This window comes from Curtobacterium sp. PhB128 (genome assembly GCF_004340725.1).
Taxonomy (GTDB): Bacteria; Actinomycetota; Actinomycetes; order Actinomycetales; family Microbacteriaceae; genus Curtobacterium.
The window spans coordinates 1-57671 of sequence record NZ_SLUR01000010.1; the positions used below are offsets into that span (position 1 = coordinate 1).

Sequence of the window (57671 nt, forward strand, 5' to 3'; positions counted from 1 at the left end):
CGGCTGCTGTGTGCGCGCCGAACACACCCTGGTGCAGGGTGGAGAACCAGCAATGTGCGGCTGGTGAGCGCTCCGGGTGTTTCCCGGTCTGTGCAGGTGATTCGGGGGCCTCCGGCAAAAGGTTTGGACCGATCTGTCCTCGTTACCGGTCTGTGACCTTCGGGCCCTGGACGCGACCAGACGACGGACGGGAGGCCCGGTGCCAGCTGGCACCGGGCCTCCCGTCCGTCGTCGACGTGCGTTCAGAACGCCTTGCCGGGATTCAGGGTGCCCGCCGGGTCCAGGGCGTCCTTGACGGCACGGTGCATCGCGAGGACCCGCTCGCCCAGCTCCTGCCGCAGGCCGGGCAGCTTGAGCAGGCCGACGCCGTGCTCACCCGTGACGGTGCCGCCGAGTGCCAGGCAGTCCGCGACGATCTGGTCGAACGCCTGCTTCGCACGGGCCTTCGCGGCCTCGTCGCCCTCGGGAGCGATGATCAGCGGGTGCAGGTTGCCGTCGCCGGCGTGCGCGATGTTCGCGATGGTGACGTCGTGCGCTGCCGCCGTCGCCTGGATCCGTCGGAGCATCTCGGGCACCGCGCTGCGGGGCACGCAGATGTCCTCGGTGAGCACCGGTCCGAGCCGCTCGAGTGCCGGGTACGCGAGTCGCCGTGCCTGGAACAGCCGGTCGATGTCGTCGGGGTCCGTGGCGCGCTCGACGTCGGTGCCGCCGGCCTGCGCGAAGACGGCTGCGACCTGGTCGGCGAGCTCGTCCCCCGCGGCACCACGCTCGTCGACCCGGGCCAGCAGCAGGGTGTCGACGTCGGACGGCAGCCCGAGGTGCATCCAGTCGTCGACGGCCCGCAGGCAGGTCCGGTCCACGATCTCGAGTGCTGCGGGGATGATCCCGGCACGCGAGATCGCGGCGACGGCGTCCCCGGCGGCGCTGAGCGAGGGGAAGTACCCGATCACAGCACGTTCGTCGCGTCCGGCCAGGGGGAGCAGCTTGACGGTGACCGACACGACGATGCCGAGCGTGCCCTCGGACCCGACCATCAGGCCGGCCAGGTCGTACCCGGCGACGCCCTTCGCCGTGCGGCGTCCGAGCTCCACCACGGAACCGTCGGCCAGCACCACGGTCATCCCGAGCACGTAGTCGCGGGTGACGCCGTACTTCACGCAGCAGATCCCGCCGGCGTTCGTCGCGACGTTGCCGCCGATCGTCGAGATGGCCGAGCTCGCCGGGTCCGGCGGGTACCAGAGTCCGTGTTCCGCGACGGCAGCCCGCAGTGCGTCGTTGACCACACCGGGCTGGGCGACGGCGTAGCGCTCGTCGGTGTTCACCTCGAGCACCGCGTCCATCAGCTCGAGGGACAGGACGACCGATCCGGCCATCGCGTTCGCCCCGCCGGACAGCCCGGTTCCGGCGCCGCGCGGCACGACCCGCACGCCGACGGCTGCCGCCCACCGGACGGTGGCGACGACGTCGTCGGTGCTGCGTGCGAGGACGACGGCGAGCGGTGCGGTGGAGTCGGCCCACTCGGCGTCGTCGTGGCGGTACTGCTCGAGCGACGCCGGGTCGCGGAGGACCTGGTCCGGCTCGAGCAGATCGTCGAGGGCGGCTGTGTCGGCGGCGTGACTGACGGTCATCGGTTCGGGGGTCCTTCCGGGCGCGGCGGTGCGGCGCCGACGACGATACCGCGCTGAGTGGACGACCCGTGTCGCCTGCCAGGGACGCCGGACGACGGTGAGGCACGCGGCGGATCCGTCGCGGTGAGCAAGGAGGCCCCATGTACTTCCACGCACAGACCTGGATCAACGAGATCGCCGACGGCGAGCCCGACCCGGCAGCCGCCAACGCCCTGCAGGAAGGGCTCGGCGGGCAGTTCGGCGAGATGCGCACGATGATGCAGTACCTGTTCCAAGCGATGAACTTCCGCGGCCCGGCGGCGAAGCCGTACCGCGACCTCATCCAGGGCGTCGGCACCGAGGAGATCAGCCACGTCGAGCTCATCGACACCACGATCTCCCGCCTGCTCGACGGCTCGCCCGAGTACACCGGCAAGCTCACCGACCCGCTCGACAAGCCGGGTGCGAAGGGTGCGACGCCGCTCAGCATCGCGCTCGACACGAGCAACATCCACCACTACCTGGTCGGGGCCCAAGGTGCCCTGCCGGTCGACGCGGCCGGCAACCCGTGGAGCGGCAGCTACGTCTACAACTCCGGCAACCTGCCGCTCGACCTGCTCTACAACCTGATGCTCGAGTCCACCGGTCGGCTGCAGAAGTGCCGGATCTACGAGATGACGGACAACCCCACGGCCCGCAGCACCGTCGCGTACCTGATCGTCCGCGACCAGGCGCACGAGAACGCCTACGCGAAGGCGCTCGAGACCCTCGGCGTCGACTGAAAGACCCTGCTGCCGATCCCGAAGACGAACGCCGAGCGGTTCCCGGAGGTCAAGGAGCTCCTGGACCTCGGGCTGCAGAGCAAGCAGTACAGCTTCGACCTCGACGGGGCGTCCGAGGCGGGCAAGATCTTCCGCGGGGCGTCACCGTCGAAGGACGGCACGGACCTGACGGCGACCGAGCAGGCCCCGGCCGGCGTGCCGTCGTTCATCGCTCCGGAGCGCCTCGAGGAGTTCGCTCCCGGGCTCGACGCCGACCTGCTGGCGCTCATCCAACAGACCGCCGAGCTCGAGCTCGACGCCGTCGAGGTGAGCACGTACGGGCCGGTGGCCTGAACCTGCGGGGGCTCGCGGATCAGTCGAGGCAGAACTCGTTGCCCTCGACGTCCTGCATCACGATGCAGGACTCGTTGACCTGATCCGCGAGCATGCGGCGGAACTGCGTCGCGCCGAGCGCGACGAGGCGAGCGCTCTCCGCATCGAGCGCTGCGAGACGTTCCTCGCCGACAAGACCGGTGCCGACCCGGACGTCCAGGTGCACGCGGTTCTTCACCGTCTTGCCCTCGGGCACCCGCTGGAAGAACAGCCGCGGCCCGACGCCCGTCGGGTCGACGCACGCGAAGGCGGAGTCCTGGTGCTCGGGCGGGAGCGAGGCGTTGAACGCCCGCCAGTCGTCGAACCCGGGCGGGGGAGCAGGCACCTCGTAGCCGAGCACCTCGCACCAGAACCGGGCGACCCGCTCCGGCTCGGCGCAGTCGAACGTCACCTGGACCTGTCGCACCGTTGCCATGCGCGCCAGGGTAGGCGCGCGGCGCGGGTCGCGCGCACCCGTTCTGCGACGGACTACGAGTCGTTCGACGCGTGCACCGTCGGAACACTCGTGTTCCGACGCCGGAACAGAAGTGTCAGTCAGTGCTTCCCGCGGAGGCGACCGATGCCGAGGACGATCGCCACGACGACCATGCCGAGGACGACGCCGGCGACCGCCGAGACCGCGGTGTCGACGATCCACGTGATGACCGGGCCTGTTGCCTCGATCGCGTGCTCGATCGTGTGCAGCAGGTCGTACGGGCCGTGCCAGAAGGTCTCGGCGAGGTTCGCGATGACCAGGTGCCCGCCCACCCAGAGCATGGCCACGGTGCCGATGACGCTGATGACCCGGAAGACGGTCGGCATCGCCCGCACGATCCGCGCTCCTGTGCGACGGGTCCGGCGGACCGAGTTCTTCATCATCTGCAGACCGACGTCGTCGATCTTCACCAGCAGGGCCACCGCGCCGTAGACGACCGCGGTCATGACGAGCCCGATCACGATGAGGGCGCCGAGTGTCGGCCAGAGCCCGAGGTCGGGGTCGAGGCCGGCCAGGGCGATGAGCATGATCTCGGTGCTCAGGATGAGGTCGGTCCGGATGGCGCCGAACACGAGCTTCGGTTCGGTGACCGAGTCGGTGGAACCGGCGCCGTGGTGGACACCGAACCACTCGGTGACCTTCTCCGCGCCCTCGAAGCACAGGTACGTCCCGCCGATGAGCAGGAGGTACGGCAGCACCCAGGGCGCGAACGCGGTGAGCAGCAGCGCCAGCGGGATGATGATGATGAACTTGTTGAACAGGCTGCCGAGCGCGATGCGCCCGACGACCGGCAGTTCCCGGGCCGGCGCGAGTCCCTGCACGTACTGCGGCGTGACCGCGGCGTCGTCGATGACGACCCCGGCGGTCTTCGCACTCGCCTTCAGGGCCGCGGAGAGGATGTCGTCCACCACGGCGAGCAATCCGACTGACATGACTTCGTTCTCCGCTCGTCCGGGCCTGTGACGGTGCTCAGCGTAGTGGGCGCGGCCGACCCTGAACGCCGCCGGGGCACCGTCCGTAGGCTGACGGCATGGCTGACTTCACCGCTGCACAGGCCGCCGTCGTGCGGATCGAACGCGCCGAGGAGGGGCGTTGGGACCTCACGGTGATCAGCGACTCGGGCGTGAAGATGGGGCACGGCGTGTACCTGTTCGACGCCGCGCACGACGACGCCGAGGACGAGCAGGCCGCCGCACTCGACTTCGTGCGCGAGTACGGCTTCCGGTTCGAGCGTGACGCCGTGCAGGCCGACGGCGCGGACGCCTACTGGGCGCCGCTGCTGCCGTCCGACCAGCAGTAGCCGGCTACAGGGACGCGATCAACCGCTCGACCCGCATCCGGATGTCGTCGCGGATCGGGCGGACCTGCTCGATCCCCAGCCCGGCCGGGTCGGCGAGGTCCCAGTCCTCGTACCGCTTGCCGGGGAACACCGGGCAGGCGTCCCCGCAGCCCATGGTGATGACGACGTCCGACTCGCGCACGGTCTCGGTCTCGAGCACCGCCGGCCGGGCGTCGGCGATGTCGATGCCCTGCTCGGCCATGGCCTGCACGGCAACGGAGTTGACCTGCTCGGCGGGCTCGCTGCCGGCGGAGAACACCCGGACGCGGTCACCGGCGAGGTGCTGCAGCCACCCCGCGGCCATCTGGGAGCGTCCGGCGTTGTGGACGCACACGAACAGGACGGCGGGGCGGTCGGTCATGCGCCCATCATCCCAGCGCTGACGCCTCGAACCCGATCAGCCACGTGACACCGAACGCGTCCCGCACGGTGCCGTCCCAGTCGCCCCACGGCCGTTGCTGCAGTGCATCGACGACCGAGCCACCCTCGGCGAGCGCGTCGAACCACCGCCGCAGCACGTCGGGTTCTTCGGCCCCGAGGAGCGAGAACAGCAGGCCGGTCGCCACGAACGGCTCGTCGGTTTCGCTCGCGTCCGCGGCGAAGAGCTGCAGCCCGCCGGTGAGCTGTCCGTGGGCGACCGCGGCGGCGGGGCCGTCGGTCCGTGAGAAGTCGGCGTAGGTCGCGATCTGTACCTCGCCGCCGAAGACACCCTGCCAGTGCTCGAGGGCCTGCCTGGCGGTGCCGGCGAACTGGAAGTACGGCGACGGTCCGGTGACGTTCATGCCCGGACGATACCGCTGGACGACGGCGCGCGTCCGCTCGTCAGGCGCTCGGTGCGATGCCGTCGAACGCGCGTCGCAGGATCGCGGCCGCGTCGGGGTCGTCGCCCGTGGCCCAGGTGGTGATCGCCACGTCGAAGCAACCGAGGGCTGCCTGCACGAGGACCCGTGCCCGCAGGTCGGCGTCGGGCCCGTGGAGCTGCTCGACGACGAGGGGCGTCAGGACGTCCGCCCAGGCCTGGTGCTTCTCGAGGTTCCGTGCGCGCAGTGACGCGGTGCTCGTCATCACGCGGACGGACCGTCGACCGGTCTCGGGGTCGTCGGTGCTGCCGCGCTCGAGCATCTCGGCGAACGCCTCGCGCAGCGCGGGCCACACCGGTTGGGTCGTCGACCGCGACCGGAACGCCTCGGCGAGGGCGTCCCGGTGTCGCGCGGGGTCGCCGATGACGGCGTCCTCCTTCGCGGGGAAGTACCGGTGGAAGCTCCGCGCCGAGATCCCCACCTCGGCGGCGACCTGCTCCACGGTGACGTTGTCGAACCCGTTGGTGTCGAACCGCTCGAGGGCCACGGCGGCGATGCGCGCGCGGACGGCATCGCGGGTGATGTCCCTCAGGCCGGTTCGCACGTCGCTCACGGGGCCGATCGTACCGCGACGTCATCTTCGGTCCAAGTTGTCAGACTCTGACAGTAATGGCGTACAGTGCCACTCGCATGACCACCACACGTCACGAAGGGACGGCACCATGCAGCAACGCACCCTCGGCCGACAGGGCCTCACCGTCAGCGCCATCGGCTACGGCGCCATGGGCACCACGTTCGCGTACGGACCCGGCGACGACACCGAGTCCGTCGCCGCGATCCGGCACGCCCACGAACTCGGCGTCACGCACTTCGACACGGCCGAGCTGTACGGCTGGGGGACCGGCGAGCGGCTCCTCGGCGCGGCGCTCGCCCCGATCCGCGACGAGGTGACGATCGCCACGAAGTTCGGGTTCACGCCCGAGGCCTACGCGCCGGACTCCCGACCGGAGCACATCCGGCAGGTGGTGGACGCGAGCCTGCAGAACCTCGGCACCGACTCGATCGACCTGCTCTACCAGCACGTGCACGACCCGGCTGTCCCGATCGAGGACGTCGTCGGCGTGATGCAGGAGTTCGTGCAGGCCGGCAAGGTCCGGTACCTCGGCCTGTCGAACACCGATGCCGACCAGATCCGCCGCGCGCACGCTGTGCACCCGATCTCGGCGTTCCAGACCGAGTACTCCGTCTTCTCGCGGGAGTCGGAGGCGCTCTTCCCCCTCGTCGACGAGCTCGGCATCGGCGTCGTCGCGTACTCGCCGCTGGCGCGCGGGTTCCTGAGCGGTGCCGTGCAGCCCGCGAGCGCCTACGCGGCCGACGACATCCGGCAGCAGCTCGAGTGGTGGGCGCCGGAACACTTCGACGCGAACGTCGCCGTCGTCGCCGCACTCACCGAGATCGCCGACGCGAAGGGCGTCTCGCTCTCGCAGCTCGCGCTGGCCTGGATCCTGGCGAAGCGCGCCGACCTGGTCCCGATCCCCGGATCGCGCAACCCCGGACGCGTCGCCGAGAACGTCGCCGCCGCCGACGTGCGGCTCACTGACGACGAGGTGGTGCGCATCGACGCGCTGTCGCGCGACGTCCGTGGGAAGCGCGCGATGGGCTGAGCCCGGCCGGGTGTCGGACGGGAGGCCCGTGGCGCGCCCGCCACGGGCCTCCCGTCCGTCCGGTGGTCGTGTCCAGGGCGCGTCTCAGGCGAGCAGGGCGAGCGCGCGGTCCACGACGTCCTCCGGTCGGCCGTCGCCGTGCAGCGCCCACCAGGTGAGGGCCGCGCTCGCCGCGGCCGCCAGGGCGTGCGCGCGCACCGACACCGCGAGGTCGTCGGGCGTCGCGCCGTCCCGCTCGGCCACGAACCGGACGATCGCGTCGGTCAGGGTCGTGACCGTGGCCGCGCCGACGTGCTCGAGCGAGGGGTTGGCGCGGATGACACGGAGCCGGTGGCGGGTGACCTCGACGGCGTCGTCGGGGAAGGTCGCGCCGATCCGGTACGCCGCGCGGAGGGCGTCCGACGACGACTCCGTGGACGGCCGCTGTCGGAGCGCGTCACCGAACCGCGAGGCGAACTCGTCGAGCCCGCCCCAGACGAGCGCCGCCTTGTTCGGGAACAGCCGGAACAACGACCGACGGCTCACCCCGGCAGTCGCGGCGACGTCGTCCATCGACACGGCGTCGAAGCCCTGCTCGTCGAACAGCCGGAGCGCCACGAGGGACACCGCGTCCGGGTCGATCGTGCGGGGGCGTCCCGTCGGTCGATCGCTCGTCGGCCGGTCGCTCGTCGGGCGCATGGAGTCCTTTCGGCACTGAGTGCTATAACCATCGTGGCGCAGCGAGCGCCTCTCAGTGAGGAGACGACATGACCGACACCACCGCCGGACGTTTCACCGGCAGGACCATCATCGTCACCGGGGCGGGTTCCGGCATCGGACGCGCCACGGCGACGCGCATCGCGAACGAGGGCGGGCGGGTGATCGCGACCGACGTCGTCGCCGAACGCCTCGACGCGCTCCGCTCCGAACTCGACGGCCTCGAACTCGAGACCGTCGTCGGCGACGTCGCCGCCACCGAGACCATCGACGCGCTCATCGCGGCCGCGGGTGAGCGCATCGACGGACTGGCGAACGTCGCCGGCATCATGGACGCTTTCCTTCCGCCGAGCGAGGTCGACGACGCCACCTGGGACCGCGTCTTCAGCGTCAACGTCACCGGACCGATGCGCCTCACCCGCGCCGTCCTGCCGCACATGATCGCCGCCGGCCGCGGTGCCGTCGTGAACGTCGCCTCCGAGGCCGCACTCCGCGCCTCTGCAGCGGGTGCCGCGTACACGGCGTCGAAGCACGCGATCGCCGGGTTCACCAAGAGCGTGGCGTTCTTCCACGGGCCGCAGGGCATCCGGGCCAACGCGGTCGCGCCGGGCGCGGTCGCGACGAACATCGAGGCGCCGATGCGCAGCGAGTACGCCGCCAGCCGGGTCGGCCCCATCATGCAGGTCGCCATCCCGCCGGTCGCGCAGCCGGAACAGCTCGCCGCGGCCATCACCTGGCTGCTCAGCGACGACTCCGCCAACGTGAACGGCGCCGTGCTGCCGAGCGACGGCGGGTGGTCGGTCGTCTGACGAAGATGCTCAGGTACGAGTAGAAATCTACTAGAAGTGGTAGATTTCTACTCGTATCCGATCGGAGGTTCCGATGCAGTTGCAGTCCCCCTTCGCGACGGTGACCACCTCCGTGGACGGCGATGTTCTCGCCGTGTTGGCACGGGCGCCAGGACCGATGACGATCGCGGCCATCTGCAGCCTGGTGCCGGACCGGTCGTACGCCGGGGTCCGGAACAGTGCGGATCGGCTGGTCGAGCAGGGTGTCGTCGACGGGCACCGGACCGGACGGACGAAGTCGTTCAGCCTGAACCGGGAACACCTCGCCGCCGATGCGATCACCGCACTGGCCGATCTCCGGCGCGCGTTCCTCGAACGACTCCGATCCGGCTGTCGATCGATCCCCCTCCGGTACGCCGCGCTCTTCGGATCCGGCGCCCGTGGTGAGATGCGGCCGGACAGCGACCTCGATGTCTGCTTCATCGTCGAGCACGGCCGACGTGCGGAGGCAGAAGACCAGATCCACGCGTTGTGCCGTGCGGCCGGTCGGTGGACCGGGAACGCCGTGCGGCCGGTCCTCTTCGACGAGGACGAGATCGACGGCGCCGACCCGCTCCTCGCATCGGTTGCCGGGGACGGGATTCCCATCGCAGGCGATGGTCGATGGCTGTTCCGGAAGCTCCGTACCCTGACCGTGCTGACGAGCGACGGCGGGTGGTCGGTCGTCTGAGGCGGGACGCGCCGCCTACACTGCCGACATGACCGAGGTCCCCGTCGCGCGCTCCGAGTGGGGCCGGTTCGCCCCCGACTCCGTCGAACGCCGGATGCTCGAGCACACCGGCACCGCCCTCGGCCTCGTCCTCCGCCCGCGCACGGTCGTGCTCGACCGCGCCCGGGTCGAGGTCGAGGGCATCGACGACGCCGACCGCGTCGTCGTGCAGCTCGTCGCGAACCAGGGCGCCTACAAGCCCGCCTGGCGCAACAAGGTGATGGCTGACCTGTTCAAGCTGCTGTGGCTGCGGCAGTCGGTCCCCGGCGTGGACCGAGCAGTGCTCGTCGTCGCCGAACCCGCGGCGAGGGCGCTCGCCGGGTGGGTGGCGGTGGCCGCCGAGGACCTCGGCGTCGAGGTGCTCGTCTGGGACGGGCAGACCGCGGTGCCCTCGCCGCGCTGAGCGCAGTCGACCCGACCCGCGCACTCGTTCACACGTTCGCAACACATGTGGTCCGACTCCGTAACACGGGCGTCCTAACCTCATCACCAGCAGCGGATTTCCGCGTCGCAGACCAACCCGAGCTCGCGACGCACGCTCTCCGCCATACGAGACCGAGCCTGCGTGCTCGCCGACGGTATGGAGGAACGGATGACCACATCAGCGGTCCGCGTGGACGCGGTGCGCAAGGTGTACGGCAGCGGCCCGAGCGCCATGGTCGCGCTCGACGACGTCGAGTTGACCATCGAGCCCGGGAAGTTCGTGTCGCTCATCGGCCCGAGCGGCTGCGGGAAGTCGACGCTGCTCCGCCTGGTGGCCGGGCTCGAGCCCGCCGACCGCGGTGACGTCCGGGTGCACGGTGTCACGCCGGCCCAGGCCTGCGCGGCGAAGCTCATCGGACTCGTGCCCCAGGCACCGGCGCTGCTGCCCTGGCTCACCGTGCTGCAGAACGTGTCGCTCGCCGGGCGCGTGAACCCGGGTGCCGGCCGCCGCCGCGCCGCCATCGAGGACCTCGAGGAGCGCAGTACCGGCACCGGCCCGGACATGCGCGAACTCCTGCGGATGGCGGGACTCGGCGAGGCGATGGACAAGCTCCCCGCACAGCTGTCCGGCGGCATGCAGCAGCGTGCCGCGATCGTCCGGGCCTTCGGCCTGCGCCCCGACGTCCTGCTGATGGACGAGCCGTTCTCGGCGCTCGACGAGTTCACCCGCGAGAGCCTGCAGGACCAGCTGCTCGACCTGTGGGACGAGCTGCGCACGACGGTGCTCTTCGTGACGCACTCGGTGTCCGAGGCCGTCCGGATGTCGGACACCGTCGTCGTGATGGCGCCGCGCCCCGGCCGGATCGTCGACGTCATCGACATCGACCTGCCCCGCCCGCGCAACCAGCGATTGTTCGAGGAACAGCGGTTCCACGAGTACGAAGACCTGGTCAGGACCCGGTTGCACAGCGCCTGGCGCATGACCGATGCGGCCTGAGGGAGACGGGACCATGAGCGCCACCACCACCTCCACGCCCGCCGCGACCGCCACCGCAGCCGACGCAGAACGACGCACCGCCCGCCGACCGGTGCCCGGTTGGCTCCGACCGACCGTCTGGTTGCCCCTCGTCGTGATGCTCGCCGTCCTGGCGGTGCTCTGGCAGATCGGCGCGACGGCGATGCCGTACCTGCTGCCGCCGTTGCCCGCGGTGGGGGAGACCCTCGCCACGCAGCTGCCCTACTACCTGCAGAACGCCGGCATCACGCTGGCGGAGTCGCTCGTCGGCCTGGCCATCGGGTTCCTCGCCGCCTTCGTGCTCGCGGTGCTGACGAGTGAGCTGCCGATCGTCCGCCGTGCGGTCATGCCGATCGCCATCGTGCTGAACGTCACGCCCCTCGTCGCGATCGCCCCGGCCCTGGTGGTCGCGTTCGGGTTCGGTCCGCTGCCGAAGCTCGTCATCACGGCGCTCATCTGCTTCTTCCCGATCCTGATCAACACCGCCGCGGGCCTGCGGTCCGTGCCGCAGCCCGTGCTGCAGGTGTACAAGACGATCGATGCCTCCCGGTTCGAGATGCTCGTGCACCTGCGGATCCCGAACGCCCTGCCGTTCGTGTTCGCAGCCCTGCGGATCGTGTTCCCGCTGTCGATCATCGGCGCGGTCGTCGCGGAGCTGTCCGCCTCGGGTTCGACCGGCGGCCTCGGCACCGTGATCAGCACGGCGTCATCCATGAACCAGCTCGACGTCGTCTACGCGGCGATCGCGATCCTCGCGGTGATGGGCGTGGTCCTGCTCGGACTCATCACGGTCGTCGAGCGGCGCGTCCTGCACTGGCACCGCACCGCGAACGACTGACGCGCGGTCCGCCGGCCGCACCACGCGGCCGCCCCGCGGCCCTGCCGCACCACCCGCCGGCGTGAGCCTGCCCGCGCGACGTCAGCCGCGCCTCCAGGCCGACGTCCGGCGACCCACCGAGCCCACAGACCCACCCGCATCACCTGCCCGCACCCGCCCTGCACCACCCATCCCTTCCCACAGGAGTGACCATGCAGCACAGCACCATGCAGCACCGCACCACGCACCGCACCAAGGCCGCCCTCGCGGCCCTCGCCACCGCCGTCGTCGCCCTCGCGCTCACCGGCTGCAGCACCGGCTCGAGCGCCGGCACCACATCGTCCGAGGGCAGCGCGATCTCGGCCGAGCGGTGCAAGGAGAACCAGGACGCCGGCAAGATCACCTACCTGTCCGGCTACCAGTACCAGTCGTCGGCGTCGATCCTCGAGTACATCGCGGCGGACGAGCTCGGCTACTTCAAGGACCTCTGCCTCGACGTGACCCTGAAGCCGGGCTCGGGTGACACCGCCCAGAACACGAAGCTCCTCGCCAGCGGCCAGGCCACCGTGTCCGCCGTCGCCGAGCAGGACCTCATCCAGGCCCGCGCGAACGGCATCGACATCACCGGGATCTCGTCGTACTCGAACGCCGGCCTCGACGTCCTGATGACGAACAAGGACATCACGAAGCTGCCGCAGCTCGACGGCCAGGTCGTCGGCCACAAGGGCTACGTCCCCGCCTCGGTCCGGGCGATGATGGAGAAGGCCGGTGTCGAGTGGGACTCCCTCACGCTCGTCAAGGAGGGCTACGACCCGTCCGTCCTGCCCCGTAAGCAGAACGGCCTCGAGGCGCTGACCGGCTTCGTGTCGAACGAGCCGAACCTGCTCAAGGCCGCCGGTGACGACGTCACCGTCTGGCAGCCCGTCGACTACGACATCCCCTCGTCGATCGGTGCGATGGCCGTGAACCCCACCTTCGCGAAGGCGCACCCGACCGCGGTCGAGGACGTCCTGCGCGCAGCCCTGCACGCCTACGACTTCTGCTCCGCGAGCGAGGCGAAGACCAAGCAGTGCGTCGGGTACGCCGCGAAGCTGTCCGGCGCCACCTACGACACCGCCCAGAACACCAAGATCTGGACCACCGAGACGAAGGTCATCGCGGACAACCCGACGCCGGACCAGCCCCTCGGCGGGATCGACCCGGAGAACGTGACGAAGCTCGTCGACATGCTGCACCAGTTCGACATCGTCAAGAGCTCCGTGACCGCCGACGACGCGAAGAGCTGGTTCACGAACGAGTACATCGACGCCATCACGAAGGACGGCGAGACCGTGTGGCCCGCACCGTGAGTCCCATCGTCACCGAGTGTTCCGCAACGACCAGAAAGGCGGCGTGAGATGCCCGCGAAGGAGTACGGGATCTTCCTCCCGATCGGCAACGGCGGGTGGATGCTCTCCACCACGGCACCCCACCCCGAGGCGACCTACGCGTGGAACAAGCGCGCGGCGCTGCACGCCGAGACGATCGGCCTGGACTTCGTGATGTCGATGGCGAAGTGGCGCGGCTTCGGTGGCTCCACCGACCACTGGGGCCGCTCCCTGGAGTCGATGACGATGATGGCCGGCATCGCCGAGGCCACCGAGCGCGTCAAGATCTGGGCGACGATGCACGCCAACGTCCACAACCCTGCGGTCGCAGCGAAGATGTACACGACGCTGCAGGACGTCTCCGGCGGCCGGGCCGGCATGAACATCGTCAACGGCGCCTACGCGGCGGAGTTCGAGCAGTTCGGGATCTGGGACGCGGCCCTCAGCCACGCCGACCGGTACCGGATGACGGAGCTCTGGACCGAGGCGGTCACGCGCCTGTGGACCGAGGACAGCGTGACGATGCACACGCCGTACTTCGACCTCGACGCGTGCGAGTCCCGCCCCCACCCCGCATCGCGGCCGACCATCATCAGTGCCGGCAAGTCCGAAGCGGCCCGGGCGTTCCAGGCGAAGCACGCCGACGGCGCCTTCCTGGCAGCGGACAGCCTGGACGAGATGCGCGACCTGTCCCGCGACGTCCACGACCGCGCCGCCGCCGAGGGACGCGAGTGCCGCACCTACTCGATGCTCACGGTCGTGCAGGGCGAGACCGACGCCGCCGCGCAGCGGAAGGTGCGCGAGTGGGGTGCCGGCGTCGACCGCGAAGCACTGGCCTCGATGCGGGCGTCGTGGGGCGTCCCCGCCGAGCAGGCGCGTGCCTGGGCGGACGGTGCTGCCGGTGAGGACGCGTTCCAGACCGCGTACGTCGCCGGGTCCGCCGAGACCGTCACCGAGCACATCGAGTACATCGTCGACCGGGGCGAGCTCGACGGCCTGATGCTGATCTTCCCCGAGTACGACCAGGACATGGTGCTGTTCGGGGAGACCGTCCTGCCGGCGCTCCGCCAGCACGACGCGGCGGTCGTCCGGTGACCGGGGGACTCGACGCGGGTCGCGACCCGCGGCTGGCGCAGTTGCTGTCTGCTCCGCTCCGCCCCGCGCTCGTCGTCGTCGACGTGCAGCGCGACTTCGGTGAGCCGGCGCGGATCGCCCCGTACGGACTCGACGACCGCGCGTCCGTCGCCGTGGACGCCGCCGTCACCCGCATCGGCTCGCTCGTCGCCGAGGCGCGCGCAGCGGGCGTCCCCGTCGTCTGGGTCGAACTCGGCAGCGACCCGGCCCGGCCGTGGCGCTCCAGCACGTGGCTGCGCGGCGGTGACCCGGACGGCCCGATGCCGGACGACGAGCCGTGCCGGATCGGCACGGAGGGCGCCGAGTGGTACCGCACGGCGCCCGAGCCCGGTGAGACACGCGTCGTCAAGCGCGGCTACAGCGGGTTCCTGGGCACCGACCTGGAGGCCCGGCTCACCGCCGCAGGGATCGGCTGGGTCACCGTCGTGGGACTCACGACCGAGTGCTGCGTCCTCGCCACCGCACAGGACGCGATGCAGCTCGGCTGGCCCGTGGTGGTCCCGCAGGACGCCACCGCCGCGTACGACACCGACGTGCACGACGCCGCACTCACCTTGATCGACCTCAACGTGGGCGTCGTGACCGACGCCGACGAGACGGTGGCGCTGTGGCGCGCGGCTGCTGACGCTGCTGCGTCTGATGCTGCTGCGTCTGCGTCTGCTGCGTCTGCGTCTGCGTCTGCGTCCGCTTCGCCGGTGGGTGCCCGATGAGCGGCATGCACCTGGCCTACGACCTGTCCTTCACCCACACCGAGGGGCGGTGGGCAGCGGCCGGCAGCTGGGTCGGCCAGGACTTCCCCGACGTCCGCATGTACATGGAGGTCGCCAGGACCGCCGAGCGCGCAGGCGTGGACATGCTGTTCTTCGGCGACGGGTCCGGTGTGCCGAGCACGTGGCGCGGCAGCATCGACCCGGCCGTCGAGTGGGGCATCCAGTGGCCCCGGCAGGACATGTCGCCCGTGATCGCCGCGATGTCCACCGTCACGGAGCACATCGGGTTCGGGCTCACCTACTCGTCCACGTTCACCCACCCCTTCTCCGTCGCCCGACTGCTCAACTCGCTCGACCACGTCACCGGCGGGCGGATGGCGTTCAACGTCGTCGCCTCGTCGCGGGGCGCGGACGCGGCGAACTACGGGTCCGACCACCTGATCGACCACGACCTGCGGTACGAACGGATGGAGGAGTTCATCGGCGTCTGCCGTGCGCTCTGGGACTCCGTCGCCCCGGACGCGATCGTCCGCGACCGCGCGACCGGCCGGTTCGCCGACCCGGCCGGGGTCCACCCCATCGACCACGACGGCCGCTTCTTCAAGGTGCGCGGCCCGCTCGCGAGCGTCCCGAGTCCGCAGCGGCACCCCGTCGTCGTGCAGGCCGGCAACTCGCCGCGCGGCATCGCCGCCAGCGCGTCGTTCGCCGACCTGGTGTTCGGGTTCGGGTCGAGCGTCGCCGGACAGCTCCGGCACCGGAACGCCCTCGACGCAGCGCTCACCGACGCCGGTCGGGACCCGTCCGGCGTCGGGATCCTCTGGGCGACCCAGGTCATCGTCGGGGCCACCGACGCCGAGGCCGCCGCCCGCCGTGACTCGCTGCTGTCGTTCTGGAACCGCGAGGCCGTCGGCACCTTCATCTCGCACAACGCCGGGTACGACTTCTCCACGCTCCCGGAGACGTTCCGCCTCGGCGAGTTGCGCGACGAGATCGTCGCCGCGCAGGCGAGCCCGGCCGGCCTGGTCGGCAGCCTGGTCGCCGAGTTCGGCGAGGACCACACCATGGACCGCGACGACTTCTTCGAGCACGGCTGGCGTGCCGCGACGGGCCTCGACCACATGCTGGTCGGCGACGCCGCGGGGGTCGCCGACGCCCTGCAGGAGAACTTCGCGGCCACCGGCGGACGCGGCGGCTACATGCTGTCCAGCCCGCTCGGCATGCCCACCGGGTTCGCCGACCTGAGCGAGCTGCTCGTGCCGGAGCTGCGTGCCCGAGGTGCCCTGGCGCCGCGGTACCCGGGGTCGACGCTCCGCGAGAACCTGGCGGTGTGAGGTGACCCCGGCCCGTCGGTGGCTCGCGCTCGGCGGGCTCTGCCTCGGCTTCTTCATGCTGCTGCTGGACAGCACGATCGTGTCCGTCGCCCTGCCGGACATCGGCAGCGACCTCGGCACCGACGCGTCGCTGTCGGTCTGGGTGAACAGCGCCTACCTGTTCGCGTTCGCCGTGCCGCTCCTCGTCGCCGGACGGCTCGGCGACCGCTTCGGGCACCGCCGGGTCTACCTGCTCGGGCTCGCGGTGTTCACCGTCGCGTCGGTCGGGTGCGCGTTCGCACCGGGGATCGGCGCGCTCATCGTCTGGCGCGCCGTGCAGGGCGTCGGTGCCGCGCTGCTGACACCCCAGTGCCTGACCGTGATCCGCTCGTTGTTCGAACCACCCCGGCTCGCCGTCGCGCTCGCCGTCTGGAGCGCCGGTGGCGGCGCGGCGACCGTCGCCGGCCCGATCGTCGGCGGCGTGCTCGTCGAGGCGTGGGGGTGGCCGTCGGTCTTCCTGGTGAACGTGCCCGTCGGCATCGTCACCGCCATTGCCGTGCTGCGGTTCGTGCCGGTGTCCCGACGCATCGCGGTGCCCCTGCCGGTGCTCGCCGTCGTCGGGGTGACCGCCGGGGTGTTCGCGGTGGTCGTCGGTGTCCAGGGCACGGGCGACGGCGTCCTCGCCGCACCCCTGCCGCGGGTCGGTCTGGTGGTGCTCGGCGCACTCGTCGTCGCTGCGGTGCTCACGGTGCAGCGCCGCGCGGGGGACCGGGCGCTCGTCCCGCTCGGGTTGTTCCGCGACCGCGGGTTCGTGACCGGCTCGTGGGGCGCGACGGCTGCGTCGTTCTGCGTCGGGTCGGCGCCGATCCCGCTCATGCTCGACCTGCAGGACGGACGTGGTCTCGGACCGGGTGCCGCGGCCCTCGTGCTCGTGCCGATGGGGGTCGCCTGCCTGGCCGCCGCACCGTTCGTCGGCCGCACGACGAACACCGCGGGTCCCCGTGCGACGGCGACCATCGGCGCCGTCCTGCTCGTCGTCTCGGTGGCGCTGACCGCCGTGCTCATCGGGACCGCCGCACCCCTCTGGGCGGTGGCGACGGCGTTCACCGGCTTCGGGGTCGCGAACGCGTTCGTCTGGTCGCCGTTCTCGCTCGCGGCGGTGCTCGGGGCCGGACCGGCGACCATCGGTGCGGCGTCGAGCACCTTCAACACCGTGAAGCAGCTCGGTGCCGTCCTGGGCAGCACGGTCACCGCGGTGCTGCTCGCGGTGTCGCCCGACGCGGTTGCCCTCGGTGCCCTGGCGCTGGCGGCCCTCGGGGCACTCGTGGCGGCGGCGTCCCTGCCAGGGCGAGCGCCGGCGGTCCTGACCGGCGCGGTCGTGCACGGCGCCGGGGTCGGGCACGGGCTCGGGTTCCCGACCGCCAACCTGCTGCCCGACGACGCGGGCGCTGTTCCGTCGGACGGGGTCTACGTCGGCTGGCTCACCGCGCCGACCTGGTCCGGTGCCCGTGAGGCGCTCGTGTCGATCGGCAGCAACAGCACCTTCGCCGACCGGCCGCGCACCGTCGAGATCCACGTGCTCGACTTCGACGGCGACCTGTACGGCACCCCCGTCGAGCTCACCGTCGGCCGTCGGCTCCGGCGGCAGCGCACGTTCCCCGGGCCGGACGCCCTCGTCGCCGCGATGCGTGCCGACGAGCGCCGTGCCCGCACCCTGCTCGCCCGCTCCTGAACGAAGGAACCACTATGCAGCACGACTTCACCGACGACCCGTTCGACATCCGCGAGGCGATCGCCGAGGTCCCCTCCGTCGTGGCCGCCATCGCCGCGCGGGTCGACGGCGTGCCGGTCGTCATGGTGGCGACGTCGTTCACCGTCGGGGTCTCGTACGACCCGCCGCTCGCGACGATCGCCGTGCAGCACTCGTCGACGACCTGGCCGGACCTGGCCGGTGCGCCGGTGCTCGGCATCTCCGTGCTCGCCGAGGGCCACGCCGAGCAGACCCGTCAGCTGGCCTCCCGCGATCGGTCGCAGCGACTGGTCGGCGTGCCGTCCACGGACACCGGGGCGGGAGCGATCCTGCTCGACGGCGCGCACTCGTGGCTGGAGTGCTCGGTCGAGGCCGTCCACCGTGCGGGCGACCACGACATCGTGGTGCTGCGGGTGCTCCGCTTCGCCCGCGACTCCGCCAACGCCGCGCTCGTGTGGCACCGGCCAGCTCGGCGGCGAGCAAGCGTCGCCACCGCCTGACGTTCTTTCCCAGAACGCGTGCGATGGGAAGCGGAATCGGGCGTACCTGGTCAGAAGTTCCGACCCGGTACGCCCGAAACGACTCGGTACGCGGCACGACCCCGTCAGGAGGCCAGCGCCGCCATCTCGCGCACCACGGCCCGGAGCCGCACCGCGAGCTCGTCGTTGTTCCGCACGGAGTCGCGGTGGGCGGCCTCGCTGAGCGCCGACATCACGAGCGTCACCGCCGTGCGTGCGGTCTGGTCGTCGGTCCTGGTGCCCACGACGCTGAGCAGGGACTGGCGCGACTCGGCCATCCACTGCATCACCATCGACGACATCTCGGGCCGGAGGACCAGCAGCTCCTTCATCCGGCGGCGGTCCTGGGACAGCGGTACGGTCGCCGCGACGAGGGTGCAGAGGTCGTCGACCAGGCCGCCACGAGCCTCGGTGAACCATGCTGCGGAAGGCTCCGGGACCTCGACGGAGTCGAGTCCGAGGGCGGCGTGCGCCTTGGACGAGAAGTAGTTGAAGAAGGTGCGGGGCGAGACGTCGGCATCGGCGCAGATCTGCTCGATGGTGACGCCGTCCAGCCCGTGCGCGGACACCAGCGTCAGGGCCGCGTCGTGCAGCGCCTGCCGGGTCTGCTGCTTCTTGCGCTCCCGCAGGGTGCACGGCTCCGTCGCCACTGCAGCTGCCGGGGTGGTGATCACGTGGACTCCTGGTGGTGGGGGTTGGTGGGCCGCCCGTGCCGGAAAGGGGGCACGGCACGGACGGCCCGGTCGGTCACCGACGGTGCGTCGGCGCGGATCCGGTCGAACCCGATCCGGTGGGCACCGATCCGGTCGGCACGGACCCGGTCATCGGACCGGTGAACGAGCCGGCGTCGGCAGCGGCGGCACCGGCTTCGGCCTCGAGCTGGGCCTCGGCGGACAGGTCGGCACGCTCCTGCAGGGCGGAGCGCTGGCGCAGCGGCGGCACCCGGAAGAACCAGGTGAGCACGAACGCGAGCAGGATCACGCCGAGGCCGACCCAGTAGATCGTCACGGACGAGGCGTTGAAGCCCGCCATGAACGGCCGGGTGAGGCGGCTGTCGGCACCGGTCAGGAACGAGGTGTCGTTCGTGCTGGTGGCGCTGTCGCTCGTGGTGTCGCCGTCGTCGATCTTCTTCGCGAGCTCCGGGGTGAGCTCGTCGACCCAGTACGAGCGCTGCGAGGCGTTCGACCAGTCGACGGACACGGTGCCGTCCTGCACGCTGGCGTGTGCCTGGTCGGCGACCTGCTCGAGCGCGGACTGCTCGGCCGCCGGCGTCGCCGCTGCGACCTGCTGGTCGATGACGGACTGGGCCGAGGCGGCGGGGACCGCACCGGCGGCGACCTGCTGCTGCACGGCTGCCGTGACCTGCTCGGTGACCGCGGCGTCGGCGGCCTGCGTCGCCTTCGCCGAGGCAGCGTCGAGCTGCGACTGCACGGCCTTCGTCAGCGGGGTGACGACGGGCGTCCAGATCTTGTCCATCGCGCCCTGGTTCGCCTTCGCACTGGCGACGGTGGGGTTGAGCGCGGCGTCGAGCGCCGGGCCGAGGTCCTTCTCGTTCGCGGTGGCGTGCAGGATGTTCGCCGGCATCACCGAGAACAGGATGGACAGCAGCACGGCGGTGCCGAGCGTTCCACCGATCTGCCGGAAGAACGTGGCGGACGACGTGGCGACGCCCATGTCACGGGCCTCGACGGAGCCCTGCGAGGCCAGGGTCAGCGACTGCATGACCGAGCCGAGGCCGAGGCCGATCAGGAACATGCCGATCATCAGGAACCAGAGCGGCTTGTCGATCGACATGAAGGTCAGGACGACGTAGCCGGCGGACACGAGCGCGGTGCCGATGACCGGGAAGACCCGGTAGCGGCCGACGCGGGCGACGATCTGACCGCTCGTGATCGAGGCGATCATGAGACCGCCGACCAGGGGCAGCGTGGCGAAGCCGGACTCGGTCGGGGTGAGCCCCACGACGATCTGCAGGTAGAGCGGGATGGTGAGCATCGCACCGAACATCGCGAAGCCGACCAGGAACCCGATGACGGTCGCCATCGAGAACGTGCCCGAGCGGAAGAGCTTGAGCGGGATGATCGCCGCGTCGCCCATCTTCGACTCGATGAGCAGCAGTCCGATCAGGCCGACGACCCCGACGACGTAGCAGGCGATGGCGGCGGGGGAGCCCCAGCCCCAGATGCGGCCCTGTTCGGCGACGAGCAGCAGCGGCACGAGGGTGACGATGACGGCGGTCGCGCCCCACCAGTCGACCTTGGGCTTCGCGTCGTCGGCACTGTGCACCTTCGGCAGGTGCAGGAAGACGATGACCATGAGGAGCGCGGCGACACCGATCGGCACGTTGATCAGCAGGACCCAGCGCCATCCCGTGATCCACAGGATCTCGGAGGAACCGGCGAGCAGCCCACCGATGAGCGGCCCGATGACGGACGAGATGCCGAACACGGCGAGGAAGTAGCCCTGGTACTTGGCACGTTCGCGCGGGGCGAGGATGTCACCCATGATCGCGAGCGGCAGCGACATGAGCGCACCGGCACCGATGCCCTGCACGGCGCGGAAGGCCGCGAGCATGAGCATCGAGGTGGACATCGACGACAGGACGGCGCCGAGGATGAACACGACGATGCCGAAGATGTAGAGGGGCCGGCGGCCGAAGATGTCGGAGAGCTTGCCGTAGATCGGCGTCGCGATCGTCGAGGTGATCAGGTAGGCCGTGGTGACCCAGGCCTGCTGGTCGAGGCCGTGCAGGTCGTCGCCGATGGTGCGGATCGCCGTGCCGAACACCGTCTGGCCGAGGGACGACAGGAACATGCCCGCCATCAGGCCGTAGATCACCAGGAGGATCTGGCGGTGGGTCATCAGGGGCTGCGGGCCGGTCCCGCCGGAGGCTGCTGGGGCCTCGGCGGTGTGCCGACCGTGCTGCACCTGGACGGGTGCGGTGGCGGTCATCGAACTCCTTTTTCGTGCTGTGTAACTTTGCAGACCGCGCAACGATACATCTGTTGCTTCCAGCAAGCAACTAAATGTGCCCACTACGCTGGCCCCATGTGCGACGACCGGCGTGCCGCCGAGCGACTCCTGCGATCCCAGCTCGACCGGCTGTGGGTCCGGCAGACCCTGCGTTCCTCGCTCATCGAGTCCAGCGGCGGCCTCGACCCGACCGCGCGGGTGATCCTGCGAGCCGTCGCCGGTCACGGACCCGTCCGTGCGACCGCGATCGCCGACGCGACGGGCCTGTCCCGCCCGGTGATCAGTCGCCGAGTGGCGTCGCTGGTCGAGGCCGAGCACCTGGTCGGCTCGCCGGACCCCGCCGACGGCCGAGCGACCCTGGTCTCGCTCGCACCCGCGGGCAAGCAGTTGCTCGACCAGCTCGACGCCGCCGGTGCCGAGGTCTTCGACGACCTCACCGAGGAGTTCGCCTCGGATGAGCTGCGCTCGCTCGCCGAGATGCTCACGCGACTGAACGACCGGGCCGACGCGGTCCTCGGGATCGGCACCACGCGCCCGTGACGTGACCAACAAGAGGACGGGAGGCGCGGGGCGGGCCCGCCCCGTTCCTCCCGTCCGCACGCCCTCCGGTCACTGCGGAGCGTGCATTCGAGATACCGTTGGTGTATGAGCACGGACACCGCCACCACCACCGAGACCACCGACGAGGGGCCCGTGGTGACCTTCGCCGATCTCGGCCTGAGCGATGCTGTGCTCAAGGCCGTCAAGGACATCGGCTACGAAACCCCTTCCGCCATCCAGGAAGCCACCATCCCCACACTGCTCGACGGCCGCGACGTCGTCGGCCTCGCGCAGACCGGAACCGGCAAGACCGCCGCCTTCGCGCTGCCGATCCTGTCCCGCATGGAGCCCGGCAGCAAGAAGCCGCAGGCCCTCGTGCTGTCCCCGACGCGTGAGCTCGCCCTGCAGGTGTGCGAGGCGTTCGAGCAGTTCGCGTCGCACATGAAGCACGTCCACGTCCTGCCGGTCTACGGCGGTCAGGCGTACGGCGTGCAGCTGTCCGCCCTGCGCCGCGGCGTCGACGTCATCGTCGGCACGCCCGGTCGCATCATGGACCACCTGGCGAAGGGCACGCTCGACCTGTCCGAGCTGAAGTACCTCGTGCTCGACGAGGCCGACGAGATGCTCAAGATGGGCTTCGCCGAGGACGTCGAGACGATCCTGGCGGACACCCCCGACGACAAGCAGGTCGCCCTGTTCTCCGCGACCATGCCCGCCCAGATCCGCCGCATCTCGCAGCAGTACCTGACGGACCCGGCCGAGATCACCGTCAAGACCAAGACCAAGACCGCCGCGAACATCACGCAGCGCTACCTGATGGTCTCGTACCCGCAGAAGGTCGACGCCCTGACCCGCATCCTCGAGGTCGAGGACTTCGAGGGCATGATCATCTTCGTCCGCACCAAGAGCGAGACCGAGACCCTGGCCGAGAAGCTCCGGGCCCGTGGCTACGCCGCAGCCGCCATCAGCGGTGACGTCGCCCAGGCCCAGCGCGAGCGGACCGTCAACCAGCTGAAGTCCGGCAAGCTCGACATCCTCGTCGCCACCGACGTCGCCGCCCGTGGCCTCGACGTCGACCGCATCACGCACGTCGTGAACTACGACATCCCGGTCGACATCGAGTCCTACGTGCACCGCATCGGCCGCACGGGTCGTGCCGGCCGCTCGGGTGACTCGATCAGCTTCGTCACCCCCCGCGAGCGTCGCCTGCTCTCCGCGATCGAGCGCCACACGAAGCAGCCGCTCACCCAGATGCAGCTGCCGACGATCGACGACGTCAACGAGACGCGCCTGACCCGCTTCGACGACGCGATCACCGCGGCGCTCGAGGACCAGGGTCGCATCGCTGCCTTCCGCGACGTCATCGCGCACTACGTCGAGCACCACGACGTCCCCTCGGACGACGTCGCCGCCGCCCTGGCCGTCGTGGCGCAGGGCGACTCGCCGCTGCTCCTGACCGCAGCCGACGACGCCCTCCGCACGCAGATGGAGCGCGACGCCCGTCGTGGCGAGCGCGACGACCGCGGTGCACGTGACGACCGCGGCCCGCGCAGCGACCGTGGCGGCGACCGTGACCGGGACCGTGCGCCCCGCCGTTCGCAGCCGATGACCGCCTACCGCATCGAGGTCGGCCGCCGTCACCGCGTCGAGCCGCGCCAGATCGTCGGCGCCCTCGCCAACGAGGGCGGCCTGCGCCGCGACGACTTCGGTGCGATCCGCATCCAGCCGGACTTCTCGATCGTCGAGCTGCCCGCCGACATGGACGGCGGCGTGCTCGACCGCCTGACCGACACCCGGATCAGCGGCAAGCTCATCGAGATCAAGCCCGACCGCCGTGGTGGCGGCCGCCGCGACGAGCGTCCGGAGCGCAAGCCCCGCTACTGACGCGAGCCGCGTCCTCGACGCGACCACCTCTTGACGGGAGGCACGGTGCCAGCTGGCACCGTGCCTCCCGTCCGTCGTCCGGTCGCGTCTCCCGCCGCGGCCGTCCCGCGTGCCGGCGGTGCGTCACCAGCCTTGCGGTGCGGGGAACCGCAGATCACGCTCGGATCCATTCCCCTGGCGTCCGAGCGGTGCTGTGATACCTGGAGCCGTGACGCAGGGAGCCGCGGAGAAGGCAGGGGAACGAACGTGTACCGAGCACTCATCACCGTCGCAGCAGCGGCGGCGCTCGTCATCGGGGGAGTGGCGCCGGCGACGGCAGCCCCCTCGTCCTCGGCGCCCGGAGCGCCCACCACCGTCCGGGTCACCGGAGCCGGCGACAGCGCGACCGTGGCCTGGGGCGCCCCGAAGTCGGGCGCGAAGGTGACCGGCTGGAAGGTCACGATCGCCCCCGCGCAGCACCAGCCCGGCAACGGCGTCGACCGGCTGCCGGCGAAGGCGCGGTCCGACCGCTTCGGTGACCTGACGCCGAAGACGACCTACAAGTTCTCGGTCCGAGCGATCGGCGCGAAGAAGTCCGGCCGCACGATCCTGGTCCGCTACACCACGCCGTCCGTGGTCGACACGACGCAGTCGCTGTTCGCCCTCGACGCATCCGGAAACGTCGTGCGCTTCGCCGAGGACGGTTCCGGCGCCGGGAAGGTCGTCGCGGCCAACGGGACGGGCTTCGCCGCGGACGACGTCGGCGACGTGTTCACCCCCTCGGCCGACCGCACCTCCATCCTGTTCCACCCCGCCGACGGCAGTGCCACGCGGACGCTGGCGACCGGGCTGCACCTGACCGCCGACCTGCGTTCCGACGTCGCCGGCAACCTGTACTGGATCGACTCGGTGACGGGGGCAGTGCAGAAGCTCCCCGTCGGCAGCTCCACCGCGACGACCGTGCTCGACCTGACTGCCACGGGCAGCGGCCAGCGGTTCTGGACCGTCACCCCCGACGGCAAGGTCGTCGCCGTCGGTGGTTCGCAGATCTCCCCGATCGTCGTGGGCACCGGCACGAGCCCACGGGCGATCACCCTCCCCGGCAGCTCCGGTGTCGGGTACCCCGCAGCGGTCCTCGCGGACTCGCACGGCAACGTGTACGTCGACATCCGTTCTCCCGGTGGCGCCGGCTCGTGGGCCTGGTACCAGCTGAAGCCGGGCGCCACGGCGCTGACGCGGATCGAGCCCCGTCTGGCGTTCGAGTACGCGGCGGCCAACGCCGACGGGTTCTCGCTGCTGCAGTCCGCCGAGTGGTGCAGCGCCCCCGCCGAGTACCCGACCAGCCCGGCCGGCTGCAAGGTCGACCGCACGATCCCGGACAAGCTCGTGGTCGGCTCCAGTGGGAAGTCCACCGTGGCGGTCTCCGGCATCACGGCGGGGTCGCGCGGGGCGAACACGGGTGCCGCCTCCGACGACGGCGACGTGTTCGCGAACGTCGACAGCGGGCCCTCGGCCGGGCTGTGGCGCGTGCCGGCCTCCGGCGGGGCTGCGCAGCAGCTGTCGTCGGCGCAGTACTCGCGGCTGCTGGTGATCTGACCGGCAGACCGAGGCAGGACGGGGTGGGACGCAACGGCGCGTCCCACCCCGTCCTGTGTTCCGGGCGGGGGGGGGCGTGCGGCGGGGTGGTGCGGTGGGCGGTGGGGCGGGTGCCGGCCCGAGGTTCCGAAATCTCGGAGTGTCGGCGCTCTCTCGGTCCCTCCGTGGAACCTCGGCGGCACACTGGCGGCTTGTTGTGGAACCTCGGCGCCACCCGGTGTCGCGGGGTGGGGCGCGGGGTGGGGGAGCAGGGTACGAGGTCCGAGGTTCCGAGATCTCGGAACCTCGGCGCGCTCTCGGCCGCTCCGTGGAACCTCGGCGGCACACTGGCGGCATGTTGTGGAACCTCGGCGGCGCCGCAGCCTGCAGCCCGCCCCCGCCGCCCGCCCCCGCAGCGCCCCCCAGCCCGCCTCACGCCACCCCCGCCACGGTCCGCCGACACACCTCGTCCCACGGGGTCGGCTCGATGCCGAACACCGCGCGACTCTCGGCATCGTCGACCACGTACGGCGCAGTCCACTGGTAGCTCATCTGGGCGAGCTCCCGCATCATCGGTGACACGACCCCGAGCGCACGGATCGCCGCCGCGGGCATCCGGTGGACGGCCACGGGTGCCTTGCCCGCCGCGGCCAGCACCTCGGTCAGCGCCTGCCGCTGGGTGCGAGGAGCGTTGCTCGGCACCATCCACGTGCGGCCGTGCGTGCGCTCGTCCGAGGCTGCCGCCACCAGGGTCCTGGCGACGTCGAGCACGTCGGTGAAGGTGTGCGGCAGGTCGGTCCTGCCGATCATCGTCACGGCCTTCCCCTGCAGTGCGGCCGGCAGCACCCGCGTGACGTGTCCGTTCGCCCCGATGCCCGGCCCGACGTAGTCCGAAGCGCGGACCTCGACCGTGCGGATGCGTCCGGCACGGTGCGCGGCCAGGGCATCGGCCCACAGCCGTGCGCGGAGGATCCCCTTGTGGTCGGTCGCCGCGTCCGGTGTGTCGGGGCGCATCGGGCCGTCGACCGGGCCGTACGGGTACAGGTTCCCGGTGATGGCGTAGACGGCTCCGGTCCGCTCGGCAGCGGTCAGCATCGACGCCGCGAGCGGTGGCCAGGTGCGCTCCCACTGGGTGTAGTCGCCGGGGTTCGCGCAGTTGTACAGCACGGCGGCGCCGTCGGCTGCCCGGGTGAGTGCCTCGGCCTCGGAGGCGTCGAGCGCGAGGTGTCCGACCCCCGACAGGCCGGTGTCGCGACCCGAGCGGGTGGCGACGGTGACGTGCTCGCCGCGCTCGGCGAGCAGCGCGGCGACGTGGCGGCCCACCGGGCCGGCGCCGATGACGAGGTGGTGGTGCGACATGGTCCCTGCTTCCGTTCTCGTAGCGAGAGCGGTGCTCTCGCAACCAGGATGCGCGCTCGGACACGAAATAGCAAGAGCACTGCTCTCATTTGTGTGCAGTGCTCTCGTGTGGCATGGTGACCGGATGGCACCGACAGCACGCGAGCTCGCCCGGCAGACGATCCGAGCGGACATCCTGGCCGCCGCGCGCACCCGCCTCACCGACGAGGGGCCCGCAGCGCTCAGTCTCCGCGCCGTCGCCCGCGACGTCGGCATGGTGTCGTCCGCGGTGTACCGGTACTTCCCGAGCCGCGACGACCTGCTGACGGCGCTGCTCATCGTCGACTACGACGAACTCGGCGCAGCGGTCGAAGCTGCTGACGCCGCGGCCGGCCCGGAACCGGGTGCGCGCTGGGTCGCCGCGTGCCGCGCGATCCGATCGTGGTCCGTCGCGCACCCGGGCGACTTCGCGTTGCTGTTCGGGTCGCCCGTGCCGGGATACGCCGCACCGCGCGAGACGGTCGTGCCCGCCGCGCGGACGACGCTCGCGCTGGTGCGGGTGGTGGCCGATGCGGTCGCGCCCGGCGGGGACGTCACGTCGGCGTCGGGGGCGGACGGGAGGCCCGGATCACCCGCCGCGCCCACGGCGGCTCCCGGGGTGGCCGGTCCCGCCGTCGCGGACGCAGTGACCACCCTGCGGTCGTTCGGCGTCGCACTGCCCGACGAGGTCCTGGTCCGCACCCTGATGGCCTGGTCGACGGTGTTCGGGACGATCTCGTTCGAGCTCTTCGGCCACTTCGTCGGCTCGGTGTCCGACGGTGCCGCCTACTTCGACCAGGTGATCGCGCGGCTCGCCGACGACCTCGGGTTCGCCGCCGCGTTCTGACCCGGTCGTGCGGTCGGCCCGGGCCGTTGTCCACGACTCGCACTCGGGGCCTGACAGAGTGCCGGTCACTGCGGTAGACAGGTCCCTACGCTGAGGTCGTGCCCGACGACCGGAGCGGACGGCCGGAACGGTGTCCCCTGGGCAGCTGCCGGACGGCACCACACCCGGGCGTGCGCTGCGGCCGGGGTCCGCGCGGATCAGGAGGCACCCTTGCGACGCAGCTCGGCCGGCGACCCCGCAGACGGAGCGACCCGGTGACGGCGCTCGACGTCAGCCGCCAGGACCGCCGCCGGCTCACCACCGGCACGGCTCGCCGTCGACTCGTCACGGTGCGCACGGTCGCACTCCTGGCGTCGATCGCCGGTGTGAACTACGTCGTCTGGCGCTGGGCCGCCTCGGTGAACTGGCACTCCTGGTGGATCGCCGTGCCGCTCATCCTGGCCGAGACCTACAGCGTGATCGACTCGCTCCTGTTCGCGTTCGGTGCGTGGCGGTTGCGCGAGCGCGGTGAGCCCCCGACGAAGCCGTCCTCCGACGTCACGGTCGACGTCTTCATCACCACCTACAACGAACCCGTCGAGATGGTCGTGCGCACGGCCCGTGCGGCGCAGGCGATCACACACCCGCACACGACGTGGATCCTCGACGACGGCAACCGCCCCGAGATGCGTGCGGCCGCCGACTCGCTCGGCATCGGTGTCATCACCCGCGGTGCCGACTGGATCGATCGTCCCCGGCACGCCAAGGCCGGCAACCTCAACAACGCCCTGCTCGCGACCCAGGGCGAGTTCCTGCTCATCCTCGACGCCGACCAGGTACCAGAGCCCGGCATCCTCGACCGCACGCTCGGCTACTTCAAGGACCCGCGGATGGCGCTCGTGCAGACGCCGCAGTGGTTCGAGAACGTTCCCGAGGCGGACCTGCTCGGCAGTCAGGCGCCGCTGTTCTACGGGCCGATCCAGCAGTCGAAGGACGGCTGGAACGCCGCCTTCTTCTGCGGGTCGAACGCGATCCTGCGGCGCGAGGCCCTGATGCAGCTCGGCATCTCCCGCTACGTGGTCGAGGTCGAGGCCTCGGTGCAGCGCACGATCACGACGTCGCGGAAGCTGCTGGCCCGTGCGCGTGAGACCGAGACGGACCCGCGGGTGCTCGGCGCCCTGGACGAGGCCGAAGCCGTCGTCGACCGCGCTCGCGACCAGGTCCGGGCCGGTGAACCGCTCGGCGACGTCACCTACGCGTTCCAGCGGGGGATTGACACGATCGCCTTCCGGTTCGCCGCCGCCGACCTCGAGTCGGTGCGGAACGACCTGCAGGAGCTCGCCGCGATGTCGACCGACGCGAACACCTTCGCCGGGCTCGACGACGCCGCGCTCGACGTGCTCGGGCGGCGCGACGCATCGCCCGTGGCGGCCATCGAGTCGATCGCGGTCCTCGCACGGGCACTCGACGTCAACCGCGACGACGAGGCGCAGCCGATCATGCCGCTGGCGACGATCTCGGTGACCGAGGACATGGCGACCGCCATGCGGCTGCACGGGCTCGGCTGGAAGTCGGCGTACCACGACGAGATCCTGGCGAAGGGCCTGGCGCCGGAGGACCTGCCGACCATGCTCGTGCAGCGGCTCCGTTGGGCGCAGGGCACCATGCAGGTGTTCTTCCGCGAGAACCCGCTGGTGCAGAAGGGCCTGTCCTGGGGGCAGCGCCTGATGTACTTCTCGACGATGTGGAGCTACCTGTCCGGGTTCGCCGCGATCGTCTACATCGCGGCCCCGGTGCTCTGCCTGTCGTTCGGCGTCGTCCCGGTGCAGGCCTACAGCGTCGACTTCTTCGCCCGGCTGATCCCGTTCCTCGTGCTCAACCAGCTGCTGTTCTGGGTGGTGGCCGCCGGCAGACCGACGTGGCGCGGGCAGCAGTACTCGCTCGCGCTGTTCCCGGTGTGGATCGAGGCGGTGACGAGTGCGTTCGAGAACGTGTTCCGCGGCAAGCCGCTCGGGTTCCGGGTCACGCCGAAGGTGCGCGACGAGACCGAGCAGAAGCCCCGGTGGGACCTCGTCAAGCCGCAGCTCATCGCGATGGGGGCGCTGGTCGCGGCACTGATCTTGATCGGCATCCGCTACCTGACCGGGCAGGCGTCGGGCATCGCGCCGCTCGTCAACACCGCGTGGGTCGTCTTCGACCTGTTCATCTTCAGCATCGTGATCCGGGCCGTGCTCTACCGCGGCCCGGGCACGGGAGTCCAGTCAGAGCACGAGTCGAGCACCGCCGGAGGACCACTGTGAACGCCGAGACCACCTTCGACGTCGCCGCGACGCCCGTGTCGCTCGACGAGGTCCAGGACCGCTTCGGCGTCTGGTGGGACGGCCTCGGCATCGACGATGCCCGGCTCCGCTTCGCGCTGGAGACCGCGCTGGCCGAGGTCGCGGCGAACATCGTGGAGCACACGATCCGTTCCGACCAGGAGACCGGTCGGCGCTACACCGTGCGGCTCGAGTCGACCGACCGAGCGCTCACCGCGGAGCTCACCGACAACGGTCTGCCCGTGGACATCGACCTGAGCGCCGTCACGATGGCCGACGTCGAGCAGGAGAGCGGACGCGGTCTGGCGCTCGCGATCGCCGCCCTCGACCGCCTGGAGCACCGGCACGAGCACGGGCACAACGTCTGGACGCTGGTGTGCGACCGGTGAGGCTGCTGGCGGCCCGCGTGGTCGCCGTCCTCGTCACGATCGCGACGCTCCTGCTCGGCGGTGCACTGCCGGCGTCCGCGGTGACGGTGCACACGGCCGCGGAGCCGGCGAGCGGGACGACGTGGTTCGGCCCGGACCTCGACTGGGGCGACGACTCCCCGGCGGGGTACGAGGGACGGCTCGGTGCGACGCCGTCGATGTACGGGGTGGAGATCGACTACCCGCTGGACCGCTCGGCCAGGCGAGAGCTCCTCCGCGCGACGCGTGCCGCGGCGACGCAGGGCGCGGTCCTCGTCGTGAGCCTCGAGCCCGGGCAGTCGCTCCGGTCACTCGACGCCGCCGACGCCCGCGCCGCGAACACCGCGTTCCAGGAGATCCACGACCAGTACGACACCCAGGTGCTCGTGCGGTTCGCGCCGCAGATGAACGGCACATGGGTGCGCTGGGGGCAGCAGCCGACCCAGTTCGTGCAGGCGTTCCGGACGCTCGCGACCGCGGTGCACGGCGGCGACTCCGACGCGCGCATGGTGTGGTCGCCGTCGTACGGCGCGGGGTACCCGTTCGGTGAGTCTGCGGGACGTCTGGCGGACCTCTCCGCGACCGACGTCGCGAAGCTCGACACCAACGGCGACGGCGAGCTGACCGCGGCCGACGACCCCTACGAGCCGTACTGGCCGGGCGACGCCTCGGTCGACTGGGTCGGCTTGTCGATGTACTACTTCGGCAAGGGCAAGTCGACCGAAGCCGCCGGTCGTGACGTCCCCCTCACCCGCAACGACGTGCCGGAGCGTGGCGAGGTCGAGTCCCGGTTCGACGAGACGTGGGGCTACGAGCAGCAGCAGGCGGACAGCTTCTACGACCGGTTCGCCGTCGACGGCGACCGGTCGATGCTGCTCGACACCGGGGCGCTGTACGACCACACCCGCCGGGGTGACGCGGAGCTCCCGGTCAAGCAGGGCTGGTGGCGGCAGGTGATCGCCTCGGTCCAGGACCGCCCGTTGATCCGGGGCGTGACCTTCCTCGAGACGAACCGCCGCGAGCCCGAGGCCGGGAACCGTGTCGCCGACTGGCGCGACACGGCGGTGCCCGGGATCGCCGGGTCGTTCCGCACCGACCTCGAGCGCGGCGACCACTTCGCCTTCGGGCCCGTCACCGACCGCATCACCACGCAGCAGGGCAACGCCGCGACCGACCAGCAGTACGACACCGGCGGCGACCAGATGGCGTGGATCGTCTGGGTCGCCGTGGGCCTGGCGGTGGTGTTCCTGCTGAGCGGGCTGTTCGGACGGTTGCTGCCGAGCTGGCGCTACCCCGACGACGGCAAACCCGGGCGTGACCTGCGGCTCGACCTGTTCCGCGGGTTCATCATCCTGGCGGTGGTGATCACCCACATCGAGATCGGCGGGCCGTACTCGTACCTCACGCTGCACGCGGTCGGTGCGATCACCGGTGCCGAGATGTTCGTGTTCCTGTCCGGCATGGTCCTCGGCATGACCTACCCGTTCGCCATCAAGAAGTTCGGCGAGTGGGCGGCCGCGATCGGGGCGTGGAAGCGTGCCCGCAAGCAGTACCTCGTCACGCTCGTGGTGATCGCGGTCGTCTTCGCGCTGAGCTTCGTCCCGTTCCTGAACACCGACGCGATCACGACGTTCACCGACCGGGGGACCGGCACCGGGGGCGTCGGTGCCGAGGGCCGGGTGTACGACCTGTACCCGAACGCGATGCAGTTGCTCGGCTACCCGCCGCCGTGGTACGCCATCCGACAGTTCCTGCTGCTCGAGATGGGCCCGTGGCCGTTCAACATCATGGGTCTGTTCGTGGTGCTGAGCCTGTTCATCCCACCGCTGCTCTGGCTGATCCGCCGCGGCTTCTGGTGGGTGGTGCTCGTCGTGAGCTGGGCGCTGTACGTGTTCCAGGCGCTCAACCCGGAGTTCCGCCCGCTGAACTCGCAGTTCGAGGCGGTGTTCCCGCTGCTCACCTGGCAGGTCGTGTTCACCCACGGACTGGTGCTCGGGTACTACCGACGGCAGATCATCGGCGCGCTCACCGGGCGGCTCGGCAAGGTCCTGGTCGGCATCGGTGTCGGCGGTTACGCGGCGTTCCTGGTGTACGTCTGGGCGGCGAACCACGCCGGGTTCACACCGGTCCCGTTCCCGGCGTCGATGTACGAGGACCTGTACAACACGGCGTACCAGCGGGTGGACCTGCAGTGGGGCCGACTGGTCGACATCGCGTTCTTCGCGATCGTCTCGTACGCGATCCTGACGGTGTTCTGGAAGCCGATCTCGACGGCGATCGGCTGGCTCTGGATCCCGATCGGGCAGGCGAGCCTCTACGTCTTCGTGTGGCAGGTGTTCTTCGCGCTGGCGATCGCGTCGATCCCCGGCGTGCCGTGGGGCGACTTCTGGATCGGCTTCGTGGTGCACTCGGCGTTGATCCTGCTGGCCTGGTACATGGTGCGGAAGAAGTTCCTGTTCTCGGTCATCCCGCGCTGACGCGCGCACCGATGGACGGGAGGCCCGTGGCGGCGTCGCCACGGGCCTCCCGTCCGTCTCCGGGTCGCGTCAGCGGACCGCGACCACCAACGGCGTCGGGTTCACCGGGTCCGGCGGGACGGGGAGCGAGCCGCGGATCTGGTTCTGCGCCTGGCAGTCGCTCGTGCAGTTGGTGGCACCCTGCGACAGCTCGACGGCGTCCTCGCCGAGCACGCCGCCCAGCCGGCCACCGGGCTGGACGGTCCACGTGGTGGTCGTCGCGGTCTGCGACGTCTTCGTGGCGACCTGCGGGCTGTCCTTGCCGAGGAGCATCTGGTGCGAACCACTGCCGGACGCCACTGCCGCGACGCCGTCGCCGAAGTTGATCTTGCCCGTGTAAGGGTTCGTGAAGTAGAAGAGTCCCGCACCGAGCGTGTGGGTGAACGTCACCGGGCCGGCGAACTCGGTCTCCATCTGGAAGACGCCGCCCTGGGCGCCGTCCTTCGCCTGGATCTTGTACTTGCCCAGACTCGTCGAGAAGATCGCGACCAGGGTGTCGTCCTTCACGTCGAGCGACGCCAGCTCGGCGCCGGCGAGTTGGCCGGCGGTGAGCGACGGGACCTTCGAGGCGAACACCACCGTCGGCTTCGTCACCATCCGCTGCGTGTCCGCCGCACCGGTCAGGGTGTAGTCGTACACGCCGAGGTCGGCGATGCGGATGTCGAAGCCGTTGTGCTTGCCACGGACCTTGATCGAGCCCGAGACGGCGACGCCCTTGACCTTGAAGTCCTTGCCCACTGCGGGGTTCGTCGTGGTCCCGTTCACCGTGACGGTGTAGTCGCCACCGGTCGAGGTCTTGCCGGACGCGTTCGCGGGGGAGACCCCGACGAGGGCGGCTGCGGCCACGGCGCCGAGGGAGACCGCGGCGGCGATGCCGGTGAGTCGGCGGCGCGTGCGCACGGTGTGCGTGGAAGCCGGGTTCGTGGGTGCGGCGTGCATGGGTGCCTCCTGGGGAGGGGCCGGGGTGGCCCGTACACGTCGATCGTCGCCGGACCCGGTCGACGGCACCATCGGACCTTGGTACTAGTACCCGGTCACCAGCCGTGGTCGCGGGCCCAGAGTGCGGCGCTCGTCCGGTCGGCGACCCCGATCCGCCGGAACAACGAACCGACGTGCACCTTCACGGTCCGTTCGGCGATCCCGAGCTCGGTGGCGATCTGCCGGTTCGACAGTCCGCGAGCGAGCCGCACCAGGACGTCTCGCTCGCGCGGGGGCAGGTCCGGAGCCGGGTCGGCGGGCGCGGCCCCGGGCAGGAGCGCACGGGCCACCCGCGGGTCGATGGGCGTCTCGTCCCGGCCAGCGGCGCGGACCGCGGCGACGACCTCGTCGGGGGAGGCGTCCTTGAGCAGGTAGCCGGTCGCGCCCGCGGCGAGTGCGGCTCGGACGTGGTGGTCGTCGGAGAAGGTCGTGAGGACGAGCACCCGGACATCGGGCAGCAGGGCGCGCACCTGCCGGGTGGCCTCGACCCCGCCGGCGCCCGGCATCGACAGGTCCATCACCACGACGTCGGGTCGGAGCACGGGGGCGAGCGCCACGGCGTCCTCGCCCGTCGACGCCTCGCCGACGACCGCGCAGTCGTCGGTCGTCGCGAGGACGGCGCGCAGGCCGCCCCGGACGAGGGCGTGGTCGTCGACCAGGAGCACCCTCACCGCAGGTCCTCGGTGTCCGCGGGGACCTCGAGCTCCCAGGTGGTGCCGGTGCCGGACCCGGTGCTGAGGCGCAGGGAGCCGCCGGTGTCCTCGGCGACCTCGCGCAGCAGCGTCGTCCCGAGGTGCCCGGCGCGGATCGAGCCGACGACGAGCGCCGGGTCGAACCCGGTGCCGTCGTCGGCCACGACCACCCGCACGACGGCTCCGGACCGGTCCACCGTGACCTCGACGCGGCTCGCCCCGGCGTGCTTGACGGTGTTCCAGACGGCCTCGCGGACGAACCGCACGACCGCGAGGAGCGCCGCCGGCGAGGCGTCGACGACGTCGGGCGAGCGGATGACCGTGGTCAGTCCGGCGGCGCGAGCCCGTGCGCAGGCGTCCTCGAGCGCGGGAGCGAGTCCGTCGGGCGTCGGGGCCGCTGGACGGATCGTCGACATCGACGTCCGGAGCGATGACACCGCCGACCGGAGCACGACCGCGGCGTCGCGCGTGGCGGGGTCGGCGCCCAGCGAGAGGGCGAGGCCGGCGACGTCCTGCACCGGGCCGTCGTGCAGTTCCGCGGCCATCCGGCGACGTTCGGCGGCCTCGGCGTCGAGCGCGCGCCCGAGGAGCCGTTCGCGCAGCCGCTGGCCGGAACGGATGCGGACGAGCAGCCAGAGCAGCAACGGGACGAGCAGTGCGAGCACGACGGCGACGACGCCGAACGCCAGGGCGGCGAACGACCCCCGCAGGTCCGCAGCTCGGGCGAGCACGTCGTCGTAGGGCTGGTACGCCTCGAACAGCAGCGCTTCCCCCGCGGGCGTGTGCACCGCCTGGTACGCCTCGAGCAGCGGCCCGTGTCCGCGTTCGTAGCGGTTCTCGGGCTCGTCGAGGTCGGACACCTCGGCGTCCGACCGGTCGGACTCCAGTGCCTCGAGGTCCTCGGCGGACAGCGGGAACCGCTCGCCGACCAGCCGCCGTTCATCGGACCACAGGACGGTCCCGTCCGCGGCCCAGAGCTTCATGCGCACGGCCGATCCGGCCCGGAGCTCGCCGGCGACCGCGTCGTCCAGTCGGGTTCGGGCGGCGGCGTGATCGGCGTCGTTCGCGGCCGGGTCGGCGATCACGTCGAGCAGCGCCGGTTCGACCACGACCCGTGCCAACGCCGCGGTGTCGGTGGTCGCGTCGCGGACGGCGAACGACTCGGCGATGCGCTGGGAGACGAGTGCCCCGGCGGTCGCGACGGCGGCTCCGCCGACCACGGCGGCGAGGACGACCCCGACGAGGACGCGCCCCCACGGAGTCCGCCCCGTCCGTCGCCGCGGGTCGGCGGCCACCACCACGACCGGCTGCGCGGTCGTGCCACTGTCCGACGACCGTTGTCCGTGCACAGGGACACCGTAACCGGCGCGCCGTGATCGTGGAACAGGCGGACGGGAGGCTCGTGGCGGCGTCGCCACGGGCCTCCCGTCCGTCCTCGGTCACGTCCACCGCACGCGCCGCGCTCGACAGGAGCGGTCGCGGTCCCGCGACGCGCCGCTCACGTCCGCCGAGGTTCCGATCGGGAGCCTGACGGCCGCCGACATGCCGAGATCTCGGAACCTCGGGGGAACACGCGCGGGCGTGCCGGGCGGGCGTGCCGGCGCGCCTACGGCGTGGGCACGGGGGTGCGCAGGGCCTCGCGCACCGAGCTCCACGCCGCCAGGCGGTCGCGGACCGCGTCGTGCCGCTCGGCGGCGAGTGCCTCGACGTGTGCGCGCTCGAGCACCTCGTCGATGACGATGCGCTGCCCGGTGCGGGTCGACGCGATCGCCGCCTCGACCATGGCGAGGCTCATGACGTTGCCGTGCACCTCGCCGTCCGGGGTCTCGCCGGAACGCACGGCGTGCACGAAGGACGTCAGCGCCCCGGCGATCTCGTGCCCCACGCTGGCAGCGGCCGACGGCGCACCGGCGGTGCCGTCGAGGTCACTGGACGGGTCGTGGTCGCCGTCCCACAGTGCGGTGCCGGCGGCACCCGAGGCCCGCCAGTCGCCGTTCCACGAGGTCTCGGCGCCCGGTGCGCACCACGAGCCGTCGTACACGTACCGGACGTCGTCCTCGAAGGCGAAGACCGCTGCCGCCGCCGCGTCGCCGCGGTACCAGGACCACGACGGGTTCCACGACTCGCAGTACACCGACACCGGGTCGCGTTCGAGCACGTAGCGGGCGGAGTCGAACGCGTGGATCGCCATGTCGAGCAGCAGGACGTCGTCCATCTGCTCGCGGAAGCCACCGAAGTGCGGGGCCTTGGCGAACCGGGTGCCCAGGCCGCCGATCGCGCCCAGGCCGCGCACGTGCTGGCGGAACGCGACGAGCTGGTCGTTGTAGCGCCGCGACTGCGACACCATGAACAGCTTGCCGGTGGCCTCGGCTGCCGCGGCGAGCGACAGCGCTTCGGCGACGGTCTGCGCTGCGGGCTTCTCGCCGAGCACGGGGAGCCCGGCGTGCAGGGCCTGCAGCGTGACGGGGTGGTGCGCGACCGGGACGGTGATGTCGAGCACCGCCTGTGCACCGGTCTCGGCGGCGAGAACGGTCAGGTCGGTGCCGACGGGGATGCTCGGATCGCCGGCGTGTTCGGCACCGGCCCGCGCGGCGTCGAGGTCGAGGTCGACGATGCCGACCAGCTCGACGTCGGGGTCGGCGGCGACGGTGCTGAGCCAGGCCCGACCCATGCCCCCGGCGCCGACCTGCAGGACGCGGAGCGCGGTCACGCCTGCGCTCCGGCGTGGTCGTCGACGGGGGCGTCGTTGACCGGAGCGTCGTCGACGGGCGCGTCGTCGAACGGGCCGCGGTAGTGCTGGCCCTCGAAGTACTCGCCCAGGTCGTACCGGCGGAGCGTCGGGATCTCGCGCTCGCGCTCCGGCCGCGCCCACTCGGTCGCGTTCGCGATCACGCGGCGGACGTCCTTGTGGTGGTACACGGGGAAGTCCTGGTCGCCGGGCGAGAAGTAGAAGATCTTCCCCAGGCCGCGGCGGTAGGTCATGCCGCTCCGGAACACCTCGCCGCCGGTGAAGCCCGAGATGAAGACGAGCTCGTCAGGGGTCGGCACGTCGAAGTACTCGCCGTACATCTCCTGCTCGGGGATGACGATCGGGTTCGGGACGCCGCGGGTGATCGGGTGCTGCGGGTTGACGGTCCAGACGAGTTCTTGGTCGTGTTCACTCCGCCAGCGCAGGGTGCACGTGGTGCCCATCAGCTTGCCGAAGATCTTCGACCAGTGGCCGGAGTGCAGGACGACCAGCCCCATGCCGGACAGGACGTGCTTGTGCACCCGGTCGACCACGGCGTCGTCGACGTCCTGGTGCGCGGCGTGCCCCCACCAGGTCAGGACGTCCGTCGCGGCCAGGACCTCGTCGGTCAGGCCGTGCTCGGCTTCCTGCATGGTGGCGGTCCGGACGACGGCGTCGGGCAGGTTCTCGCGGATGCCGTCGGCGATCGCGCCGTGCATGCCGTCGGGGTACCGCTCGGCGACGTGCTGCTCGACCTGCTCGTGGACGTTCTCGCCCCAGACGGTGATGCGCAGCGGGGTGGTGGTCATGGTGTGCCTTTCTGGCTGGGTTGCGTGGTGGCGTCGGTCCGGGGCCGTCACTTGACGGCACCGCCGAGGGCACCAGCGGAGATGTACTTCTGCGCGAAGATCAGCAGGACGGCAGCGGGCAGGGAGGCCAGCACGGAGGTCGCCATGACGGGTCCCCAGTCGGTGACGTTCGAGCCGATGTAGTTGTAGATGCCGAGCGTGATCGGTCGCACTGCGGTCGTCGACGTCAGGGTCAGTGCGATGAGGAAGTCACCCCACGCGCCGAGGAACGTGAAGAGCGCCGCGGTGACGATGGCGTTCCGGCTGATCGGCACGACGATCGACACGAACGCCCGGAAGTCGCTGGCGCCGTCGACCAGTGCGGCCTCGACCAGGCTCGGCGGGATCGACTCCATGAACGCCCGCATGAGCAGGATGGCGAACGGCACCTGGACCGCGCTGTCGGCCAGGATCAGCCCGACGTAGCTGTTGAGCAGCCCGATGTTGTTGAACAGCGTGTACAGCGCGTTCGCGATGACGATCGCCGGGATCATCTGGGTGATCAGCAGCACGAGCAGGAACACCCGGCCGCCGCGCATCCGGAACCGGGCCAGCCCGTAGGCGGCCGGCGTCGCGATGGCCAGCGTCAGCAGGACGGTTCCGAGGCCGATGATCATGCTCGACAGGAAGTTCTGCCCCTGCTGGGCGAACGCGGCCTCGTACCCGGCGAAGGTGGGGGAGAACGGGAACCACGTCGCCGTGGCGGCCCCGGACGTCGCCTGCAGGCTGGTGTTCACCATCCAGTAGACGGGGAACACCATGATCGCGAGGAACACGCACCCGAGGATCGTGAACGGGATGCCCTTGGCGGAACCGCGCGGGCGGGGTGCCCGGGTGGTCCGCTTCGTCGTGATCGCGCGGGTGGCGGTGACGGTCTGGTTCGCGAGTCCGACGCTCATTCGTCGACCGCCTTCCGGGAGATCGCGATGTAGACCATCGCGAAGACGAACGAGACGACGATGAGCACGTTGCTCACCGCGGCTCCGATGCCGAACTGGAAGTTGATGAACGACTGGTGGTACGCGTTCGTGGCGAGGGTCTGCGTCGAGTTCGCCGGCCCGCCGCCGGTCAGGCCGAGGATGATGTCCACGACCTTCAACGTGTAGACGACCCCGAGCACGACCACGACGCTGACCACCGACCGGATGCTCGGCCACGTGATGTACCAGAACGCCTTGAACCCGGTGGCGCCGTCGAGCGACCCGGCCTCGTAGAGCTCCGGCGGCACGGACTGCAGGCCGCTGTAGAGGATCGTCGTGTTGAACGGGATGCCGAGCCACACGTTGACGCCGATGACGGCGATGAGCGCGAGGCTCGGGCTGACCAGCCACGGGACCGGGGCGATGCCCACCAGGCCGAGGAGCTGGTTGAGTGCCCCGCTGTCCTGGTCGAGCAGCCACTTCCACACCGCGCTCGAGGCGATGAGCGGCAGCAGCCACGGCAGGAGCAGGAGCCCCCGCAGGAAGCCCGACAGCGGGAAGTGCCGACGGAAGAACAGCGCGAGGCTCAGCCCGATGACGAACTGCAGGATGATCGAGCCGGCCGTGAACAGGGCGGTGTTCACGAGGCTCGTCGTGAAGACCGAGCTCTGGAACACCGAGATGTAGTTGCCGAGTCCCACCCAGGGGGCCTCGCCGGTGAAGAAGGTCGCCGTCGTGTAGTCCTGGAAGGACATGATGATGTTCTTCACCACGGGGTAGCCGAAGAAGACGGCCACGAAGACCGCCGCTGGCACCACGAAGAGCCATCGGGTCACGCCGGATCGGAACCGGGCTCGTCGCTGCCCGGGTCGGGGTGTCGTCACGGGCGGGATCGTCCGTGGTCGTGTCTGTGTCGAGGCGCTCACGCCGGGGTCCTTTCCTGCACGCCGGAGGGAGCCGACCGGTCGGCCGGCTCCCCGTGGACTACTGCTCTTGCGACTGCGCCTGCTTGAGCGCTGCCTCGGGGCTGGCCTTGCCGGTGAGGGCGAGCTGGACGGCGGTGTAGATCTTCGTGGCGGCCTTGGGCCAGTCGGGACCGAGCTCACCGGTGCGCGCGCGGGCGGTCTGCACCGTGGTGACGAAGGACGCGACCTGCGGGTGGTCCTTCGCCCAGGCGGCGCCGGCCTCGAGGTTGGTCGGCACGTTGCCGCTCACCTCGGACAGGGTCTTCTGCATCTTCTGCGAGTGGAGGCAGCCGACGAACTTGCCGGCGAGCTGCATCTTGTCCTTGTCGCCGGTCTGCGGGACGGTGAACGCCTCGCCGCCGAGCGGTGCGACCGTGGCCTCGCCGGTGCGCGTCGGGATCGGCACGCTGTCGAACTCGAGGCCCTTCTTCTCGTTGAGCGCCGGCAGCTGCCAGGGACCGTTGATCATCATCGCGGCCTTGCCGGCCAGGAACTGGTTGTTGACGTCCGCCTGGGCCCAGTTGATCGAGCTCTTCGACATCGAGCCGTCGTCCTGCAGGTCCTCGACGAGCTGCAGCGCCTGGGTGGCGTCCGCGGTGGCGATGTCCTTCTCGTCACCGCCGTTCGACCAGAAGAACGGCAGGAACTGCCAGGTGCCCTCGTACGTGTTGATGTTGCTCATCGCGAAGCCGTAGGTCGAGCCCTTGGTGAGCTTCTTCGCCGCGGCCTTGAGCTCGTCCCACGTCTTGGGCGGCTGGACGCCGGCGTCCGCCAGGAGCTTCTTGTTGTAGTAGAGCGCGATGGAGTTCGTGTTCGACTGCAGGCCGTAGAGCTTGCCCTTGTAGGTGCTCGCGGCCTTCACACCGGGCACGTCGCCGTCGGCGTCGAGACCGTAGTCGGACAGGTCGGACAGGGCACCGGAGGAGGCGATCTGCTGGACGTCGGGGTTGTCGAGCATGAGGACGTCAGGCAGCGTCTTCGACGATGCCTGCTGCAGCACCTTCGCGATCAGGCCGGCGCCGGCGACGTGGTTGATCGTGACCGTCGCGCCGACCTCCTTCGCGCACTGCTTGTAGACCGGGTTGTAGTTCGCGTCGTAGTAGTCCTCGATCGTCAGGGCCTTGCTGCCGCCCGACGAGGCCGATCCGGAGCCGGAGCACCCGGACAGGACCAGGGGGATCGTGGCGACGACGGCGACTGCGCCGACGAGGGCGCGCGTCCGGCGGGACATGGAGGGGAATCTTTGCTTCATTGCAGAGCTCTTCTCTTGACGGGTGCTGGGGCAGGCACGCATCGACGAGGCCGCTGACGTCATCGTCGCTGTGCTCCTGGGGCGAGAAGCTAACAGATAAGCGCTTCACCTGTAAAGCGCTTTTCTGACTTCGTGCGCGCTAGGATCAGCGCCATGGCCACGATGCAGCAGGTCGCCGATCGGGCGGGGGTCTCGATCGCCACCGTGTCCTTCGTGGTGAACGGGACGAAGTACGTGACCCCCGGCACGACCGCGCGGGTGAAGACCGCGATGCGCGAGCTGAAGTTCCGCGGCAACGTCGTCGCCCGGGCCCTGGCGAGCCGGCGGACCCGGATCATCGCGCTGCTGTTCCCGACCACCGGCAACCGCTTCAGCCCGACGACCTCGCAGTTCTTCATGAGTGCGGCGGAACGGGCATCCGAGCGGGGCTACCACCTGGTGCTCTGGCCGGTGGACCCCGCTGGAAACGACCTCGACGACCTCGTGTCGGGTGGGCTCGTGGACGGCGTCATCCTGATGGAGGTGCGGATGGACGACCCCCGCGTCGCCGTCCTCACCGACCTCGGCGTGCCGTTCACCCTGATCGGCCGGACCCGCGACAGCAGCGGTCTGCCCTTCGTCGACATCGACTTCGAGACGACCATCGAGGACAGCCTCGACCACCTCGAGACGCTCGGGCACCGCCGGTTCGGACTCGTGCTCGAGGACCTCGAGGGCACCCCGATGGCCGGCTACGCGCCGCACCTGCGCGTCGAGGCGACCTTCCGGCGCGCGATCGCCGAACGCGGGCTGGCCGGGACGGTCGTCACCGCCGGGCCGGGCAGCGACGGTGGACGGCAGGCCACGAGCGACCTGCTCGCGGCGGACCCCGACGTCACGGCGCTGCTCGTGATGAAGGACGACTCGTCCGCCGGCGTCCTGGTCGGCCTCTACACCGCCGGGCGGCGGGTCCCCGAGGACGTCTCCGTGCTCAGCATCGCGTCGTCCGAGGCCAACGCCGACCAGCACTACCCGCGGCTGTCGACCATGGTCGCGCCGGGTCAGGAGCTCGGGATCCGGGCCGCCGACGCCCTCATCGAGCAGCTCGACGGCACGTCCGACGACCTGCCGCACTTCCTGCTGCCGTGCACGCTCCGCACCGCGGAGTCCACGGCCCCCGCCCCCGCCTGACCACCTGCCGGACGGGAGGCGCGGTCCGGCGCCGCCACGGGCCTCCCGCCCGCCCGTGCCCACGTTTCGGGCTGAGCGACAGTTCGCGGGGCCGCGAACCCGTGAACTGTCGCCCAGCGCGAAAGCTCGGCACCGCGCCCCGCCCGCGCCCGCGCCCGCCGCCCGCGCCCGCCGCCCGCGCCCGCCGCGCGCGCCCACCGGGCGCTCAGGGTCCGTTGGTTGTGTGGACGCACAGGTTCGCAGCACCACACGTCGAGGAGGACGGATGGCCATCGACCGCAGGATGTTCCTGCTCGGGGGAGCGGGGGTGCTGCTCCTCGCGGGTTGCTCCACGCGCCCCGAGCGCACGCTGGTCCAGGACTGGCCCACCGACCCGCCAGAGGGCGAGGCGACGATCAGCTGGTGGGCGGGCCAGGTCGCCTCGAAGGACGGCGGTGACCTGCGGCGCCGGCTCATCGCCGAGTTCCAGAAGGAGCACCCGAACATCCGGGTGCGCATCGTGAGCGCCCCGAGCGACACCGACACGAACCGGACGAGCCTGACGACGCAGATCGCGGCCGGCAGCAGCACGCCGGACGTCTACCTCGGCGACGTCGCGTGGCCCGGGCAGTTCGCGAAGAACAAGCTCGCCACCCCGGTGAACCAGCTCGTGGGCGAGGACTTCTTCGACCAGTTCCCCGAGGGCCTGCGGCAGGCGGCGAGCGTCGACGGGACGTACTACATGTTCCCGCTCTACATCGACGAGTCGTTCTTCCTGTACCGGAAGGACCTGCTCGCGAAGCACTCCCTGCAGGTGCCGGGGTCGTGGGAGGAAGTGCGCGAGACGGCCGCGAAGCTCGTCGACACCGGTGACGTCAGCTACGGGTTCGCGTTCCAGGGCGACGTGTACGAGGGCCTCACCTGCAACGTCACCGAGTTCGTCGCGGACGCCGGCGGCTCGCTGCTCAACGACGACCTGACGAAGCCCGAGACGACGAGCTCGGAGACGAAGCGCGCCTTCGAGTTCATGCGGTCCCTGATCACGGACGGCGCGAGCCCCCGGGCCACGCTGACGTACCAGGAGCAGGACACGAACGACGCCTTCTCCGGCGGCCGGGCGGCGTTCCTGCGCAACTGGTCGTACGCGTGGGGCATCGCGAACGGGCCGGACAGCCAGGTCGCGGGCAAGGTCGGGCTCGCCGCCCGTCCCACCTTCGACGGGCAGGACGAGCACCACTCGACCATCGGCGGGTGGGGGAACTACATCAACCCGCACACGCAGCAGCCCGCGGCGGCGCTGACGTTCGCACGCTGGATGTCGAGCGAGACGGCGCAGCAGTTCCTGACCCGCGAGGGCGGCGTGCTGCCGGCCCGCAGCGCGTCGCTCGTCAGCGAGGACGCGAAGCAGCAGCAGCGCCCGACGTACGACACCGCTGCCGGCATCACGCTCGTGCCCCGTCCGACGTCGACGGCGTACTACCCGAAGGTCTCGCAGGGCGTGTACCAGAACGGCAACAGCATCCTCGGCGGACAGGCGTCCGTCGACGGCGGCACGAGCACGATGGCCTCGGCCATCGCGCTCGCCCTGCAGGGGGAAGCGCTGTGAGCGCCGGCACGGCCACACGGTCGGGCACCAGGCCGGGAGGCACGGGTCGCCAAGACCCGCCGCCCCGCCTGAGCGGGCGGTCACGTCTCGACCGTATCCGCGCGCGGGGCGCGTGGGGCTTCGCGGCCCCGGCACTCCTGGTCGTCGCGGCGGTGACGATCTTCCCGGTGGTCTACTCGATCGTCCTGAGCTTCGCGGACGTCGAGGTCGGCTACGAGGGGTTCACGATCCAGTCGTTCGGACTCGGCAACTACGCGGCCCTGCTGCAGAGCGCGGACTGGTACCGAGCCCTCGGGTTCACGGTGCTGTACACGGTCGTGACCGTCTCGGTGGAGCTCGTGCTCGGCATGCTCGTCGCCCTCGTGCTCGAGCGGCTCGGGGCCACGCGCGGTTGGATGCTCGCGCTCATGCTCATCCCGTGGTCGCTCGTCACCATCGTCAACGCGCAGCTGTGGAAGTACATCTACGACAGCACCTACGGTGTCGCGACGTGGTTCTTCGGCCTGTTCGGGGACGCCCCGGTGATCCTCGGTGAACCGGTGCCCGCGATCACGGGCCTGATGGTCGCGGACATCTGGAAGACGACGCCGTTCGTGGCGATCATCCTGCTCGCCGGGCTCGTGCAGATCTCCGAGGACCACTACGAGGCCGCCGAGCTCGACGGCGCGAGCACCTGGCAGACGTTCTGGCGGGTGGTGCTGCCGCAGCTCACCCCGACGCTGACGATCGCGGTGCTGTTCCGCATCCTGCAGGCGTTCGGCGTCTTCGACCTGCCCTTCGTGCTGACGAACGGCGGACCGGGCACCGCCACCCAGTCGCTCGCGATCATGGGCTACAAGGTCCTGTTCCAGGACATCAACATCGGCCCGGGCGCGGCGATCGCGACGTCCACCGCGATCATCGTCGCGGCCGGGTGTCTGCTGTTCCTCCGGGCCTTCCGGAACCAGGCGAAGGGAGGGGATGCCTGATGCCCCGTCAACGTGTGCGCAAGGGCTGGCGCAAGTGGGTCAACACCGTCAACGTCAGCGGCGTCGTCATCGCGGTGCTCACGGCGCTGCCGCTGTACTGGCTGGTGTCGACGTCGCTCAAGCCGGCGTCCGAGATCGGGCAGTCGCCGCCCACCGCGTTCCCGCAGGCGTTCACCCTCGACAACTTCGTGGTGGCCTTCCGCGACAACGCGCTCGGGCAGTACATGGTGAACAGCGTCATCGTGTCGGTGTCGACGACGGTGATCGTGCTCGCGCTGGCGTTCCTGGCGGGCTACGCGCTCGCCGGCCGGTGGATCAAGGGCCGCACGGCGATCATGACGTCGCTGCTCATGCTGTCGGTGTTCCCGGCGATCGCGGTGCTCACGCCGCTGTACCTGCTCGAGCGCAACCTCGGGCTGCTCAACTCGTACCCGGGCCTGATCGTGCCGTACGTCGCGTTCAACCTGCCGTTCGCCATCTGGATCATGCGGAACTACCTGGTCGGGATCCCCTCGACGATCGAGGAAGCGTCCGAGATCGACGGGGCGGGGGCCTGGCGCACCGTGCTCAGCGTGATCCTGCCGATGGCGAAGCCGGGCCTGTTCACGGTCGGCGTCTTCACGTTCACGGCGTCGTGGAGCGAGTTCCTGATGGCGCTGACGTTCAACAGCGAGAACTCGTTCCGGACGATCCCGGTCGGCATCGCGCTGTTCGGCACGCAGTTCACGGTGCCGTTCGCGCAGATCTTCGCGGCGAGCGTCGCGGCGACGGTGCCGATCGTGATCCTGGTGCTCGTGTTCCGCCGCTCGATCGTGTCGGGGCTCACCTCCGGTGCCGTCAAGGGGTGACGCGTCCATTGATTCCTGAGGGATAGTCCGCCAGGATCGGAGCAGACGTCGACGGCGACGGCCAGGACCAACCACCCCGGCCGTCGCCGCCACCGATCGGCGTCACGGATCAGGAGACACGTCATGGCTGACAGCACTGCGCCCCCGCGCGCCCGGAACCGTGGCCGTCGCGCCGCGGACGACACCGCCCGCCGCTCCCGGCGTCGCAACCGGGTGTTCGCGCTCGCTACCGGCGGGGTCCTCGTCATCGGCGGCGCGGGCTACACGCTCGCGTCGTGGACGGACAGCGAGTGGGTGTTCGGCGGCAACGGCTCGGGTGGGCCGGGCGTCGGCACCTCCGGGTTCGAGGTCGAGCAGAACGTCACGGCGCCGTTCGCCGCGGCGGGCTTCACCTCGGACGAGACGAACCCGGGCCAGGCGCTCCGGTTCACCGTCGACGCGCTCGCCCTGTCGCCGGGCAGCGCGATCTACGCCCCCGTCGCGCTCCGCACCACCGCCGACTCGATCGCCGGCGACCTGGTGCTCCGGGCAGCGGTCCCGGCGTCCGGTGTCACGGTCTCCGACGCCGACGACCTGCTGTGGAACGCTCTGCAGGTCCGGGTCGCCGCGATCACGGACACCACCGCAGTGTGCGACGCCACTGCGTTCGACGTGCCGTGGACGAGCGTCGCGTCCGGGCCGCTCGGCACGGCTGCCGCGACGATCGCGCGGCCCCTCGCCGCGGCCAGCGGGTCGACGCAGGTGTACTGCTTCGAGGTCTCGCTGCCCGCGTCGCCGACCCTGCCCGCCGGCACGTCGGTCGACGCGCTCCAGGGGCGGACGGCCGCGCCCGCGTGGCAGTTCGCCGCCGAGTCCGACTGAGCGCGGCCGTGCGCGGCTCCACCGCGCCGACGTCCTCCGACGAGGGCGCGGCGCCGCCCCGTCGTCCTGCCGACCGCATCCGCACCGTCGTCCTGACGGTCGCCGGCGCGATCGGGCTCACGTGCCTGCTCGCCTGGGGTGCCGTGGCGTTCACCGGGCTGTCGTTCGTCGTCGTCACCACCGGGTCGATGGCCCCGACGATCCCCGCGGGCGGGCTCGCCATCACGCACCGCGTCCCCGCGGCCGAGATCACCGACGGGGACGTCGTCACGGTCCCGCGCGCGGGGTCGGCCCTGCCCGTCACCCACCGCGTGGTCGCGGTGGACCGGGTCCCGGGGGACTCCGCGGCGCGGTCGCTCACCCTGCGGGGCGACGACAACGCCTCCGACGACCGCGACCCGTACGTCGTCCGGCACGCCGGACTCGTGCTGGCGCACGCCCCCGGCCTGGGCTCGGTGCTCGTCGTGGTCACGAGTGCCCCGGCCCGTGGGCTGGCGGTCGCGCTCGTCGGCGTGCTCGTCGCGTGGGCGTTCTGGCCGGCCCGGCGGGAGGACTCGTGACCCGCGTCCTCGCCACCTCCGCGGCGGTCGCCGCGGTGCTCGTCGGTGCGACCGGGATCGGCACGACGGCGGTGGCCGTCGCCGCGTCGGACTGGAGGCCCGTGGCCGAGACCGGCACGCCGGGCCGGTTGGTGCTGCACACCGGTCCGGAGCCCCTCGTGCTGCCCGGGGCGGGGAACGACGCGGACGTCACGTGGCAGGTGCGGACGAGCGTCGACGAGCCCGGCCCGGTCACCCTCGACCTGCAGCTCACGGGGCGGGGCGGCCTGCCGGGCGGGACCGACGGCGTGCTCGTGACGGTCGCGACGTGCGACCAGCCGTGGGAGGACCCGTCGGGAGCCCCCACGTGCGGCGGACAGACCGCCGCCCTCGTCGACGCCGTCCCCCTCGTCGACTGGGCGACGACCGCGCCGTCGGTCCGTGTGCCCGACCCGGACGGCGACGGCTCGGCGTACCTGCTCGTCCGGTTGTCCCTCGGTGACGCCGCGACCACGGTGCCCCGGACCGCCGAGGTCGGCGTCGGCGTGACCGCGCGCGGCGGGGACCCCGTCGTGCCCGGACGCCCGGCACACGGCGGCGGCAACGGCGACGGCGAGGGCGCTGGCGTCGGCCCGGTCGTCCTCGCGATGACGGGTGGCGGGTTCGCGGGGCCGGTGCTCGTCGCGGTCGCGGCCGTCCTCGCCGGCGTCGCTCTCCGACTCCGGCGCCCCGGGAGCCGGTCGTGAGCCGGCGTCCGCTGCACCTGCGCCGTGGCCGGATCGCGGTCGTCACCGGCATCGCCGTCGCAGCAGCCCTGGTCACGCCCACCGCCGTCCCGAGCACCGCGTCGTGGTCGGACCGCGAGTGGGCGCACGGGGCCGTGGGGACGTCGTCGTTCGACTGCGGTACCGACGCGGACTACACGTCGACGGCCTCGAGCCGGTTCCTGGGTGGGAGCATCGCCGGCATCGACCTCGACGACGTCGCCACGGTGCGCGGGGTCGACGTCGCGAAGACCGGCGCCGCACCGGCATCGGTCGAGCCGGCCACCGCGCCCGAGCTCGGCACCGGCGGCCGCCCGTTCACGCAGGCGTTCGGCAACCCGCTCGACGTCGGCCTGCTCGGCGACGTGGCGGGCATCGACCTCACCGGTCTCGGCCTCGGACTGCCGGCCGGTTCGGCCGGCGCGGTGAACCAGGTCGCGACGGCGTCGGGAACCGGTGACGCGGTGGCGGCATCCGGGCTCGTCGCGGACTCCGGTGGCGTGCTCGTCACGCCGACGACCCCGTCCGACGACCTGCCCGACCCGGCGTCGATCACGCTCGGCCGCGCACTGCCGGGCATCGCGGACGTCACCGACGTGGGGCTCGACGTCGGAGCCGTCGGTGCGAGTGCGCAGCTCGCCGGGTGCGACGCGATCAGCGACGACGTGTGGGGCGGGGTCGTCCAGCGCACGCTCGCGACGAACCTGCGGGCCGCGGTGCAACAGGTCGCTGCCGACAGCGGGGCCGCCGGGCTCGAGCGCGACTACGGCATCGCGAGCCTCGACCTCCGTGTGGACAGCCCGCTCGTCGGTGCGCTGGTCACGGCCGTGAACGACACCGTGGTGCAGCTCGACGCCACGGTCGACGCGCTCGGTGGCACGGACGGGGTGCTCGCACGGACGATCAACCAGGGCGTGCTCGGGGTGCTCGGCGGGCTCACCGGCAGCCTCGGGCTCGGCACCATCGGGGGCACCGTCGAGATCACCGGGCCGGACCTGGCGGGCGCGGTCGCGCCGTTGCTCGCCGAACCCGTGCAGGACGCCGGCGGAACGTTGTCGCTCGACCTGTCGGCCGGATCCGTCCGGGTCGACCTCGCGCATCTGCTCGGCGACGACGAGCACGGGCTCAACGACCTGCCGCCGAACCACGAGGTGGTGCTCGACGCCGTCACCCTCGGTGCGCTGGCCGACCGGCTCGGGCAGGTGGTGGACGCCTGGGCGGGGAAGATCACGACCGCCCTGACGACCGCGCTCGGGTCCCTGCACGTCCGGATCGCGCTCGCCGCCGACCTCAGCGCGCCCCTGGTGCTCGGCATCCGCGTGAAGATCGCCACGCTGTCGATCGGCGTCGACACCGGGGTCGCGGCGCTCATGGCGGGGCAGACGAAGCTGTCGGTCGGGGTCGCGCTGCTCGGACTCGACCTGGGTGGTCTGCTCGGCGTCGTGACCGGCCTCGCCACGTCGCTCGTGAACCCGTTGACCCAGGCGGTGGTGGGGACGCTCACGACCCGGTTGTTCGCACTCGTCGGGACGCTCGGCACGACGCTGACGACGACGATCGGCGACCCGGTCGTCCGTGCGCTCGGGACGGTCCTCGCACGGCTGCCCGGGGTGCTCTCGCTCCGGGTGAACGTGCAACAGGACCTCGCGGCCGCCCCGACCCCGGCCGGCCGTGCGACGACCGGGCAGTACACGCAGACCGCACTCCGCCTGTCGATCGCGGACGCCCTGGTGCCCGGGGGACTGGCCCGCGTCGACCTGGCCTGCGCCGTGGTGGGGCCGAACTCCGTGTCGCTCCTCGATGCCGCCCGCGCCCGAGATAGGTAGCATCGTTACCTAGCTGCGCATGGTGGACAATCACCGGAGCCGCATGCTGACCGCCCGTACCCTGCCGTCAGGGGCTCGGGGCGCCGAGGTCGACGGCCGCGATGATGCGGTCGACGATCCGGACGAACCGGACCCTGTCCCGTTCCGAGAAGGAGGCCAAGAGCTCGTGCAGGTGCTTGTTCGTGCCGTCCATGGCGATCGAGTAGTCGCGTCTGGCGGTCTCGGTCAGCTCGATGTGGCGACTCCGTCCGTCGGCCGGGTTCGGCACACGGCTGAGGTGTCCGCTCTGCTCGAGTCGGTCCACCATGCCGGTCACCGCCGGTCCGGTCAGGCCGAGGTGCTTCGCGAGGTCCTTCACGCGGACGGTCCGGTCGGCCGCTTCGGCGCGGGACACGAACTGCAGCACGGTCAGGTCGCTGCCCGAGACGTCGAGCTGGTCGCGCAACCGCGCCCGCAGCGCGGACACTGCTGCTTCGAGTCGGGTCAGCGCCGCCACGAGGTCGAGATCGCTCACGAGCGCGCCCCCTTCGAACCGATCGGGTCCGCGCCACCGTACGCCGTGCTCACCGGGTCAGCGTATCCACATAACGAGTTGCACGGTCAGGTTCGGGTGTCCGGCACGGGGGCGATGCACCGTGACTGACACGTACCATGCCCCACGTGCCGGCGGACGCGCGAGCGAGTCGGTGCGCTTCGAGGTGTCCGGCATCGATCCGGAGTCGGCGGCGCGTGACCTGGCCATGGTGCACGGCGCCGAGCAGTGGTCCGCCCAGCAGACCGGCAGCGAGTTCCTCTACCGCTACACCGCGGTCGGCGACACCGAGATCAGCATCCGTCGGTCCCAGATGCGCGGCGTCCTGCGCGGTGCGATGCCGATCAGCACCGATTACATCGTCGCGTGGATGACGAGCGGCAGCGCCCACCTCGACGTCGGCGGGCAGCGGGTGGACCTGCACCGGAACGTGCCGACGCTGCTGCCCTGCGACACCGCGTTCGTCTTCGCGGCCGAGGACCACGACCAGCGTCTGGTGCACCTCGACCGGGAGCTCGTGCACCGGGTCGCCAGCGAACAGCTCGACCTGGGCGACCGCCCGCTGCGCTTCGACCACACGCGCGAACCGGACAACGCGATGTACGGCCGGTGGCAGGGTGCCCTCGCCGCGCTGTCCCGCGCGCTCCGTGTCGGCGGTCCGGACTCCAACACCTGGGTCGCGGCGAAGTCGCTCGCGATCGCCGCCTTCCTCGAGACCTTCCCGCCGCAGCTCGACGACCTGCCGGCCGAACTGGCCCTGCCGCGGAACGCCCGGCTGCGCGCCGCCGTCGAGTACGTCCACGCGCACGCGTCCGAGACCGTGACCATCGCCGACCTCGCCGCGGTGGCCGGCCTGAGCGTGCGGTCGGTGCAGGAGTCGTTCCGTCGGGTGTTCGACGTGTCGCCGCTCACCTACCTGCGGGACGTCCGTCTGGACCGCGTGCGCAGCGAACTCCTCGCACTCGACCCGCAGGTCGGAGCGATCGGCGACGTCGCCCGACGCTGGGGGTTCGCGCACCTCGGCCGGTTCTCGGCGTCGTACGCAGCCAGGTTCGGCGAGTACCCGAAGCAGACCCTGCGCCGCTAGCCGGGGGTCAGGCCCGCGGCGCGGGGCCGGTGCTGGAACGCACCCGCAGCGTGGTCGACAGACGGACGTGGTCCGACGCGGCGTCACCACGGAGCATCGTCAGCAGCATCTCGACCGCACGGGACCCGAGTTCGGCCAGCGGTTGCGAAACGGTGGTGAGCGGCGGGGTGGTGATCGACGCCTGGGGGACGTCGTCGAACCCGACGACGGACAGGTCCTCCGGCACCCGCAGGCCGAGCTCCGCCGCGGCTCGCAGCACACCGACGGCCGACGAGTCGTTCGCGGCGAACACCGCGGTCGGTCGCTCGTCCATCGTGAGCAGGTCGCGCGCGACAGCCGCGGACTGCTCCTCTTGGTAGTCGCCGTCGCGGACGAGCCGCTCGTCGATCGGGAGTCCGGCGGCGGTCAGTGCGGAGCGGTACCCGGCCTCGCGCAGCTGGGCGGACGCCAGGTCGACGCGCCCCCGCAGGTGCGCGATCCGGGTGTGCCCGAGCGCGAGCAGGTGCTCGACGGCCTGGACCGCCCCGCCCTCGTTGTCGGCGTCGACCGTCGCGTGGCCCTCGGGCCCGGTGTGCGGGTCGATCGCGACGACCGGGATCGACGAGCTCGACAGGGCCGTGGTCGGGGTGACGACGATGGCGCCGTCGATGAGGGTGCCGGACAGGCGTGACAGCGACCGGCGTTCCCAACCCGGGCGGTCGGCGCCGGTCATCAGGCCGGCGTAGGCGAGCAGCTCGTAGCCGGTACCGGTCGTCGCGCTCGAGATGCCGCGCAGGAGCTCGGTTGAGAACGGCTCGAACTCGGGCACCAGGATCCCGACGACCCCGGTGCGGGAGCTCCGCAGGCTGCGGGCGACCAAGGACGTCTCGTAGCCGAGGTCCGCGACGACCTGCTGCACGCGGATCATCGTGGCCGCGGCGACGCCGTCGCGCTGGTTGATGACCTTCGACACGGTGGGGATCGAGACCCCCGCGACCCGTGCGACGTCGCCGATCGTCACCCGGCCGGCACCGGGACGCGCGCCGAGTGCCGAGTCCATGTGCTCACCGTACCGCTGATGGCGTGTCGAAACGGCGTAGAAAACGTTATCGATATCGATTGACAAGCGGCAGGAGCACCTGGCACGCTCTCCGCAGCGGCAGTGGATGTCGCTGCATGTCAACGACGACACGAGGAGTTCCACGATGACGAGGAAGATCCGTGCCGCGGCAGCCATCGCGCTGATCGGGGCGACAGCACTGGTGGCCACGGGCTGCTCGGCAGGCGGCAACGCGGCCGACGACGGCAACGGGAAGGTCACGATGACCTTCTGGCACAACTCCACCACCGGACCCGGCAAGGCCTACTGGGCCTCGACGGTCAAGGCGTTCGAGGCGAAGTACCCGAACGTCACCATCAAGACGCAGGCCATCCAGAACGAGGACCTGGACGGCAAGCTGCAGACCGCGCTCAACTCGGGCGACGGGCCGGACGTCTTCCTGCAGCGCGGCGGCGGCAAGATGGACGCGATGATCGCCGCCGGGCAGCTCATGGACATCTCCGGCTCCATCAGCGCCGACGCGAAGAAGTCGATCAGCGCCGGGACGTTCGCGGGCTACGAGAAGGACGGCAAGACCTACGCCATGCCCGGTGCCGTGCTCCCCGAGGGCATCTGGTACTCGAAGGACCTGTTCCAGAAAGCCGGCATCGACCGTACCCCGACGACGATGGACGAGCTGAACGACGACGTCGCGAAGCTCAAGGCCGCCGACATCGACCCCGTCGCCGTCGGTGCGAAGGACGCCTGGCCCGCCGCCCACTGGTACTACAACTTCGCGCTGCGCGAGTGCAGCCAGAAGACGCTCGAGGGCGCGGCGAAGTCGCTCAAGTTCGACAACGCCTGCTGGACGAAGGCCGGCGAGCAGCTCGAGGACTTCACCGCGACGAAGCCGTTCAACGACGGGTTCCTGACGACCGCGGCCCAGCAGGGTGCTGGCAGCTCCGCCGGTCTGCTGGCCAACCACAAGGCCGCCATGGAGCTCATGGGGGCGTGGGACCCGGGAGTGATCAGCTCGCTCACCCCGGACGGCAAGCCGCTGGCCGACCTCGGCTGGTTCCCGTTCCCGACCATCGACGGTGGCAAGGGTGACCCGAAGTCGATGATGGGCGGCGTCGACGGCAACTCCTGTTCGGCGAAGGCCCCGAAGAAGGCCTGCACGGACTTCCTCAACTTCATCGTGCAGAAGGACAACCAGGAGGCCTACTACACGGCGTTCCAGGCCATCCCGGTCAACCAGGAGGCCCAGTCGGTCGTCGACGCGGACTACCTGAAGTCGGCGCTCGCCGCCTACCAGGACGCGCCGTTCGTCTCGCAGTACCTGGACACCCTGTACGGCCAGAACGTCGGCAACGCGCTGAACACCAGCGTCGTCGACCTGCTCGCCGGCAAGGGCAGCGCGAAGGACATCGTGGACACCACCAACCAGGCCGCGGCCAAGGGCTGACCATGACCCTCGACACCTCGCTCGGCACGCCTCCGACCACCGGGTCGGACACGGCCGCGGGGACGTCCCCGGCGGGGAGCGGTGCGCCGCTCCCCGCCGGTCGGCGGTCCACGCGCCGCATCGCGGACTGGCGGAAGCGCGTCGAGATCGCGGTGCTCGCCGGCCCCGCGGTCATCGTCTTCGTCACCTTCGTGATCCTGCCCGTGGTGCTCGCCGCCTACTACGGGTTCTTCAAGTGGCAGGGCTACGGCCCGCCAACCGACTTCGTGGGGCTGCAGAACTACCTGATCATCTTCCAGGACAAGGCGTTCCACGCGGTCCTGATGCACAACGGCTTCATCGTCGTGCTGTCCCTCGTGCTGCAGGGGCCGATCGCCATCGTGCTCGCCCTGCTGCTCAACCAGAAGATGCACGGCCGCGGGCTCGTCCGCGTGCTCGTGTTCGTGCCGTACGTCATCTCCGAGGTGATCGTCGGCACCGGCTGGAGCCTGATGCTCCAGTCGAACGGCGCGGTGAACGACCTGCTCCAGGGCATGGGCCTCGGCGGGCTGCGGGCCGACTGGCTGTCCAACCCGGACATCGCCATCTGGACCCTGCTCGTGATCATCTCGTGGAAGTACATCGGCTTCGCGGTGATCCTGTTCCTGGCCGGCCTGCAGAGCATCCCCGAGGAGCTGTTCGAGGCGGCGGCCATCGACGGCGCCGGTTACTGGCAGATCCAGCGGCGGATCACCCTGCCGCTGCTCGGCCCCACCATCCGGATCTGGGCGTTCCTGTCGATCATCGGCTCACTGCAGCTGTTCGACCTCGTCTACATCATCTGGGGGCAGTACATCTCGTCGACCGCCGGCACCTCGACGATGGCGACGTACATGGTCGCCAACGGTCGCACGTCCGGCAACTTCGGTTTCGGCAGCGCCGTCGCCGTGGTCATGTTCGTGATCTCGCTCGCCGTCGCCCTGATCTACCAGCGCTTCGTGCTCCGCCGCGACACCGCGGGTGCAGTCACCGAGAGGAAGAACTGATGGCCACCACGAGCATCGTCGCCCCCGGGCGGCGGGCCACGCGGGAGCGGCGGTCCAGCGCGGCCATCGGTCGCGCGAACCCGCTCACCTACCTGGTGGCGATCCTGTTCGTCGCCGCGAACCTCGCCCCGGTGCTGTACATCGTGCTGGGCGGCTTCCGGACGAACTCGCAGATCACCACGAGCCCGGCCGGGCTGCCAGCGCCGTTCGAACTCGGCAACTACGGATCCGTGCTGTCCAGCGGCATCTTCTGGCAGCAGCTCGCGAACTCGACGATCAGCGCCGTGACCACCACCGCGGGCGTCGTCGTGCTCGGCCTGATGGTGAGCTTCGTGCTCGCCCGCTACCGGTTCGCCGGCCGCGGTGCGCTGTACGCGCTGTTCGCCGCCGGTCTGATGTTCCCGATCACCGTCGCCATCACGCCGCTGTACCTGCTCGTGAAGGACCTCGGGCTGACGAACAGCCTGGCGGGCGTGATCCTGCCGCAGATCGCCTTCGCCCTGCCGACCACGGTCATCATCCTGGTGCCGTTCCTGCGGGCGATCCCGGACGAGCTCGAAGAGGCAGCGTCGATCGACGGCGCCAGCCGCCTCGGGTTCTTCTTCCGCATGGTCGTGCCGCTGTCGCTGCCGGGCGTCGTCACGGTCGGCATCCTGGCGTTCATCGCGAGCTGGAACAGCTACATCCTGCCGCTGTTCATCCTGAACAACGAGGGCAGCTACACACTGCCGCTCGGCGTGCAGGCGTTCTCGTCGCAGTACTCGGTCGACACGGCCAAGGTGCTGGCGTTCACGTCGATGTCGATGATCCCGGCACTGGTGTTCTTCACCATCTTCCAGCGCCGCATCGTCGGCGGCCTGACCGGGGCGGTGAAGGGGTGACGACGACGGACGCGACCCGGGACACCGGACGCCAGCCGCGCCTCCAGGACGACCACGACGCACCCGACGCGACCGGACCCGACCGCGCCACCGCCCTGCTCGCCGCCATGACGCTCGACGAGAAGGCGGCGCAGCTCGTCGGCTACTGGCTCGACCAGACCGGCGTCGTCGCGCCCATGCAGGGTGAGATGGCGGCGGCCGCCGACGGCCGCACCCTGGCGGACATCACCCGCGACGGCATCGGGCAGTTCACCCGCGTCTACGGCACGCGACCGGTCGAACCCGACGACCGCGCAGCCTGGCTGTGGGCGGAACAGCGGCGACTCAAGCGCGAGACCCGGCTCGGGATCCCCGCGCTCGTGCACGAGGAGTGCCTGACCGGGCTCGCCGCGTGGAAGGCCGCGACGTTCCCCACCCCGCTGGCGTGGGGTGCGGCCTTCGACCCGGAGCTGGTCGAGCAGGTCGGCGCCGCAATCGGTGCGTCGATGCGGCAGCTCGGCGTGCACCAGGGCCTGGCACCGGTCCTCGACGTGATCCGCGACCCGCGATGGGGGCGGGTCGACGAGTGCATCGGCGAGGACCCGTACCTGGTCGGCACCGTGGGGACCGCCTACGTGCGCGGCCTGCAGGCGGCCGGCGTCGACGCGACGCTCAAGCACTTCCTCGGGTACTCGGCCTCGCAGGCGGGGCGGAACCACGCACCCGTGCACGCCGGACCGCGCGAGGTCGCCGACGTGTACCTGCCGCCGTTCGTGATGGCCCTGCGCGACGGTGGCGCCCGGAGCGTCATGAACTCGTACGCCGAGATCGACGGCGTGCCCGTCGCGGCGAACGGTGAACTGCTGACCGGACTGCTGCGTGACGAGCTCGGCTTCGACGGCACCGTCGTCGCGGACTACTTCTCGGTCGCGTTCCTCGAGGTCATGCACGGCATCGCCGCCGATCGTGGCGAAGCAGCGGCACTGGCGCTCGAGGCGGGCATCGACGTCGAGCTGCCCACCGGGGACGCGTACCTCGCGCCGCTCGTCGAACGGGTCCGCTCGGGGCTGCTCGACGAGGCCCTGGTTGACCGCGCCGTCCTGCGGGTGCTGCGGCAGAAGGAGCGACTGGGGCTGCTCGACCCGCAGGCGTTCGAGGACGAGCCACCCACCGGCATCGACCTGGACACCCCGCTGCACCGGTCGTTGGCGAAGCAGTTGGCGGCGCGGTCGCTGGTGCTGCTGTCGAACGACGATGTGGGCGCTGGCGCTGGCGCTGGCGCTGGCGCTGGCGCTGGCGCTGGCGCTGGTGCTGGTGCTGGTGCTGGGGCTGGCTTGCCGGCGGCCGCGCCCGTGCTGCCGCTGCGCGCCGGGGCGTCCGTCGCCGTCATCGGCCCCAACGCCGACCGCGCCGAGGCTCTGCAGGGCTGCTACTCGTTCGCCAACCACGTGCTCGCGTCGCACCCCGACCTGCCGCTCGGCTTCGCCATCCCGACCGTGCGCGAGGCGATGGTCGACGCCCTCGGCGACGACGCCGTGCGCTTCGCCGCGGGGTGCGCCGTCACCGGCTCCGACCGTGCCGGTTTCGCAGACGCCGTCGCCGTGGCCGCTGCCTCCGACGTCGCGGTCGTCGTCGTCGGCGACCAGGCCGGACTGTTCGGCCGCGGCACCGTCGGCGAGGGGAACGACACCGAGTCGCTCGACCTGCCGGGTGTGCAACGCTCGCTCGTCGAGGCGGTCGTCGCCACCGGCACGCCGACCGTGGTGGTGCTGCTGACCGGGCGGCCGTACGCCATCGGGTGGGCGCTCGACGGCGACGACGACGGCGTCGTCGCCGCTGACCCGGCCGGCGCGAGCCGAGTCGCTGTTGGCGCTCGACGACCCGCGGCGGTCGTGCAGGCGTTCTTCCCCGGCGAGGAGGGCGGCACTGCGATCGCCGACCTGCTCACCGGCGCCGCGTCACCGTCCGGCCGCCTGCCCGTCTCGCTGCCCCGTGCCGCCGGCGCCCAG

At 71.2% G+C, this 57671-nt stretch carries 53 protein-coding genes and 1 pseudogene (1 of these 54 running past the window's edge); 34 read left to right on the forward strand and 20 right to left on the reverse strand.

Annotated elements, in window-relative coordinates; translation table 11 throughout:
- Window positions 1-242: 242 nt before the first annotated feature.
- Window positions 243-1628 (reverse strand): FAD-linked oxidase C-terminal domain-containing protein, encoded by a 1386-nt coding sequence (locus tag EDF23_RS15610; protein ID WP_131922201.1) that lies wholly within the window; start codon window positions 1626-1628, stop codon window positions 243-245.
- Window positions 1629-1768: 140 nt separating this feature from the next.
- Here EDF23_RS15610 and EDF23_RS15615 point away from each other — a divergent pair.
- Window positions 1769-2722 (forward strand): annotated as a pseudogene (locus EDF23_RS15615) (manganese catalase family protein).
- 19 nt (window positions 2723-2741) lie between these two features.
- On the opposite strand, the gene EDF23_RS15620 reads toward EDF23_RS15615, so the two are convergent.
- Together EDF23_RS15620 and EDF23_RS15625 are read right to left on the reverse strand one after the other, a co-directional pair.
- Window positions 2742-3176 carry a VOC family protein gene (locus EDF23_RS15620; RefSeq protein ID WP_131922203.1) on the reverse strand — a complete coding sequence of 145 codons (435 nt, stop codon included), beginning with the start codon at window positions 3174-3176 and terminating at the stop codon, window positions 2742-2744.
- A 119-nt stretch (window positions 3177-3295) separates the two neighbouring features.
- Window positions 3296-4168, reverse strand: coding sequence for a DUF808 domain-containing protein (locus EDF23_RS15625; protein ID WP_123294644.1), 873 nt, complete (start codon window positions 4166-4168; stop codon window positions 3296-3298).
- 98 nt (window positions 4169-4266) lie between these two features.
- Between EDF23_RS15625 and EDF23_RS15630 the strand changes: the two genes are divergently transcribed.
- Window positions 4267-4536, forward strand: a complete 270-nt coding sequence (locus EDF23_RS15630; RefSeq protein ID WP_131922205.1) for a hypothetical protein — start codon at window positions 4267-4269, stop codon at window positions 4534-4536.
- 4 nt (window positions 4537-4540) lie between these two features.
- Here EDF23_RS15630 and EDF23_RS15635 read toward each other — a convergent pair whose 3' ends face one another.
- From EDF23_RS15635 to EDF23_RS15645, 3 genes are read right to left on the reverse strand one after another with little or no spacing between them, the layout of a single operon-like run.
- Window positions 4541-4936, reverse strand: coding sequence for an arsenate reductase ArsC (locus tag EDF23_RS15635; protein ID WP_131922207.1), 396 nt, complete (start codon window positions 4934-4936; stop codon window positions 4541-4543).
- A gap of 7 nt (window positions 4937-4943) precedes the next feature.
- The gene (locus tag EDF23_RS15640; protein WP_131922209.1) at window positions 4944-5357 is read right to left on the reverse strand and encodes a VOC family protein; all 414 of its coding nucleotides are present in this window, start codon (window positions 5355-5357) and stop codon (window positions 4944-4946) included.
- 40 nt (window positions 5358-5397) lie between these two features.
- A complete protein-coding gene (locus EDF23_RS15645) occupies window positions 5398-5988 on the reverse strand; it encodes a TetR family transcriptional regulator (RefSeq protein ID WP_165901160.1) in 591 nt (196 codons plus the stop codon).
- Between the two features lie 109 nt (window positions 5989-6097).
- Here EDF23_RS15645 and EDF23_RS15650 point away from each other — a divergent pair, with 109 nt between their 5' ends.
- On the forward strand, window positions 6098-7039 hold the full coding sequence (locus EDF23_RS15650) for an aldo/keto reductase (RefSeq protein ID WP_131922213.1): 942 nt from the start codon (window positions 6098-6100) through the stop codon (window positions 7037-7039).
- Between the two features lie 84 nt (window positions 7040-7123).
- On the opposite strand, the gene EDF23_RS15655 is transcribed toward EDF23_RS15650, so the two are convergent.
- Window positions 7124-7717, reverse strand: coding sequence for a TetR family transcriptional regulator (locus tag EDF23_RS15655; protein WP_131922215.1), 594 nt, complete (start codon window positions 7715-7717; stop codon window positions 7124-7126).
- 68 nt (window positions 7718-7785) lie between these two features.
- On the opposite strand from EDF23_RS15655, the gene EDF23_RS15660 reads away from it, so the two are divergent.
- The 11 genes from EDF23_RS15660 (at window position 7786) to EDF23_RS15710 (ending at window position 18318) form a co-directional block, all read left to right on the forward strand.
- Entirely contained in the window at window positions 7786-8544 is a 759-nt protein-coding gene (locus tag EDF23_RS15660; RefSeq protein WP_131922216.1) for an SDR family NAD(P)-dependent oxidoreductase, read from the forward strand.
- 73 nt (window positions 8545-8617) lie between these two features.
- Window positions 8618-9253 (forward strand): nucleotidyltransferase domain-containing protein, encoded by a 636-nt coding sequence (locus tag EDF23_RS15665; RefSeq protein ID WP_131922218.1) that lies wholly within the window; start codon window positions 8618-8620, stop codon window positions 9251-9253.
- Between the two features lie 28 nt (window positions 9254-9281).
- Window positions 9282-9695, forward strand: a complete 414-nt coding sequence (locus tag EDF23_RS15670; protein WP_131922220.1) for a hypothetical protein — start codon at window positions 9282-9284, stop codon at window positions 9693-9695.
- A 189-nt stretch (window positions 9696-9884) separates the two neighbouring features.
- A complete protein-coding gene (locus EDF23_RS15675; protein ID WP_123294748.1) occupies window positions 9885-10712 on the forward strand; it encodes an ABC transporter ATP-binding protein in 828 nt (275 codons plus the stop codon).
- A 13-nt stretch (window positions 10713-10725) separates the two neighbouring features.
- The gene (locus EDF23_RS15680) at window positions 10726-11568 is read left to right on the forward strand and encodes an ABC transporter permease (RefSeq protein WP_207895513.1); all 843 of its coding nucleotides are present in this window, start codon (window positions 10726-10728) and stop codon (window positions 11566-11568) included.
- 191 nt (window positions 11569-11759) lie between these two features.
- Window positions 11760-12896, forward strand: coding sequence for an ABC transporter substrate-binding protein (locus tag EDF23_RS15685; RefSeq protein ID WP_243648955.1), 1137 nt, complete (start codon window positions 11760-11762; stop codon window positions 12894-12896).
- Between the two features lie 48 nt (window positions 12897-12944).
- Entirely contained in the window at window positions 12945-14009 is a 1065-nt protein-coding gene (locus EDF23_RS15690; protein WP_111086881.1) for an LLM class flavin-dependent oxidoreductase, read from the forward strand.
- Window positions 14006-14758, forward strand: a complete 753-nt coding sequence (locus tag EDF23_RS15695) for an isochorismatase family cysteine hydrolase (RefSeq protein ID WP_131922222.1) — start codon at window positions 14006-14008, stop codon at window positions 14756-14758. Before EDF23_RS15690 ends, EDF23_RS15695 begins: the two co-directional genes overlap by 4 nt.
- Window positions 14755-16089 (forward strand): NtaA/DmoA family FMN-dependent monooxygenase, encoded by a 1335-nt coding sequence (locus EDF23_RS15700; RefSeq protein WP_123939121.1) that lies wholly within the window; start codon window positions 14755-14757, stop codon window positions 16087-16089. The genes EDF23_RS15695 and EDF23_RS15700 overlap by 4 nt, the downstream gene beginning before the upstream one ends.
- 1 nt (window position 16090) lies before the next feature.
- Window positions 16091-17800: an MDR family MFS transporter gene (locus EDF23_RS15705; protein WP_243648956.1), complete on the forward strand. Its 1710-nt coding sequence runs from the start codon at window positions 16091-16093 to the stop codon at window positions 17798-17800.
- Window positions 17801-17814: 14 nt separating this feature from the next.
- Complete coding sequence (locus tag EDF23_RS15710) at window positions 17815-18318, forward strand: flavin reductase family protein (protein WP_131922224.1); 504 nt, start codon at window positions 17815-17817, stop codon at window positions 18316-18318.
- Between the two features lie 104 nt (window positions 18319-18422).
- On the opposite strand, the gene EDF23_RS15715 is transcribed toward EDF23_RS15710, so the two are convergent.
- Both EDF23_RS15715 and EDF23_RS15720 read right to left on the reverse strand, forming a co-directional pair.
- The gene (locus EDF23_RS15715; RefSeq protein WP_123939119.1) at window positions 18423-19010 is read right to left on the reverse strand and encodes a TetR/AcrR family transcriptional regulator; all 588 of its coding nucleotides are present in this window, start codon (window positions 19008-19010) and stop codon (window positions 18423-18425) included.
- A gap of 73 nt (window positions 19011-19083) precedes the next feature.
- Window positions 19084-21288, reverse strand: a complete 2205-nt coding sequence (locus tag EDF23_RS15720; protein WP_131922226.1) for an MDR family MFS transporter — start codon at window positions 21286-21288, stop codon at window positions 19084-19086.
- A gap of 96 nt (window positions 21289-21384) precedes the next feature.
- Here EDF23_RS15720 and EDF23_RS15725 point away from each other — a divergent pair, with 96 nt between their 5' ends.
- The 3 genes from EDF23_RS15725 (at window position 21385) to EDF23_RS15735 (ending at window position 25308) form a co-directional block, all read left to right on the forward strand.
- Window positions 21385-21849: a MarR family winged helix-turn-helix transcriptional regulator gene (locus EDF23_RS15725; RefSeq protein ID WP_123294655.1), complete on the forward strand. Its 465-nt coding sequence runs from the start codon at window positions 21385-21387 to the stop codon at window positions 21847-21849.
- Window positions 21850-21954: 105 nt separating this feature from the next.
- The gene (locus EDF23_RS15730; protein WP_123294656.1) at window positions 21955-23733 is read left to right on the forward strand and encodes a DEAD/DEAH box helicase; all 1779 of its coding nucleotides are present in this window, start codon (window positions 21955-21957) and stop codon (window positions 23731-23733) included.
- A 246-nt stretch (window positions 23734-23979) separates the two neighbouring features.
- On the forward strand, window positions 23980-25308 hold the full coding sequence (locus EDF23_RS15735) for a fibronectin type III domain-containing protein (RefSeq protein ID WP_165901161.1): 1329 nt from the start codon (window positions 23980-23982) through the stop codon (window positions 25306-25308).
- Window positions 25309-25719: 411 nt separating this feature from the next.
- Here the strand turns inward: EDF23_RS15735 and EDF23_RS15740 are convergent, their stop codons facing one another.
- Window positions 25720-26646, reverse strand: coding sequence for an NAD-dependent epimerase/dehydratase family protein (locus tag EDF23_RS15740; RefSeq protein ID WP_131922228.1), 927 nt, complete (start codon window positions 26644-26646; stop codon window positions 25720-25722).
- 124 nt (window positions 26647-26770) lie between these two features.
- Between EDF23_RS15740 and EDF23_RS15745 the strand changes: the two genes are divergently transcribed.
- From EDF23_RS15745 to opgC, 4 genes are all read left to right on the forward strand, one after another.
- Entirely contained in the window at window positions 26771-27511 is a 741-nt protein-coding gene (locus EDF23_RS15745) for a TetR/AcrR family transcriptional regulator (RefSeq protein WP_131922229.1), read from the forward strand.
- 329 nt (window positions 27512-27840) lie between these two features.
- Window positions 27841-29790, forward strand: a complete 1950-nt coding sequence (locus EDF23_RS15750; protein ID WP_131922350.1) for a glycosyltransferase — start codon at window positions 27841-27843, stop codon at window positions 29788-29790.
- Window positions 29787-30197: an ATP-binding protein gene (locus tag EDF23_RS15755; protein ID WP_165901162.1), complete on the forward strand. Its 411-nt coding sequence runs from the start codon at window positions 29787-29789 to the stop codon at window positions 30195-30197. The genes EDF23_RS15750 and EDF23_RS15755 overlap by 4 nt, the downstream gene beginning before the upstream one ends.
- Window positions 30194-32692: an OpgC domain-containing protein gene (opgC, locus tag EDF23_RS15760; protein WP_131922231.1), complete on the forward strand. Its 2499-nt coding sequence runs from the start codon at window positions 30194-30196 to the stop codon at window positions 32690-32692. The genes EDF23_RS15755 and opgC overlap by 4 nt, the downstream gene beginning before the upstream one ends.
- 69 nt (window positions 32693-32761) lie before the next feature.
- Here opgC and EDF23_RS15765 read toward each other — a convergent pair whose 3' ends face one another.
- The 8 genes from EDF23_RS15765 to EDF23_RS15800 all read right to left on the reverse strand — a co-directional run bounded on the left by EDF23_RS15765 (window position 32762) and on the right by EDF23_RS15800 (window position 41093).
- Window positions 32762-33670, reverse strand: a complete 909-nt coding sequence (locus EDF23_RS15765; RefSeq protein ID WP_131922233.1) for a hypothetical protein — start codon at window positions 33668-33670, stop codon at window positions 32762-32764.
- A gap of 95 nt (window positions 33671-33765) precedes the next feature.
- Window positions 33766-34380: a response regulator transcription factor gene (locus EDF23_RS15770; RefSeq protein ID WP_207895515.1), complete on the reverse strand. Its 615-nt coding sequence runs from the start codon at window positions 34378-34380 to the stop codon at window positions 33766-33768.
- Entirely contained in the window at window positions 34377-35750 is a 1374-nt protein-coding gene (locus EDF23_RS15775; RefSeq protein ID WP_131922237.1) for an ATP-binding protein, read from the reverse strand. The genes EDF23_RS15770 and EDF23_RS15775 overlap by 4 nt, the downstream gene beginning before the upstream one ends.
- A gap of 257 nt (window positions 35751-36007) precedes the next feature.
- On the reverse strand, window positions 36008-37111 hold the full coding sequence (locus tag EDF23_RS15780) for a Gfo/Idh/MocA family oxidoreductase (protein ID WP_279388211.1): 1104 nt from the start codon (window positions 37109-37111) through the stop codon (window positions 36008-36010).
- A complete protein-coding gene (locus EDF23_RS15785) occupies window positions 37108-37938 on the reverse strand; it encodes a ThuA domain-containing protein (RefSeq protein WP_131922239.1) in 831 nt (276 codons plus the stop codon). The genes EDF23_RS15780 and EDF23_RS15785 overlap by 4 nt, the downstream gene beginning before the upstream one ends.
- A 47-nt stretch (window positions 37939-37985) precedes the next feature.
- Window positions 37986-38876, reverse strand: coding sequence for a carbohydrate ABC transporter permease (locus EDF23_RS15790; RefSeq protein ID WP_111084887.1), 891 nt, complete (start codon window positions 38874-38876; stop codon window positions 37986-37988).
- On the reverse strand, window positions 38873-39733 hold the full coding sequence (locus EDF23_RS15795; protein WP_111084886.1) for a sugar ABC transporter permease: 861 nt from the start codon (window positions 39731-39733) through the stop codon (window positions 38873-38875). The genes EDF23_RS15790 and EDF23_RS15795 overlap by 4 nt, the downstream gene beginning before the upstream one ends.
- A gap of 148 nt (window positions 39734-39881) precedes the next feature.
- Window positions 39882-41093 (reverse strand): sugar ABC transporter substrate-binding protein, encoded by a 1212-nt coding sequence (locus tag EDF23_RS15800; RefSeq protein WP_131922241.1) that lies wholly within the window; start codon window positions 41091-41093, stop codon window positions 39882-39884.
- A gap of 174 nt (window positions 41094-41267) precedes the next feature.
- Here EDF23_RS15800 and EDF23_RS15805 point away from each other — a divergent pair, with 174 nt between their 5' ends.
- From EDF23_RS15805 to EDF23_RS15840, 8 genes are all read left to right on the forward strand, one after another.
- Window positions 41268-42284, forward strand: a complete 1017-nt coding sequence (locus EDF23_RS15805) for a LacI family DNA-binding transcriptional regulator (protein ID WP_207895517.1) — start codon at window positions 41268-41270, stop codon at window positions 42282-42284.
- Window positions 42285-42549: 265 nt separating this feature from the next.
- Complete coding sequence (locus EDF23_RS15810; protein ID WP_131922243.1) at window positions 42550-43869, forward strand: ABC transporter substrate-binding protein; 1320 nt, start codon at window positions 42550-42552, stop codon at window positions 43867-43869.
- Window positions 43866-44837: a sugar ABC transporter permease gene (locus EDF23_RS15815; protein ID WP_185021092.1), complete on the forward strand. Its 972-nt coding sequence runs from the start codon at window positions 43866-43868 to the stop codon at window positions 44835-44837. The genes EDF23_RS15810 and EDF23_RS15815 overlap by 4 nt, the downstream gene beginning before the upstream one ends.
- The gene (locus EDF23_RS15820; protein WP_243648957.1) at window positions 44837-45685 is read left to right on the forward strand and encodes a carbohydrate ABC transporter permease; all 849 of its coding nucleotides are present in this window, start codon (window positions 44837-44839) and stop codon (window positions 45683-45685) included. The genes EDF23_RS15815 and EDF23_RS15820 overlap by 1 nt, the downstream gene beginning before the upstream one ends.
- 123 nt (window positions 45686-45808) lie before the next feature.
- Window positions 45809-46546 carry an acyl-CoA dehydrogenase gene (locus tag EDF23_RS15825; protein WP_243648958.1) on the forward strand — a complete coding sequence of 246 codons (738 nt, stop codon included), beginning with the start codon at window positions 45809-45811 and terminating at the stop codon, window positions 46544-46546.
- A gap of 8 nt (window positions 46547-46554) precedes the next feature.
- A complete protein-coding gene (locus tag EDF23_RS15830) occupies window positions 46555-47106 on the forward strand; it encodes a signal peptidase I (protein ID WP_131922245.1) in 552 nt (183 codons plus the stop codon).
- Window positions 47103-47831, forward strand: a complete 729-nt coding sequence (locus EDF23_RS15835; RefSeq protein ID WP_131922247.1) for a hypothetical protein — start codon at window positions 47103-47105, stop codon at window positions 47829-47831. Before EDF23_RS15830 ends, EDF23_RS15835 begins: the two co-directional genes overlap by 4 nt.
- A complete protein-coding gene (locus EDF23_RS15840) occupies window positions 47828-49675 on the forward strand; it encodes a choice-of-anchor G family protein (protein WP_131922249.1) in 1848 nt (615 codons plus the stop codon). Before EDF23_RS15835 ends, EDF23_RS15840 begins: the two co-directional genes overlap by 4 nt.
- 67 nt (window positions 49676-49742) lie before the next feature.
- On the opposite strand, the gene EDF23_RS15845 is transcribed toward EDF23_RS15840, so the two are convergent.
- On the reverse strand, window positions 49743-50189 hold the full coding sequence (locus EDF23_RS15845) for a MarR family transcriptional regulator (protein ID WP_123294672.1): 447 nt from the start codon (window positions 50187-50189) through the stop codon (window positions 49743-49745).
- Window positions 50190-50310: 121 nt separating this feature from the next.
- On the opposite strand from EDF23_RS15845, the gene EDF23_RS15850 reads away from it, so the two are divergent.
- Complete coding sequence (locus tag EDF23_RS15850) at window positions 50311-51294, forward strand: AraC family transcriptional regulator (RefSeq protein WP_131922251.1); 984 nt, start codon at window positions 50311-50313, stop codon at window positions 51292-51294.
- Between the two features lie 7 nt (window positions 51295-51301).
- On the opposite strand, the gene EDF23_RS15855 is transcribed toward EDF23_RS15850, so the two are convergent.
- A complete protein-coding gene (locus EDF23_RS15855) occupies window positions 51302-52333 on the reverse strand; it encodes a LacI family DNA-binding transcriptional regulator (protein ID WP_131922253.1) in 1032 nt (343 codons plus the stop codon).
- A 145-nt stretch (window positions 52334-52478) separates the two neighbouring features.
- Between EDF23_RS15855 and EDF23_RS15860 the strand changes: the two genes are divergently transcribed.
- The 4 genes from EDF23_RS15860 to EDF23_RS15875 form a co-directional block, all read left to right on the forward strand.
- Window positions 52479-53777, forward strand: a complete 1299-nt coding sequence (locus EDF23_RS15860; RefSeq protein ID WP_131922255.1) for an extracellular solute-binding protein — start codon at window positions 52479-52481, stop codon at window positions 53775-53777.
- A 2-nt stretch (window positions 53778-53779) separates the two neighbouring features.
- On the forward strand, window positions 53780-54802 hold the full coding sequence (locus EDF23_RS15865; RefSeq protein ID WP_131922257.1) for a sugar ABC transporter permease: 1023 nt from the start codon (window positions 53780-53782) through the stop codon (window positions 54800-54802).
- Complete coding sequence (locus EDF23_RS15870) at window positions 54802-55683, forward strand: carbohydrate ABC transporter permease (protein WP_123313217.1); 882 nt, start codon at window positions 54802-54804, stop codon at window positions 55681-55683. The genes EDF23_RS15865 and EDF23_RS15870 overlap by 1 nt, the downstream gene beginning before the upstream one ends.
- A 107-nt stretch (window positions 55684-55790) precedes the next feature.
- Window positions 55791-57671, forward strand: the 5' portion of a protein-coding gene (locus EDF23_RS15875; protein ID WP_131922360.1) for a glycoside hydrolase family 3 N-terminal domain-containing protein. 588 nt of this gene lie beyond the right edge of the window; 1881 of the gene's 2469 nt are visible here — the first part of the coding sequence; its start codon is at window positions 55791-55793; the stop codon falls past the right edge of the window.

Bases quoted from the DNA above. Each gene is read 5' to 3' on its own strand.
- EDF23_RS15700 (WP_123939121.1), top strand. From the start codon at position 14,755: ATGAGCGGCATGCACCTGGCCTACGACCTGTCCTTCACCCACACCGAG.
- EDF23_RS15765 (WP_131922233.1), bottom strand. From the start codon at position 33,670: ATGCACGCCGCACCCACGAACCCGGCTTCCACGCACACCGTGCGCACG.
- EDF23_RS15740 (WP_131922228.1), bottom strand. From the start codon at position 26,646: ATGTCGCACCACCACCTCGTCATCGGCGCCGGCCCGGTGGGCCGCCAC.
- EDF23_RS15745 (WP_131922229.1), top strand. From the start codon at position 26,771: ATGGCACCGACAGCACGCGAGCTCGCCCGGCAGACGATCCGAGCGGAC.
- EDF23_RS15655 (WP_131922215.1), bottom strand. From the start codon at position 7,717: ATGCGCCCGACGAGCGACCGGCCGACGAGCGATCGACCGACGGGACGC.
- EDF23_RS15610 (WP_131922201.1), bottom strand. From the start codon at position 1,628: ATGACCGTCAGTCACGCCGCCGACACAGCCGCCCTCGACGATCTGCTC.
- EDF23_RS15685 (WP_243648955.1), top strand. From the start codon at position 11,760: ATGCAGCACAGCACCATGCAGCACCGCACCACGCACCGCACCAAGGCC.
- EDF23_RS15790 (WP_111084887.1), bottom strand. From the start codon at position 38,876: ATGAGCGTCGGACTCGCGAACCAGACCGTCACCGCCACCCGCGCGATC.
- EDF23_RS15825 (WP_243648958.1), top strand. From the start codon at position 45,809: ATGGCTGACAGCACTGCGCCCCCGCGCGCCCGGAACCGTGGCCGTCGC.
- EDF23_RS15630 (WP_131922205.1), top strand. From the start codon at position 4,267: ATGGCTGACTTCACCGCTGCACAGGCCGCCGTCGTGCGGATCGAACGC.
- EDF23_RS15625 (WP_123294644.1), bottom strand. From the start codon at position 4,168: ATGTCAGTCGGATTGCTCGCCGTGGTGGACGACATCCTCTCCGCGGCC.
- EDF23_RS15870 (WP_123313217.1), top strand. From the start codon at position 54,802: ATGGCCACCACGAGCATCGTCGCCCCCGGGCGGCGGGCCACGCGGGAG.
- EDF23_RS15680 (WP_207895513.1), top strand. From the start codon at position 10,726: ATGAGCGCCACCACCACCTCCACGCCCGCCGCGACCGCCACCGCAGCC.
- EDF23_RS15620 (WP_131922203.1), bottom strand. From the start codon at position 3,176: ATGGCAACGGTGCGACAGGTCCAGGTGACGTTCGACTGCGCCGAGCCG.
- EDF23_RS15690 (WP_111086881.1), top strand. From the start codon at position 12,945: ATGCCCGCGAAGGAGTACGGGATCTTCCTCCCGATCGGCAACGGCGGG.
- EDF23_RS15860 (WP_131922255.1), top strand. From the start codon at position 52,479: ATGACGAGGAAGATCCGTGCCGCGGCAGCCATCGCGCTGATCGGGGCG.
- EDF23_RS15810 (WP_131922243.1), top strand. From the start codon at position 42,550: ATGGCCATCGACCGCAGGATGTTCCTGCTCGGGGGAGCGGGGGTGCTG.
- EDF23_RS15660 (WP_131922216.1), top strand. From the start codon at position 7,786: ATGACCGACACCACCGCCGGACGTTTCACCGGCAGGACCATCATCGTC.
- EDF23_RS15710 (WP_131922224.1), top strand. From the start codon at position 17,815: ATGCAGCACGACTTCACCGACGACCCGTTCGACATCCGCGAGGCGATC.
- EDF23_RS15805 (WP_207895517.1), top strand. From the start codon at position 41,268: ATGGCCACGATGCAGCAGGTCGCCGATCGGGCGGGGGTCTCGATCGCC.
- EDF23_RS15650 (WP_131922213.1), top strand. From the start codon at position 6,098: ATGCAGCAACGCACCCTCGGCCGACAGGGCCTCACCGTCAGCGCCATC.
- EDF23_RS15670 (WP_131922220.1), top strand. From the start codon at position 9,282: ATGACCGAGGTCCCCGTCGCGCGCTCCGAGTGGGGCCGGTTCGCCCCC.
- EDF23_RS15640 (WP_131922209.1), bottom strand. From the start codon at position 5,357: ATGAACGTCACCGGACCGTCGCCGTACTTCCAGTTCGCCGGCACCGCC.
- EDF23_RS15800 (WP_131922241.1), bottom strand. From the start codon at position 41,093: ATGTCCCGCCGGACGCGCGCCCTCGTCGGCGCAGTCGCCGTCGTCGCC.
- EDF23_RS15720 (WP_131922226.1), bottom strand. From the start codon at position 21,288: ATGACCGCCACCGCACCCGTCCAGGTGCAGCACGGTCGGCACACCGCC.
- EDF23_RS15725 (WP_123294655.1), top strand. From the start codon at position 21,385: ATGTGCGACGACCGGCGTGCCGCCGAGCGACTCCTGCGATCCCAGCTC.
- EDF23_RS15785 (WP_131922239.1), bottom strand. From the start codon at position 37,938: ATGACCACCACCCCGCTGCGCATCACCGTCTGGGGCGAGAACGTCCAC.
- EDF23_RS15675 (WP_123294748.1), top strand. From the start codon at position 9,885: ATGACCACATCAGCGGTCCGCGTGGACGCGGTGCGCAAGGTGTACGGC.
- EDF23_RS15820 (WP_243648957.1), top strand. From the start codon at position 44,837: ATGCCCCGTCAACGTGTGCGCAAGGGCTGGCGCAAGTGGGTCAACACC.
- EDF23_RS15730 (WP_123294656.1), top strand. From the start codon at position 21,955: ATGAGCACGGACACCGCCACCACCACCGAGACCACCGACGAGGGGCCC.
- EDF23_RS15855 (WP_131922253.1), bottom strand. From the start codon at position 52,333: ATGGACTCGGCACTCGGCGCGCGTCCCGGTGCCGGCCGGGTGACGATC.
- EDF23_RS15665 (WP_131922218.1), top strand. From the start codon at position 8,618: ATGCAGTTGCAGTCCCCCTTCGCGACGGTGACCACCTCCGTGGACGGC.
- EDF23_RS15865 (WP_131922257.1), top strand. From the start codon at position 53,780: ATGACCCTCGACACCTCGCTCGGCACGCCTCCGACCACCGGGTCGGAC.
- EDF23_RS15635 (WP_131922207.1), bottom strand. From the start codon at position 4,936: ATGACCGACCGCCCCGCCGTCCTGTTCGTGTGCGTCCACAACGCCGGA.